The 54,983-nt window shown below is 71.2% G+C and carries 59 protein-coding genes (2 of these 59 cut by a window edge); 30 read left to right on the forward strand and 29 right to left on the reverse strand.

The window, feature by feature from the left end; all coding sequences use genetic code 11:
- From BMY74_RS24120 to BMY74_RS24130, 3 genes are all read left to right on the forward strand, one after another.
- Positions 1–248, forward strand: the 3' end of a protein-coding gene (locus tag BMY74_RS24120) for an AbfB domain-containing protein (RefSeq protein ID WP_089919795.1). It extends 2,467 nt beyond the left edge of the window; 248 of the gene's 2,715 nt are visible here — the last part of the coding sequence; its start codon lies beyond the left edge, outside the window; the stop codon is at positions 246–248.
- 189 nt (positions 249–437) lie between these two features.
- Entirely contained in the window at positions 438–1,067 is a 630-nt protein-coding gene (locus tag BMY74_RS24125; RefSeq protein WP_089919797.1) for a DedA family protein, read from the forward strand.
- 91 nt (positions 1,068–1,158) lie between these two features.
- Positions 1,159–1,587, forward strand: a complete 429-nt coding sequence (locus tag BMY74_RS24130; protein WP_089919800.1) for an LIC_13387 family protein — start codon at positions 1,159–1,161, stop codon at positions 1,585–1,587.
- Positions 1,588–1,635: 48 nt separating this feature from the next.
- Here BMY74_RS24130 and BMY74_RS24135 read toward each other — a convergent pair whose 3' ends face one another.
- Positions 1,636–2,667, reverse strand: a complete 1,032-nt coding sequence (locus tag BMY74_RS24135; protein WP_089919801.1) for an FAD-dependent oxidoreductase — start codon at positions 2,665–2,667, stop codon at positions 1,636–1,638.
- A 121-nt stretch (positions 2,668–2,788) separates the two neighbouring features.
- On the opposite strand from BMY74_RS24135, the gene BMY74_RS24140 reads away from it, so the two are divergent.
- Together BMY74_RS24140 and BMY74_RS24145 are read left to right on the forward strand one after the other, a co-directional pair.
- The gene (locus BMY74_RS24140) at positions 2,789–3,154 is read left to right on the forward strand and encodes a hypothetical protein (RefSeq protein ID WP_143091689.1); all 366 of its coding nucleotides are present in this window, start codon (positions 2,789–2,791) and stop codon (positions 3,152–3,154) included.
- Positions 3,151–3,585 (forward strand): hypothetical protein, encoded by a 435-nt coding sequence (locus BMY74_RS24145; protein ID WP_089919805.1) that lies wholly within the window; start codon positions 3,151–3,153, stop codon positions 3,583–3,585. Before BMY74_RS24140 ends, BMY74_RS24145 begins: the two co-directional genes overlap by 4 nt.
- Before the next feature lie 14 nt (positions 3,586–3,599).
- Here BMY74_RS24145 and BMY74_RS24150 read toward each other — a convergent pair whose 3' ends face one another.
- Positions 3,600–4,016 carry a hypothetical protein gene (locus tag BMY74_RS24150; protein ID WP_089919808.1) on the reverse strand — a complete coding sequence of 139 codons (417 nt, stop codon included), beginning with the start codon at positions 4,014–4,016 and terminating at the stop codon, positions 3,600–3,602.
- 110 nt (positions 4,017–4,126) lie between these two features.
- Between BMY74_RS24150 and BMY74_RS24155 the strand changes: the two genes are divergently transcribed.
- Entirely contained in the window at positions 4,127–5,065 is a 939-nt protein-coding gene (locus tag BMY74_RS24155; RefSeq protein WP_089919810.1) for an NmrA/HSCARG family protein, read from the forward strand.
- Here BMY74_RS24155 and BMY74_RS24160 read toward each other — a convergent pair.
- The 8 genes from BMY74_RS24160 to BMY74_RS24190 are packed head-to-tail and all read right to left on the reverse strand — an operon-like array spanning position 5,062 to position 12,065.
- Positions 5,062–5,475 carry a MarR family winged helix-turn-helix transcriptional regulator gene (locus BMY74_RS24160; RefSeq protein WP_089919811.1) on the reverse strand — a complete coding sequence of 138 codons (414 nt, stop codon included), beginning with the start codon at positions 5,473–5,475 and terminating at the stop codon, positions 5,062–5,064. The genes BMY74_RS24155 and BMY74_RS24160 overlap by 4 nt on opposite strands.
- Before the next feature lie 10 nt (positions 5,476–5,485).
- On the reverse strand, positions 5,486–6,166 hold the full coding sequence (locus BMY74_RS24165) for a DUF4328 domain-containing protein (protein ID WP_177229895.1): 681 nt from the start codon (positions 6,164–6,166) through the stop codon (positions 5,486–5,488).
- Positions 6,167–6,219: 53 nt separating this feature from the next.
- The gene (locus BMY74_RS24170) at positions 6,220–7,446 is read right to left on the reverse strand and encodes an ABC transporter permease (protein ID WP_245786326.1); all 1,227 of its coding nucleotides are present in this window, start codon (positions 7,444–7,446) and stop codon (positions 6,220–6,222) included.
- The gene (locus tag BMY74_RS24175; RefSeq protein WP_089919816.1) at positions 7,443–8,117 is read right to left on the reverse strand and encodes an ABC transporter ATP-binding protein; all 675 of its coding nucleotides are present in this window, start codon (positions 8,115–8,117) and stop codon (positions 7,443–7,445) included. The genes BMY74_RS24170 and BMY74_RS24175 overlap by 4 nt, the downstream gene beginning before the upstream one ends.
- Positions 8,114–9,139, reverse strand: coding sequence for a peptidoglycan-binding protein (locus BMY74_RS24180; RefSeq protein ID WP_177229896.1), 1,026 nt, complete (start codon positions 9,137–9,139; stop codon positions 8,114–8,116). Before BMY74_RS24180 ends, BMY74_RS24175 begins: the two co-directional genes overlap by 4 nt.
- Positions 9,136–9,669, reverse strand: coding sequence for a hypothetical protein (locus tag BMY74_RS45195; RefSeq protein WP_177229897.1), 534 nt, complete (start codon positions 9,667–9,669; stop codon positions 9,136–9,138). Before BMY74_RS45195 ends, BMY74_RS24180 begins: the two co-directional genes overlap by 4 nt.
- A 40-nt stretch (positions 9,670–9,709) precedes the next feature.
- Positions 9,710–11,392 carry a sensor histidine kinase gene (locus BMY74_RS24185; protein WP_089919819.1) on the reverse strand — a complete coding sequence of 561 codons (1,683 nt, stop codon included), beginning with the start codon at positions 11,390–11,392 and terminating at the stop codon, positions 9,710–9,712.
- The gene (locus tag BMY74_RS24190; RefSeq protein WP_089920253.1) at positions 11,385–12,065 is read right to left on the reverse strand and encodes a response regulator transcription factor; all 681 of its coding nucleotides are present in this window, start codon (positions 12,063–12,065) and stop codon (positions 11,385–11,387) included. Before BMY74_RS24190 ends, BMY74_RS24185 begins: the two co-directional genes overlap by 8 nt.
- A 97-nt stretch (positions 12,066–12,162) precedes the next feature.
- On the opposite strand from BMY74_RS24190, the gene BMY74_RS24195 reads away from it, so the two are divergent.
- Positions 12,163–13,074, forward strand: coding sequence for a trypsin-like serine peptidase (locus BMY74_RS24195; RefSeq protein ID WP_143091690.1), 912 nt, complete (start codon positions 12,163–12,165; stop codon positions 13,072–13,074).
- A 273-nt stretch (positions 13,075–13,347) separates the two neighbouring features.
- On the opposite strand, the gene BMY74_RS24200 is transcribed toward BMY74_RS24195, so the two are convergent.
- From BMY74_RS24200 to BMY74_RS24230, 7 genes are read right to left on the reverse strand one after another with little or no spacing between them, the layout of a single operon-like run.
- Positions 13,348–13,761, reverse strand: coding sequence for a hypothetical protein (locus BMY74_RS24200; RefSeq protein ID WP_089919825.1), 414 nt, complete (start codon positions 13,759–13,761; stop codon positions 13,348–13,350).
- 24 nt (positions 13,762–13,785) lie between these two features.
- Positions 13,786–14,529: an adenylyltransferase/cytidyltransferase family protein gene (locus tag BMY74_RS24205; protein ID WP_089919827.1), complete on the reverse strand. Its 744-nt coding sequence runs from the start codon at positions 14,527–14,529 to the stop codon at positions 13,786–13,788.
- A complete protein-coding gene (catC, locus tag BMY74_RS24210; RefSeq protein WP_089920255.1) occupies positions 14,526–14,813 on the reverse strand; it encodes a muconolactone Delta-isomerase in 288 nt (95 codons plus the stop codon). Before catC ends, BMY74_RS24205 begins: the two co-directional genes overlap by 4 nt.
- 2 nt (positions 14,814–14,815) lie before the next feature.
- The gene (locus BMY74_RS24215; RefSeq protein ID WP_089919829.1) at positions 14,816–15,934 is read right to left on the reverse strand and encodes a muconate/chloromuconate family cycloisomerase; all 1,119 of its coding nucleotides are present in this window, start codon (positions 15,932–15,934) and stop codon (positions 14,816–14,818) included.
- Positions 15,931–16,758: a catechol 1,2-dioxygenase gene (gene catA, locus BMY74_RS24220; RefSeq protein WP_089919831.1), complete on the reverse strand. Its 828-nt coding sequence runs from the start codon at positions 16,756–16,758 to the stop codon at positions 15,931–15,933. Before catA ends, BMY74_RS24215 begins: the two co-directional genes overlap by 4 nt.
- A gap of 7 nt (positions 16,759–16,765) precedes the next feature.
- A complete protein-coding gene (locus BMY74_RS24225) occupies positions 16,766–18,310 on the reverse strand; it encodes a 4-hydroxyphenylacetate 3-hydroxylase family protein (RefSeq protein WP_089919834.1) in 1,545 nt (514 codons plus the stop codon).
- Between the two features lie 2 nt (positions 18,311–18,312).
- The gene (locus tag BMY74_RS24230; RefSeq protein ID WP_089919836.1) at positions 18,313–18,879 is read right to left on the reverse strand and encodes a flavin reductase family protein; all 567 of its coding nucleotides are present in this window, start codon (positions 18,877–18,879) and stop codon (positions 18,313–18,315) included.
- A 109-nt stretch (positions 18,880–18,988) separates the two neighbouring features.
- On the opposite strand from BMY74_RS24230, the gene BMY74_RS24235 reads away from it, so the two are divergent.
- Both BMY74_RS24235 and BMY74_RS24240 read left to right on the forward strand, forming a co-directional pair.
- Positions 18,989–19,786, forward strand: coding sequence for an IclR family transcriptional regulator domain-containing protein (locus BMY74_RS24235; RefSeq protein ID WP_089919838.1), 798 nt, complete (start codon positions 18,989–18,991; stop codon positions 19,784–19,786).
- A gap of 20 nt (positions 19,787–19,806) precedes the next feature.
- The gene (locus tag BMY74_RS24240) at positions 19,807–21,120 is read left to right on the forward strand and encodes an NAD(P)/FAD-dependent oxidoreductase (RefSeq protein ID WP_089919840.1); all 1,314 of its coding nucleotides are present in this window, start codon (positions 19,807–19,809) and stop codon (positions 21,118–21,120) included.
- Here BMY74_RS24240 and BMY74_RS24245 read toward each other — a convergent pair.
- Positions 21,107–21,613: a DinB family protein gene (locus BMY74_RS24245; protein ID WP_089919843.1), complete on the reverse strand. Its 507-nt coding sequence runs from the start codon at positions 21,611–21,613 to the stop codon at positions 21,107–21,109. The genes BMY74_RS24240 and BMY74_RS24245 overlap by 14 nt on opposite strands.
- 125 nt (positions 21,614–21,738) lie before the next feature.
- On the opposite strand from BMY74_RS24245, the gene BMY74_RS24250 reads away from it, so the two are divergent.
- The 5 genes from BMY74_RS24250 (at position 21,739) to BMY74_RS24270 (ending at position 26,592) form a co-directional block, all read left to right on the forward strand.
- Positions 21,739–22,701, forward strand: a complete 963-nt coding sequence (locus tag BMY74_RS24250) for a hypothetical protein (RefSeq protein ID WP_143091691.1) — start codon at positions 21,739–21,741, stop codon at positions 22,699–22,701.
- Between the two features lie 61 nt (positions 22,702–22,762).
- Positions 22,763–23,629 carry an RNA polymerase sigma-70 factor gene (locus tag BMY74_RS24255; RefSeq protein WP_089919846.1) on the forward strand — a complete coding sequence of 289 codons (867 nt, stop codon included), beginning with the start codon at positions 22,763–22,765 and terminating at the stop codon, positions 23,627–23,629.
- Between the two features lie 68 nt (positions 23,630–23,697).
- Positions 23,698–24,444: an SDR family oxidoreductase gene (locus tag BMY74_RS24260; RefSeq protein ID WP_089919848.1), complete on the forward strand. Its 747-nt coding sequence runs from the start codon at positions 23,698–23,700 to the stop codon at positions 24,442–24,444.
- A gap of 146 nt (positions 24,445–24,590) precedes the next feature.
- Positions 24,591–25,550, forward strand: coding sequence for a hypothetical protein (locus tag BMY74_RS24265; protein WP_089919850.1), 960 nt, complete (start codon positions 24,591–24,593; stop codon positions 25,548–25,550).
- Between the two features lie 58 nt (positions 25,551–25,608).
- Positions 25,609–26,592, forward strand: coding sequence for an alpha/beta hydrolase (locus tag BMY74_RS24270; RefSeq protein WP_089919852.1), 984 nt, complete (start codon positions 25,609–25,611; stop codon positions 26,590–26,592).
- A gap of 7 nt (positions 26,593–26,599) precedes the next feature.
- Here BMY74_RS24270 and BMY74_RS24275 read toward each other — a convergent pair whose 3' ends face one another.
- Entirely contained in the window at positions 26,600–29,266 is a 2,667-nt protein-coding gene (locus BMY74_RS24275) for an ATP-binding protein (RefSeq protein WP_089919855.1), read from the reverse strand.
- A 104-nt stretch (positions 29,267–29,370) separates the two neighbouring features.
- Here BMY74_RS24275 and BMY74_RS24280 point away from each other — a divergent pair, with 104 nt between their 5' ends.
- The 6 genes from BMY74_RS24280 (at position 29,371) to BMY74_RS24305 (ending at position 34,186) form a co-directional block, all read left to right on the forward strand.
- A complete protein-coding gene (locus tag BMY74_RS24280) occupies positions 29,371–29,817 on the forward strand; it encodes a VOC family protein (RefSeq protein WP_089919857.1) in 447 nt (148 codons plus the stop codon).
- Between the two features lie 29 nt (positions 29,818–29,846).
- On the forward strand, positions 29,847–30,440 hold the full coding sequence (locus BMY74_RS24285; protein WP_245786327.1) for a VOC family protein: 594 nt from the start codon (positions 29,847–29,849) through the stop codon (positions 30,438–30,440).
- A gap of 271 nt (positions 30,441–30,711) precedes the next feature.
- A complete protein-coding gene (locus tag BMY74_RS24290) occupies positions 30,712–31,680 on the forward strand; it encodes an NAD(P)-dependent alcohol dehydrogenase (protein ID WP_089919861.1) in 969 nt (322 codons plus the stop codon).
- A gap of 52 nt (positions 31,681–31,732) precedes the next feature.
- Entirely contained in the window at positions 31,733–32,239 is a 507-nt protein-coding gene (locus BMY74_RS24295; RefSeq protein WP_089919863.1) for a DUF4231 domain-containing protein, read from the forward strand.
- Between the two features lie 40 nt (positions 32,240–32,279).
- Positions 32,280–33,752, forward strand: a complete 1,473-nt coding sequence (locus BMY74_RS24300) for a carboxylesterase/lipase family protein (RefSeq protein WP_089919864.1) — start codon at positions 32,280–32,282, stop codon at positions 33,750–33,752.
- A complete protein-coding gene (locus BMY74_RS24305; RefSeq protein WP_089919867.1) occupies positions 33,749–34,186 on the forward strand; it encodes a tetratricopeptide repeat protein in 438 nt (145 codons plus the stop codon). The genes BMY74_RS24300 and BMY74_RS24305 overlap by 4 nt, the downstream gene beginning before the upstream one ends.
- A 38-nt stretch (positions 34,187–34,224) precedes the next feature.
- On the opposite strand, the gene BMY74_RS24310 is transcribed toward BMY74_RS24305, so the two are convergent.
- Genes BMY74_RS24310 through BMY74_RS24320 form a run of 3 tightly spaced genes read right to left on the reverse strand, consistent with a single transcriptional unit; the run spans position 34,225 to position 37,594 of the window.
- Positions 34,225–35,838, reverse strand: coding sequence for an SDR family oxidoreductase (locus BMY74_RS24310; protein ID WP_245786328.1), 1,614 nt, complete (start codon positions 35,836–35,838; stop codon positions 34,225–34,227).
- 2 nt (positions 35,839–35,840) lie between these two features.
- Positions 35,841–36,737, reverse strand: a complete 897-nt coding sequence (locus BMY74_RS24315) for a PDR/VanB family oxidoreductase (RefSeq protein WP_089919872.1) — start codon at positions 36,735–36,737, stop codon at positions 35,841–35,843.
- Positions 36,737–37,594, reverse strand: coding sequence for a metal-dependent hydrolase (locus BMY74_RS24320; protein WP_089919875.1), 858 nt, complete (start codon positions 37,592–37,594; stop codon positions 36,737–36,739). Before BMY74_RS24320 ends, BMY74_RS24315 begins: the two co-directional genes overlap by 1 nt.
- A 71-nt stretch (positions 37,595–37,665) precedes the next feature.
- Here BMY74_RS24320 and BMY74_RS24325 point away from each other — a divergent pair, with 71 nt between their 5' ends.
- Positions 37,666–38,277: a TetR/AcrR family transcriptional regulator gene (locus BMY74_RS24325; RefSeq protein WP_089919877.1), complete on the forward strand. Its 612-nt coding sequence runs from the start codon at positions 37,666–37,668 to the stop codon at positions 38,275–38,277.
- Between the two features lie 51 nt (positions 38,278–38,328).
- Here the strand turns inward: BMY74_RS24325 and BMY74_RS24330 are convergent, their stop codons facing one another.
- The 5 genes from BMY74_RS24330 to BMY74_RS24350 form a co-directional block, all read right to left on the reverse strand.
- Positions 38,329–39,282 (reverse strand): class I SAM-dependent methyltransferase, encoded by a 954-nt coding sequence (locus BMY74_RS24330; RefSeq protein ID WP_089919880.1) that lies wholly within the window; start codon positions 39,280–39,282, stop codon positions 38,329–38,331.
- Positions 39,283–39,415: 133 nt separating this feature from the next.
- Positions 39,416–40,273, reverse strand: coding sequence for an SGNH/GDSL hydrolase family protein (locus BMY74_RS24335; RefSeq protein WP_089919883.1), 858 nt, complete (start codon positions 40,271–40,273; stop codon positions 39,416–39,418).
- A gap of 54 nt (positions 40,274–40,327) precedes the next feature.
- Positions 40,328–42,523: a heavy metal translocating P-type ATPase gene (locus BMY74_RS24340; protein ID WP_089919885.1), complete on the reverse strand. Its 2,196-nt coding sequence runs from the start codon at positions 42,521–42,523 to the stop codon at positions 40,328–40,330.
- Positions 42,513–43,343 carry a hypothetical protein gene (locus BMY74_RS24345; protein ID WP_089919888.1) on the reverse strand — a complete coding sequence of 277 codons (831 nt, stop codon included), beginning with the start codon at positions 43,341–43,343 and terminating at the stop codon, positions 42,513–42,515. Before BMY74_RS24345 ends, BMY74_RS24340 begins: the two co-directional genes overlap by 11 nt.
- 57 nt (positions 43,344–43,400) lie before the next feature.
- Positions 43,401–43,682: a metal-sensitive transcriptional regulator gene (locus BMY74_RS24350; RefSeq protein ID WP_089919890.1), complete on the reverse strand. Its 282-nt coding sequence runs from the start codon at positions 43,680–43,682 to the stop codon at positions 43,401–43,403.
- Positions 43,683–44,206: 524 nt separating this feature from the next.
- Here BMY74_RS24350 and BMY74_RS24355 point away from each other — a divergent pair.
- The 4 genes from BMY74_RS24355 to BMY74_RS24370 all read left to right on the forward strand — a co-directional run bounded on the left by BMY74_RS24355 (position 44,207) and on the right by BMY74_RS24370 (position 49,107).
- Complete coding sequence (locus tag BMY74_RS24355) at positions 44,207–45,238, forward strand: LacI family DNA-binding transcriptional regulator (RefSeq protein WP_089919892.1); 1,032 nt, start codon at positions 44,207–44,209, stop codon at positions 45,236–45,238.
- Positions 45,239–45,402: 164 nt separating this feature from the next.
- A complete protein-coding gene (locus tag BMY74_RS24360; RefSeq protein WP_089919894.1) occupies positions 45,403–46,425 on the forward strand; it encodes a glycosyl hydrolase in 1,023 nt (340 codons plus the stop codon).
- Between the two features lie 136 nt (positions 46,426–46,561).
- The gene (locus BMY74_RS24365) at positions 46,562–48,496 is read left to right on the forward strand and encodes a potassium transporter Kup (RefSeq protein ID WP_177229898.1); all 1,935 of its coding nucleotides are present in this window, start codon (positions 46,562–46,564) and stop codon (positions 48,494–48,496) included.
- A gap of 8 nt (positions 48,497–48,504) precedes the next feature.
- Positions 48,505–49,107 (forward strand): P-loop nucleotide/nucleoside kinase family protein, encoded by a 603-nt coding sequence (locus BMY74_RS24370; RefSeq protein WP_089919896.1) that lies wholly within the window; start codon positions 48,505–48,507, stop codon positions 49,105–49,107.
- Between the two features lie 13 nt (positions 49,108–49,120).
- Here BMY74_RS24370 and BMY74_RS24375 read toward each other — a convergent pair whose 3' ends face one another.
- Positions 49,121–50,902, reverse strand: coding sequence for an FAD-binding dehydrogenase (locus tag BMY74_RS24375; protein WP_089919899.1), 1,782 nt, complete (start codon positions 50,900–50,902; stop codon positions 49,121–49,123).
- Between the two features lie 163 nt (positions 50,903–51,065).
- Between BMY74_RS24375 and BMY74_RS24380 the strand changes: the two genes are divergently transcribed.
- The gene (locus BMY74_RS24380; protein WP_089919901.1) at positions 51,066–52,196 is read left to right on the forward strand and encodes an RsbRD N-terminal domain-containing protein; all 1,131 of its coding nucleotides are present in this window, start codon (positions 51,066–51,068) and stop codon (positions 52,194–52,196) included.
- A gap of 3 nt (positions 52,197–52,199) precedes the next feature.
- Here BMY74_RS24380 and BMY74_RS24385 read toward each other — a convergent pair whose 3' ends face one another.
- Entirely contained in the window at positions 52,200–52,613 is a 414-nt protein-coding gene (locus BMY74_RS24385) for a ribonuclease domain-containing protein (protein WP_089919904.1), read from the reverse strand.
- A gap of 222 nt (positions 52,614–52,835) precedes the next feature.
- Between BMY74_RS24385 and BMY74_RS24390 the strand changes: the two genes are divergently transcribed.
- From BMY74_RS24390 to BMY74_RS24405, 4 genes are all read left to right on the forward strand, one after another.
- A complete protein-coding gene (locus BMY74_RS24390) occupies positions 52,836–53,642 on the forward strand; it encodes a cellulose binding domain-containing protein (RefSeq protein ID WP_089919906.1) in 807 nt (268 codons plus the stop codon).
- A gap of 69 nt (positions 53,643–53,711) precedes the next feature.
- Complete coding sequence (gene pcaH, locus BMY74_RS24395) at positions 53,712–54,449, forward strand: protocatechuate 3,4-dioxygenase subunit beta (protein WP_089919909.1); 738 nt, start codon at positions 53,712–53,714, stop codon at positions 54,447–54,449.
- On the forward strand, positions 54,442–54,936 hold the full coding sequence (locus tag BMY74_RS24400; RefSeq protein WP_089919911.1) for a dioxygenase family protein: 495 nt from the start codon (positions 54,442–54,444) through the stop codon (positions 54,934–54,936). The genes pcaH and BMY74_RS24400 overlap by 8 nt, the downstream gene beginning before the upstream one ends.
- Positions 54,933–54,983, forward strand: partial view of a lyase family protein gene (locus BMY74_RS24405; protein WP_245786329.1) — the 5' end (the start) only. The gene runs 1,077 nt beyond the window's last position; the window shows 51 of its 1,128 coding nt (coding positions 1–51); it begins with the start codon at positions 54,933–54,935; the stop codon falls past the right edge of the window. The genes BMY74_RS24400 and BMY74_RS24405 overlap by 4 nt, the downstream gene beginning before the upstream one ends.

Raw genomic sequence — 54,983 nt, forward strand, 5'->3', positions numbered from 1 at the left:
ACGCGGACTTCCGCGTCCGGCTCGGCACCAACGACAACACCGAGCTGTTCCGCAGGGACGCGACCTTCTGCGCCCAGCAGGGCACCGGCGGCGTGCGGCTGGAGTCGATCAACGAGCTCGGGACCAGCGTGAGGCACTACTCCGAGGAGGTCTGGGTCGCTTCGAACGGCGGGGCCCACGCGTACGACAACCCCTCCTCGTACAACCAGGACGTGAGCTGGGCCGTGAGCTCGCCCTGGACCCCGTAGGAGAACGGCTGACGGCTGCCGGGGTGTCCCCGGCAGCCGTCAGGCGGACCGGCTGCCGCAGTGCTGGAGTCCTCCTCAGGGTGTTCCCTTAGTCCTGAGGTCTACCGACAGGTCAGACCACGGTTCGATGTGCGCGTACCGCCCGCTCTTGTGAACTGTCCCGGACGTTCATTCCTCCCGGGAGAGTTCATGTCCTTCTTGACCGATGCCCTCGAAGGCCTGGCCGGTCTGCCGCAGCCCGCCGTGCTCGCCGTCACGGGTGCGCTGACGCTGGCGGAGTGCACACTCGGCATCGGCTTCCTGGCTCCGGGCGAAAGCGCCCTGCTGCTGGCCTCGACGACCGTGACGAGCGTGCCCAGGTTCCTGGTCATGTGGCTGGTGGTCACGGTGTGCGCGATCGCCGGCGACAGCATCGGCTACCACCTGTGCCGCCGCTACGGTGATCGGCTGCGCGACAGCCGAATCATCCGCAGGGTGGGGCAGCAGCACTGGGACAAGGCAGGTGACCTGCTGCGCCGTCGTGGCGCGTGGGCGGTGTTCGCCGCCCGGTTCATGCCGGTCGTGCGAACCTTGGTCCCGGCGTCCGCGGGGGCCTCGAAGCTGGAGTACCGGAGGTTCCTGCCGGCTTCGATCGCGGGCGCGACGTGCTGGTCGGCGTTGCACATCGGCATCGGCGCGACCGCCGGTGCGTCGGCGAAGTACATCGAGTCGGTATTCAACGGTGCCATGTGGATCGTGCTGGGTCTCGCGGTGGTGGTCGGTGTGATCGTCGTGCTGCGCCGCCGCAGGAGGACGCCCGAGTTGCAGGAGGTCGGCTGAGGGGAAAGCGTTTTTCTGTCAGGCTTTCGTTGACACTCCGGGACTTCGCGCTGAACATGCGGTCACGTGTGTTCAGCGGAGGGGGAAGGCAGTGCCGCGTACGTTCTGGATCGGTTCGTGGGCGTGGATCGCGACCGGGGTCGGGCACCTGGCGATCATGGCCGTCATGGCGGTGGGGGAGGCCGACCCGGCCGGCGACCGCGCGGCCGCAGCGGCCGAGGAGGTCACGTTCACGCTGGGCGGAGTGCACCGCTCGTTGTACGACGTCGACCTCGGGATCAACTTCGTGATGTCCGTGGCGCTGGTCTTCGGCGGGATGGCCTGTCTGCTCGTGGCGAAGGTGGGGCCGGTGCCGCGGGCGCTCGCGGGGCTCGGGTCCGGCACGTCACTGGTGCTGCTCGTGGTGGCGCTGGTCTTGTTGCCCTCACCGCCGATCGTGCTGTTCGCCGTGGCTGCGCTCGCCTTCGGGCACTCGTTCGCCGTTGCCGGGCGACGAGGGGCTGTGGGAACCGCTGCTTGAGGTGCGGGACGCGCGGAACAGTCGAGAAGCGGGTTCGCGGCCGCCGCCTCAGGTGAACAGGATCCGCCTGGCCGCGGCCCTGCCGGGCGACGTGCGCAGCAACGCGAACGCCGCCTCGGCGAGGCCTGGCCCGCGGACGAGCGACAGCCCGCGCCGCAGCTGGGACCGCAACAGGTACCGGCGCCGCATCGCCGCCCCGTCGTAGTGCTCCAGCACGTACCTGTTGCCGCTGCGCAGGTAGTCGAACGTGACCGAGGCCGCGAGCTCGGACATCCGCATGCACGGGTCGAGCCCGCCCGCCGTGAGCGGCGAGACCGCCCCTGCCGCGTCCCCGACCAGCAGCCCTTCCGGCGACACGATCCGGCGCAGCAGCCCGCCCACGGGGATCGGGCCGCCCCGCCTCCTGACCGGTCCGGCGGGCTCCGGGGTGGGGAAGCTGTCGCGGAACCGTTGCAGCAGCTGGGGGAGCGGTGCGCTGAAGCGGTCGGGGCGGCCGGCAAGGCCGACGTGCGCGTGCTCGCCGTCGTCGACGACCCAGGCGATGTAGCCGGGGGCGAGGCGCGGGTCGACGACGCAGTGGAACGTGGGCGTCGAACCCGTTCTGACCGGGTAGACCTCCTCGATGCCGGTGATCAGCCTCCGGTTGACGTCGAGGCCGAGGTTCTTCGCGACCGTCGACCTGGCGCCGTCCGCGCCGATGGTGAACCGGGCCTGGGTGGACCTCGCCGGATAGCTGGAGTCGAGGTTGACCCGCGCCCCCGCCCGTTCGGCGTCCCTGACTGCTGCGGCGTAGATGTTCTCCATGTCGCCGACCCGGAACTCGTCGCGCTCGCTGACGAGTTCCACGGGCTCGCGCAGCGACGGCGGGTAGAGCAGCACGCGCCGGACCGCGGGGCCGAGGTGCGGCAGGTCGTAGTCGTCGAGCGTGCGGCGGACGAAGATGCCGGTCGTGCGGATGCCCGTGCCGACGCTCGTCCTGCGCTCGCACACGGCCACGTCGAGACCTGCCTGCGCGAGCAGGCGCGCGGTGGTGAGGCCGGCCAGCCCGGCGCCGACAACGAGCACGTCCACGGTGTCCATCCGCCGACGCTAGAACGGCCCACCGCGCTGTTTCCCCTTCTCGCGAACACCTTCACCGGATCTGCACGACATCTCCACAAGGGTGTTCCCAGACGGGCGCCCGGAGGCCAGAATTACCCGTGTGGGGGATGTACACGGACGAACTGTCGAGAGCAGGGCCGGTGTCACCGCCTTCCTGGCGGGCGTGTGGCTGATCGCCGCACCGCCGGTCCTGCACTTCGGCGCGTCACTGCACGCTTTCCGGCCCTACTGGGTGTCCATGGGACTGGCCGTCGTGATCATGCTGCTCGGCATGGTGCGGGCGATGGCGCCGCTCGACGTGCCGTTCATCCGGCACGTGACGATCGGGCTGGCGCTGTCGCTGATCGTGGTGGCGCTGCTGCGAACGGAGGGCGGCACCGCCGTCGTCTGGCTCAACCAGTTGGTCGTGGGCGCCCTGATCGCGTTGTCGGCCGGGCTGGCGCTCCTGATCAGCATGCGGCGATGAGGACCTGGTCCGACCTCTGCCTGGTCTGCGAGGGCCAGCAGGAGTTCGTGGTGAACGTGCACGAGGCCGGGCCGTACGAGCGCAGCCACGACTACACGCGCGTGCTGTACTGCGCCGCGTGCGCGGTCGGTGAGCTGCGCTCGTTCAGCTACGACGGCTTCGTGGTGTTCGGCGAGGAGGACGAGGTCGTGGTCTGGTCCTCGGTCCTGCCCGCCGCCGACGTCGACCGGCTGCGCGCGGCCTTCACCTGCCCGACCCCGCTCGCGGGCGGGTGCGGGTGCCCGCAGCACGTCCGGGCCTACGACACGAGTGTGCGCGTGGACAAGACGCGGCTGCCGGAGCACGGGCCCGACCGGCACAGCCCGGCCGGGCGCACCACCGTCAGCGTTGCTGTGGTGGAAGGCGTCGCGGAGTTCCGCTCGGTGGACTGAGGCGTGCTGTGGTCCTAGCAGCGCTCGCTGGTCTTGGCGAACAGGAAGTAGCTGCTGCCGTCCACCTCGCCGTGCGCACGCGTGCACTGGTCGAGGGTGTCCGCGCCGCCGGACCACAGCTCCCGCTGCCCGCGCGCACCCGTCTTGTACCCGTGCGTCAGGTTCGGCGGGGTCTGGACGTACGTGCGCAGCGTGAAGTCCCTGCCGTGGCTGGAGATCCACTGATCCCACACGTAAACGTAGGAGTAGTTCTTCCCGCATCCCTTGAACTGCTTCACCGACGCGACGGTCGTGCTGCCGTTCTTCACGTACGCTGTCGCCCCGATCTGCGTGACGCTGCCGCAGGACGGGTTGGACTCGGCCTGGGCGGTGCCGGCCGTCGTGCTCAGGGCGGCCGCCACGACGGCACCCGCGGCCAGGAACTTGCGCATGTGATGCTCCTCCTCGTTTGCCGCGAGCCTGCGCCACGCCGGTTGGCCGCCGGTAAATCGCATCGTCACTCAACTTGATAGTCACTAACAATGACTATAAGGTCGGGGGCATGAGCGAGAAGAAGATCATTGCCGTGGTGGGGGCGACCGGTGCGCAGGGCGGGTCGGTCGCCAGGGCGCTGCTGGCCGACGGTGAGTTCGCCGTGCGCGCGCTCGCCCGCGACCCCGAGTCGGGAGCCGCGAGGGAGCTCGCCGAACTGGGTGCCGAGGTCGTCGCGGCCGACCTGTACGACGTGGACAGCCTGCGGAAGGCGTTCTCCGGTGCCTATGGCGCCTACCTGGTCACGCCGTACTTCACCCACATGTCCCCGGCCAAGGAGGTCGAGGAGGTCCGCAACCTCGTCGCGGCGGCGGAAGGCCTGCGGCACGTCGTGTGGTCGACGCTGGAGGACACCCGCGAGGCGGTCCCGCTCGACTACGAGCCGATGCCGACGCTCGAGGGCAAGTACAAGGTGCCGCACTTCGACGTGAAGGGCGGCGAGGCGGACCCGTTGTTCGCGCAGGCGGGCCTGCCGACGACGTACGTGCGGAACTCGTTCTACTGGAACAACCTGCTGAACGGCTCCGCGCCGCACCGGCGTGCGGACGGCACGCTCGCCCTGTCGTTGCCCATGGGGGAGAGCAGGATCTCCGGGATCGCCGCCGAGGACATCGGCAAGGCGGTCGTGAGCATCCTCAAGCACCCGGCCGAGACCATCGGGCAGACGATCGGCCTCGGCACCGAGCACCTCACCGGCGAGGAGGTCGCGAAGGTGTTCAGCGACGTGCTCGGGGAGCCTGTCGCGTACGAACCCATGTCCCACAACGACTTCCGCGCGCTCGGCTTCCCGGCCGCGGAGGACCTGGGCAACATGTTCCAGTACTACACGGAGTTCGCGGGACACATCCTGCCGCGCCGCGACACCGTGCGGACCCGCGAGCTGGTGCCGGGGTGGCTGACGCTCGGTGAGTTCCTCACCGCCCACCGCGAGGAGATCGTGATCGGCTAGTAGGAGCGCGTGACCTCCGCGAAGACCGCCTTGAACTCCGCGAACCGCTCGGCGCCGACGAGCCCGGCGAGGCGGTTCTCGATATCGGCGACGATCCGCCGGGCCTGCGCCATCTGGTCGCGGCCCCGGTCGGTGGGCACGACCAGCTTCGCCCGCCGGTCCGCCGGATCGGGCTTGCGGACCACGTAGCCGAGGCTTTCGAGCTCGTCGACCAGCGTGCCGACGACCTGCTTGTGCTGGCCGGACCGTTCGGACAGCTCGCTCGCGCGCGTGCCCGTGGTGGCGATGTACGCCATGACGGCGCCGTGGCGCGGGCGCAGGTTCTCGTGGCCCGCCTCGGCCAGGCGGGTGAAGAGCTCCTTCTGGAACCCCGAGAGCAGGTGTGCGGAGAGGACGCCGACGTCGGGCATGGGAACGATGTTAACCCGGCCACGGGTCGGTCCGAAGAGGACGGACGACTCGACCTGGGCGCTGGAAGGCGGAGATCTGCCTCACGACCTGGACGGCGAAGACCGCGGCGACGATGCCGACGACCGCGCACAGCGTCGTGACGACGGCCGCGATCAGGTAGGAGCCGAGCGCGGGGTCCCCGTCCTGGTAGGAGGGCAGGTGGGCGAAGTCCAGCACCCACATGAGGACGAAGGCCGCCCACCACCTCGCGGTCGTCGCGGGGAGCGGCCGTTCCGCCATGGGCAGGCCCCGCAGCCGCGGGTCGCAGGCGCGCCAGACGTCGTCCACGACGACCTTGGGGAACCAGAGGTTCACGACCGGTACGAACCAGCTGAGCCACACCCAGTCGCGGCCGCGGCGGTGCACGGCGGCGGGATCTCCGCGCTCGGCGTTGATGCGGGCGTTGTGCAGCCACATGACGAACACGGTGATCGCCGCGAACGTGATCACCGCGGGCGGCCAGTTGGTGAGCACCCTGACCCGGTAGTGCAGGGCCAGTTCGGCTGTCGTGGCGTTCTGGGCGCGGTAGTCGCGGATCGTCGCGTAGGTGAGCCAGTCCGCCGCGGCCTCGGCCACGTTGCCGAGCGCCACGAGCCCGATGAGGACGGACGCCGCGAAACCCAGGCCGCGCACGGACTTGAAGTGCTCCACGTTCTTCCCCCGGTTCCTGGGCCGTACCAGGATAACCGGGCGGGTGGCGGCGCTCAGGGTGCGGCGAGCGCTTCCGTCGGGGTGAGCCGCGACGCCCGCACGGCCGGGTAGACCCCTGCCACCACACCGGTCACGACGGCCGCCCCGAGCCCGGCGAGGACCACCTCCACCGGGACGACCGCGGGCCAGTCGTGCGCGTACGCGTACCCGGCGGTGCCCGCCAGCCCCAGCACCACGCCGGCGACGCCACCCAGCACGCACAACACGACCGACTCGGTGAGGGACTGGGTCCTGATCTGGCCGCGGTGGGCGCCGAGCGCCCGGCGCAACCCGATCTCGCGCTTGCGTTCGAGCACGGAGATCACCATCGTGTTCGCCACCCCGATGCCGCCGACCAGCAACGCCACCCCGGCGAGCCCCAGCACCAACGCCGAGAAGGTGTTCTCGGTGAGCCGCTTGGCCGTGAGGGCGTCGGACGGGCGGCTGACCCGCACCTGCGCCGGCTGCTGGGGGTGGATCGTCTGCGGCAGCACCGCGCGCACGTCGTCGATCGCGGGCTCGTCGGCCCTGAGGTAGAGCACGGTGGGCCGTCCGTCGAAGCCGAGCACCTTCGCCGCCTCCCAGCCGACCAGCGCCGACCGTTCGACCTCCGGCGCGAGCGGCAGCGGGGCGAGGACCCCGACCACCGTGAACCACGTGTCGTTGATCCTGACCTGCGCGTCCGGGCCGGTGATGCCGAGCCGCGCCGCGGCCACGTCCCCCAGGACCACGGCCGGGAACCGGGCGGTGGCCTCGTTGAGGAACACCCCGGACCGCACGCGGCCGTTGAGCGTGTCGAGGAGGGTGAGCCCGGTGGCGAGCACGGTCAGCCCGGACGTCTCCGAGTCCGGGATCCGGTCGGACCGGCGGACCACGGCGTGGGTGTTGGCGACCGCGCTGACGTCACCGGCCGGCCCGATGCGCTCGACCATGGCGATTGACTCCGGCGGCAGCGACGCGGGTTCGTCGTTCATGCCCGTGGCCGCCTCCGCACGCAGCAGGTTCGTGCCCAAAGCGGCGAACTCCTCCATCAACGCGGCGCGGCTCGACGCCGGGATGCCCGTCACGACGACCAGCGTCGCGATGCCGATGGAGATGCCGAGGGCGGACAGGACGGCGCGCATCGGCCTGGTGCGCAACGGGGACAGCCCCAGCAGGAGGAGGTCCGCCGGTGTCAGGCGGGTGGGTCCGACGTCGCGGGGCGCGGAGGCCTTCGTGCGGGGCCGGGTGCTCACGCTCACGCCGTCACCTCCTCGCGGATGCGCCCGTCGCGGATCTCCACCTGCCGCGGCAGCCGGGCCGCCACCTCCCGGTCGTGCGTGATCACGGCCAACGTCGTGCCCTCGCGGTTCAGGTCCAGCAGCAGGTCCAGCACCGCGCGGCCGGTCGCCGTGTCCAGGGCGCCGGTCGGTTCGTCGGCCAGCACCAGCGCCGGGCGGTTCACGACGGCGCGTGCGATGGCGACGCGTTGGCGTTCGCCGCCGGACAGTTCGTGCGGCCGGTGCCGGAGCCGGTGGCCGAGGCCCACGCGCATGAGCGCCTCGGTGGCCATCGCGGCACGCCACTTGCGCGCGGTCCCCGCGTAGAGCAGGCCCGTCGCCACGTTGTCGAGGGCGGTGAGGCCGTCGGCGAGGTGGAACTGCTGGAACACGAAGCCGATCCGCCGTCCCCGCAACGCCGAGAGCCGCCGGTCGGACAGCGCGGCGATGTCGTGCCCGTCGAGGGTCACCGTGCCGCTCGACGGGCGGTCGAGCGTGCCGAGGAGGTTGAGCAGCGTCGACTTGCCGGAGCCGGAGGGTCCGACGATCGCCACCGCCTCGCCGGAGCGCAGCGTCAGGGAGACGCCGTCGAGCGCTCGCACGCCGCCCGGGTACTCCTTGACGGCGTCCACGACCTGCAGAACGGGGGTCATGACGTCGTCACCACCCGCAGGCCCTCGGTGACGCCGCCGCCGCTGATCTCGACGAGCCCGCCTGCGAACAGACCGGTCTTGACCGCGACGAGGCCGCCCTGCTCGGTCTGCACGGCGTAACCGCCCTCGCGCAACGCCAGCAGCGCGGTCACCGGCACGGCCAGGACGCCCCGGCGTTCGGTGCTCGTCAGGCGGATCCGCACCGGGCCCGAGTCGAACTCGCCCACGTCGGCGTCGAGGCCGACGTCCACGGCGACCACGGGGGTCTCCTCGCCGTTGCCGTTCTTCTCGGCCTGGGCCTCGGTGCTGACCGACCGCACGGTCCCGGTGGTCTCGGTGCCGTTGGGCAGCACCACGGTGACCTTCATGTCCTTCTGGAACACCGCGGCCTGCCGCGCGTCGATCGAGGCGTCGACGGCCTTGCCCGTCGCGGTGACGCTCATCAGCGGGCCCTCGCCGGACGCCGACAACGTCGCGGTGACCGCCTCGACGCGCACCTCACCGGGCAGCACGACGACGTCACCGGGGTCGACGACACCGTTCTCCTCGACCTTCTCGGTCTTCTGCCACCGCTTGACCGCGTCGACCGTCGCCTGCGTCAGCTCGTCGGGCGCGCCACCGAGCTCGTAGCCGAGCGCGCCGAGGTTGTCCTTCACGATCTTCACGTCCGGGCCCTTGAGCCCCGTCTTGTCGAGCCTGCGCCACAACGGGGTGTCGCCCAAGAACAACCACACCGGACGGTTGTCCACTTTGTACACCGCGGCGCCGCGGCCGATCGCCGTGCCGGGTGCGGGGAGCCAGGTGAGCGTGCCCGGCCGGCGTCCCGTGACCTCCTGCGCGGAGCCGAAACCGAGGGTGGCCTTGAACTCGCGGACGTCGGTCAGGTCGGTCTTCACCACCGCGATGGTCTTCGGAGCCGGTGGCCGCGGCGGCTCGGCGGGCGCGCGGCGCGTCCAGGTGAGCGCGGACACGCCGCCGACCAGCACGAGCGCGACGCCGGCGGCGACGACCCACCGCTTCACCTGCGTCCTCCGCCGAACACTTCCTGCTCGCAGTCCTTCTCGATCTGCAGGCGCTGGTCGTGCGGCAGGGTCTGCTCGCCGTCGTAGGTCCAGCTGCCGGGCTCGGTCTCGATGACCTTCATGCCGCGGCTGTTGAGGCACTGGACGTTCTTGTGCCAGTTGTCCTTGAACGTCGGGTTGCGCGAGTCCATCTCCCACGGCGGCAGCGGCCACTTCTTCGCGCACGCCTTCCACGCCTCGTCGCTGTACTGCGCGGGCCGCAGGGCGCCGCCGGGACCGGGGCCGGTGCCCGTGGCGTTCGGATCGTTCTCGGCGAGGCACGCGGTGTGGGCGTCGTGCAGCCGCTTCTTCTCCTCCTCGGTCATGTCCATGCGCAGCCGCGGTTGTTCACCGTCCGAAGGGGACACGGCGGTGGAGGGCGCGACGACGCCGGAGGACTGCAGGGACGCGACGTTAGAGGGCGCGGGCGCGGCCTGGCTGCACGCCGAAAGCAGCAGCACGGCGGCACCGATCACCAGCCTGGGGTTCATGGCGGCGATGCTGCCGGGCGGTTGTGTGGAAGATGTGCGCTCAGCGTGCCGGGAGCGTGATCGTGAACGTCGTCCCGCGCCCGACCTCGCTCTCCACCTCGACCGTGCCGTGGTGGGCGCTCACGATCGCGTGCACGATCGCGAGTCCGAGCCCGCTGCCTCCGGTGTCCCGCGTCCGCGAGCGGTCGGCGCGCCAGAACCTGTCGAACACGTGCGGCAGGTCGTCGGCGGCGATGCCGGAACCGGTGTCGGCCACCCTGATCCGGCCGCCCGACGAGACGAGGCGGACCGTCCCGCCGGCGGGGGTGTGGCGGAACGCGTTGGTGACGAGGTTCGTGAGGACCTGCCGCAGCCGCACCGGATCGGCGGTCACGACCCCGCCGCCCTCCACCACCAGGCCGGGGTGTGCCGCGGCGAGCTGGTCGAACAGGTCCCGCAGGTCGACGGGCTCGGGGTGCAGCCGCAGCTCGCCCGCGTCGGCCAGGGCGAGGTCCTGGAGGTCGTCGATCAGGTGCTGCAGCACCATCGCCTCGTCCAGCAACGACGTGAGCGTCGTGCGGTCCAGCTCGACCACGCCGTCGCGCGCACCCTCCAGCCAGCTGCGGATCGTGCCGAGCGGGTTGCGCAGCTCGTGGGAGATGTCGCTGGTCATGGCCTTGCGCTGGGCATCGGTGCGGGCCCGGTGCTCCGCCATGTCGTTGAACGCCCGCGCGAGCTGCCCGATCTCGCTGCGCGACCGGATGTCGACCCGCGCGTCGCCGCCGAGCCGCAGCCTCTCCGCGGCGGTGGTGAGCGTGCGCAACGGCCTGGTCATCCGCAGCGCCACGACCACGCTGACGCCGACGGTCAGGACCAGCACGACCGCGGCGACCAGCACGACCCGGCCGACGTCGAACCGGACGACGGTCGCCTGGGTGGTCCTGCCGGCGGCGTCGGTGACGAACAGGTACGCGGGCGGTGCCACGTACGGCTGCAACTGGGTGCGGCGGGCGTTCGCCAGACACTCGGCGTTGGACGCGACGGGCTGCCACAGCGCGTTCATCGTGATCTGCTCGGCGGGCAGGCCGCGCTGCCGCAGGCAGTCGTTCACGAGGAGGCCGAGCTCGTTGAAGGCGGCGGACTCGCCGAGGGTGAGCGTGCTCAGCGTCTCCTGGAGCTCGGTGCAGGACGGCGTCGCGGGGGCGGCGCTCGTCCTGTTCACGTTCACGATCGGGCGGCCCCAGGCCGTGGTGGTCCCCTCCGGCGGAGAGGCTTCGGTGGCGCCGCGGCACCGCGTCCGGTAGACGTCCGCGTCCTGGGCGAGGCTCGCCTTCTCCCGGTCGCTGAGCTGGAACGGGCCGGTGACCCTCGGGTCGATCCGGTCGGCGGGCGCGTCCCGGGCCTGCGCGGGGTCGAGCCGCAGCGGGTCGACCTCCGCGGACGGAACGGCCGGCAGCTGGGCCGGGTCGAGGTTCGTGCCGGTGTCGGCGATGACCTTGCGGTCGGTCGTGGTGAGGATCAGGCGGCTCCCGCCCCGCGGGAGCACGACGCCGGTCCAGTCGCGGTGCTCGACGGCGAACGTAACCAGGTCCCGATACGTGGCGGCGTCGCCGGCCAGCGCGTTGCCGAGCTCCTGCCTGATCGACGTCGAGGTGCTCTGCGCGGCGAGCCACGCCGTCGCGGTGATCGAGCACAGCGCGACGAGCGCGGACGCGGCCAGCAGCCGCGCCAGGACGCTATGCACCGGACCCGTCCACGAGCTTGTAGCCCACGCCGTGCACGGTCAGCAGGTAGGCGGGCGTGCGAGGCTGGACCTCGATCTTCTTGCGCAGGTTCATGACGTGCGCGTCGATGGTGCGGGCCGTGATGTACCCGTCCAGCCCGTGCACCGCGCTGAGCAGCTGCGCGCGGCTGAACACCCGGCCGGGGCTCGCGGCCATCGTGTGCAGGATCCGGAACTCCGACGCGGTGCACTCGGCCAGGTCCCCGCGCACCCGCACCTCGTGGCGGTCGGGGTCGACGGACAGGTCGCCGAGCACGATCTCGCTGGTGACCGGGCGCCGCACGCGCCTGAGCAACGTGCGCACGCGCGCCACGAGCTCGCGCGGGCTGTACGGCTTCGTGACGTAGTCGTCGGCGCCGAGGTCGAGGCCGTGCAGCAGATCGTCCTCTGTGGACCTCGCGGTGAGCATGAGCACCGGGATGTCCGACTCGTTGCGCAACGTGCGCACGACCTCCAGCCCGTCGACCTGCGGCATCATCACGTCGAGCACGAGCAGGTCGGGCGGGTCGCGGCGGATCTCGTCGAGCGCGGCGAGTCCGTCGTGGACGATCCGCACCCGGTAACCCTCCTGGCGCAGGTACCGGCCGAGCATGTCGGCCTGCATCACGTTGTCCTCGGCCACCAGCACGCACATGCCCATGCGTCGCAACATAGTCACCGGCGCCGCCACCGCACGGGATGAGGACCCCTTCCGCACAGGATCCTCACAACCGGCTGCCACGGTCGGCGGCATGCGAATGATCAGCGTGGTCGCGTTGCTGCTGCTCGGCGTGCCGGGCGCGGCCGTGGCCTCTCCCCAGGACGACGTGGTCGTCCACGACCTCGACACGAACGGCGTGGCGGCCTACTGGACCCCGGAACGCATCGCGGCGATGCCGACCGGCCCCACCGCCCCGCCCGGCACGCCACCGGTCGACGACGCGACCGGCGCCCCGGCACCGGCGAGCCGCACCATCGGCCGCCTGTTCTTCGTCGACCGCGACGGCGAGGACTCGAGCTGCACCGCGACCGTCGTGGCGAGCGCGAACAGGCGCACGGCGGTGACCGGCGGCCACTGCGTGCACACGGCGGACCTCATCGGCCAGGACCCCCGCTGGCACACCAAGATGCTCTTCGTGCCGGGCTTCCGCGACAGCACCAGGCCGTTCGGGGAGTTCGTCGTGCGCCAGGCCGTCGTGCACAGGACCTGGACCACCGACGACCAGCGGACCGAGTACGACCAGGCGTTCGTGGTGCTCGACAGGTCGTCCCCCGCGGCCGAGCACATCGCCTTCGACCGCCCGGCGGACCGCTTCGCCCGCGAGTACGGCTACCCCCGCGCGGCCGGGCAGCCCGGTCACCAGGGCAGGCCGGAGTTCACCGGCCAGCGGCTCGCGCAGTGCTGGGGCACGCCGGTGCTCAACCCCGGCCACCCCGAGGTGGGGCCGGAGAACGTCTGGGGCGTGCCGTGCGACATGGGTGGCGGGTCGAGCGGTGGGCCGCGGATCAGCGGTGGTGCCGTGGTGGGCGTGAACATCCAGAGTTTCAACGTGGACTCGGATGGTCGGTGGTGCCCGATCGGGGAGTGCGTGCGGCACCTGGGTGGGGCGCAGTTCTCGGGGAAGGTGACCGGGAAGCTGTACGCGCGGGCGCAGCGCGGGTAGGTGGGCGGGGCCTGGTGTCGGAGCTGGGGCCTGGTGGCTGAGTGAGGCGGCCGGGTCACGGGACTGACGGCCGAGGTTGCGCGATCCGGCAGCCGGGTCGCGAAGCCGGGTGGTCTGGGACGTGGCCGGGGCTCTCGTGGCCAAGGCGCGGACCTGAGGCTGGCCGCCAGCCGCCAGCCGCCAGCCGCCAGCCGCCGGCCGCCAGCCCCGACGCCCGGTCGCGGAGCCGGCGACCCCTCGTGCGCCGGCTCCGCGGGACCCCGCGCCCCGGCGTCAGCAGCGCTCGTCGGTCTGTCCCCAGTAGACGTTGCCGTCACCCCACACCTCGCCGTACGCGCGGGTGCACTGGGAGAGCGTGCTGGTGCCCTTGGACCACACGTCCTGCTTGTTGTACCCGTTGACGTTGCTGCTGTAGTCGCGGGAGCCGTTGACGACCATCGCGGCGCTGGAGCTGAACGAGCCCGGCTGCCCGGCGTGGGAGTCCCACACGTAGGTGTAGGCCCAGTTCTTGCCGCAGCCCTTGAACTGCTTGACCGACGCGATGATCGTGCCGTTCTTCTTCACGTACCCGGTGGACCCGATCTGCACGGTGCCGGCGCATCCCGGAGCCGACTCGGCCTGGGCCGTGCCGACGCCGGCGAGGGCCGCCAGTGCCACGGCGGGCAGGAGCAACATGACTTTGCGCATGCCGCCCACGTTGGCCGGGGCCGGTTAGGCGGCGGTAAATCGGTCCGCGAACTCCACCGCGGCGGGGCCGTCCGGCCCGGCCGCCAGCACCGTGCCGGCGGCGACGACCAACTCCGCCGCGTGACCGTCCACGGTGCCCGTGTAGCGGCCGTCGGGAGGTAGCGCGGTTCCCGGTGGCACCGCGACGACGCCGGCGGCGCGCATGCCCTCCACGCGGTGCGGTCTGCCCAGGAGGAGTGCGGCGGCGCGCACGTCTCCGCTTCGCAGCAGCTCTCGCACCCTCGTCGACGAACACCCGTGCACCAGCTCGACGCCGACGGCCGGGAGTCCCAGGTCCCGCAGCGTCTGCGCGGTCCCGGCGCCGCGGTGGCCGAACGTGAAGTTCGCCCCCACCACGACGGCCTCGGCGTGCAACGCGCCCACCAGCACGTCCGCCACGAACGACGCGGGCGTCAGCGCGGCCAGCGCCGGCGTGAACGGCAGCACCAGGACCGCGTCCACCCCGAGGAGGTGGCCGAGCTCGGCTCGCCGCGAGACGGTGCTCAGCGCGGACGTGTCCCGCGGCAGTCCGAGCACCCGGGCCGGGTGCGGGTCGAACGTCACCAGCACCACCGGCCGGTCCCCGGCGACCTCGCGCGCGGTCGCGATCAGGTGCGCGTGACCTCGGTGGACGCCGTCGAACACCCCGATCGTCACCACGCACCCCGGCCAGGAGGCGGGCACCTCGGTGAGAGAGCGCCACACGAGTCCTTCGCGGACTGCTGTCATGGTTGGGCCGCCAGATCGGAGGGATGGGTCGCGAGCGGTGTCACCTCGACCCGCATGAACTCCCACAACGGCAGCGACGACAGGAACGCGTGCAGCTCGTCGTGGGTGGGCACGTCGAAGACGCTGATGTTGCTGTACTGCCCGACCACCCGCCACAGGTGGGGCCACACGCCCATCTTCTGCAGCTCCAGCGCCCGGTCCTTCTCCGCACGCACCAGCTCGGCGCGGCGGTTGGGGTCCATGTCGTGGGGCAGCGAGACGTCCATCCGCACGTGGAAGAGCACGGTCACCTCCTGGTGAAGGCCGCGACGGCCGCGGGGTCCAGCTCGACGCCGAGCCCCGGACCGACCGGCAGGTGCAGGTCGCCGCCGTCGTAGCGCAGCGGCGTGGTCAGCAGCTCCTCGCGCATGAGCAACGGCCCGAACAGCTCGCTGCCCCACGTCACGGCCGGAGAGGCGCAGGCGAGGTGCAGCGACGCCGCCGTGCCGACCGGGCTCTCGATCGAGGTGCCGCCGTGACACGGAATACCCGCCGCGGCGGCGATCGATGCCATCGCCGCGGTCGCGCGCAGCCCGCCGGACTTCGTCGTCTTCAACGAGAACACGTCCGCGGCCCGCATCCCCGCCAGCCGCAACGCGTCCGACGGCGTGCGCAGCGACTCGTCCGCCATCACCGGGACCGGCAGCGCGCGGTTGATCTCCGCGAGCCACTCGACCTCGGGGCCCGGGACGGGTTGTTCGACCAGTTCCACCCCGGCGTCGGCGAGCTGGGGCAGGTAGCGCAACGACGTGAGCCGGTCCCAACGCGCGTTGATGTCCACCCGCACGCCCGCGACCCCGGCCAGCTTCTCCGCGATCGCGCACACGCGCCGCACGTCGTCGGCGGGGTCCTGCGCGCCCATCTTGAGCTTGAAGCTGCGGTGCCCGGCGTCGAGCTTGGCCATCGCCTCCTCGATGACCACCGCGGCCGGTTCGGTGCCGAGCGCCCACGTCACCGGGATCGACGTGCGCGCGAGCCCGCCGAGCAGCGTGTGCACCGGAACGCCCAGCGAACGGGCCCACGCGTCGTGCAACGCGACCTCGACCGCGGCTTTGGCGTACAGGTTGGCGTTCACGACGTCGTTCACGGCCTGGAAGACGCCCGCGATGTCGTCGACTCGGCGGCCCAGCAGCAGAGGGGCGACGTACCGGTCGATGACGACCTTCATCGTCTCGACCGACTCACCGCCCCACCACGGCCCGCCCGGCACGACGCCCTCGCCGAGGCCGACCACCCCGCCCGCGGTCCGGACGTGGACGAGCAGCACGGGCTGCGCGTCCATCCCGGTGCGGGCGAAGCGGTGCGGCCGGACGAGCGGGACGTCGAGCAGGACGGTGTCGACGCCGTCGACCACGAGGTCGTTCATGCCGGCTCGAGCACGAAGTCGTACGAGACGCGCCGGCCGGCGGGCGTCAGCACGAGCTCGGGCTTCACGGCCTCGGCGACGTCGCTGTCGACGTACTCGCCGCCCGCGAAGTAGAGCTGCGTCGTGATCGGCCGGTGCCCGGGAGCCCGCACGATCAGGTGCAGGTGCGCGGGCCGCCACGGGTGCCAGCCCGCCGCGTCGATCAGCCGGCCGGTCGGACCGTCGGTCGGGATCTGGTACGGCGCGGGCTGCACGGTCGTGATCTCGAACCGGCCGTCCTCATCGGTCACGACGACCCCGCGCAGGTTGCCGTCGGGGATGCCGGGCGCGAACCCCGAGTAGTAGCCCTCGGAGTCGGCGTGCCAGATGTCGAGCTCCGCACCGGCCAGCGGCTGTCCGGCCAGATCCGTCACGCGCCCGGAGAACGTGAGCGCCTCGCCCTGCTCGTCGGCGCGCATCGGCAACGCCGACACGGCCGGCAACGCCACCTGGCCGGGCAGGTAGTACGGCCCGAGGATGCTGCCCTTGGTGCCGTCCTGCGTGCGCGCCGCGACCTCCTCGACGACGTGCTCCACGAACACGTCCAGGAACAACGGCCACTCGCCGCCCTCACCGAGGTCCATCAGCCACTGCTTCGCGGCCTGGAACTCGGGGTAGGTGACGTCGTGCGAGCGGATCACCGAGTGCACGGCCTGGAGCACCGCGGTGACCACAGTGGACACGCGCTCGGGCGGGACGTCGACGGAGGTGCGTGCGGTGGAACGGAAGTTCGCGCTCGCGGACGCGCCGGAGTCCGCCGCGGTGGGGGAGTGGACGGCAGTCATCGGGAGGTCACCTTCCGCTCAGCGAGGTCGCGCCGGGGTTGAACAGGTCGGGAACGGTCCAGCCGTTCAGGTCGTACTCGGCCATGCACTGCTCGGCGAACCCCTTCATGGACTCAGCCGTGCCGGACTGCTGCGCGGCGAACAGCATCTCCGCGCGGACGCCCTCGTGGTTGCCGGAGTAGTTGCGCTCGTACAGCTCGTGCCGGCCGCCGAACTCGCTGCCGATCGAGTCCCAGATCAGCTTCATCAGCTTCACGCGCTCGACGGCGTCCATGCCGTTCGATCCCCGCACGTACTTGTCGAGGTACGGCCTCGTCTCGTCGGACATGAAGTCCTTGGCCGACGACGGCAGGTAGATCAGCGCGGATCCCATGTCCTGCATGATGATCTCGCGGATCCGCGGGTAGCCGACCGTCATGAACCACCGGTAGGCGAGCCCGAAGTCGAGGTGCGGCAACACCGCGCCGTCGATCCACTCGTCGGCCCGCGCGCACATCGCCTCGGACAGCGCGTGGAACAGGTTGCGCCACCCGATGACCTCGCCGACGCGGGTCTGGATGCCGCGGAAGTCCTTGACACCGGTCGCTTCCACGCCCTTGAGCAGCAGCCCGGCGATGAAGTCGAGCTTCACCGACAGGCGTGTGACGCCGTGGAACGTGAACCGGTGCAGGAAGCCGGAGCCGGGGAAGAACGTGCTGGCCTTCTCCGCGTCGCCGTAGATGAAGACGTTCTCCCACGGGATCTTCACGCGGTCGAGCACGAAGATCGTGTCGTTCTCGTCGAACCGCGACGACAGCGGGTAGTCGAACGGGCCGGTGGTGCGGTCCACGTTGTAGGCGTAGGAGTTGCGGCAGATCAGCTTCATGCCCGGCGCGCCCATCGGCACCGTGCACACCAGCGCGAACTCGCGCTTCTTGATCGGCAGGCCGTAGTGCGCGATGAAGTTGTAGTTGGTGATCGCCGACCCGGTCGCCACGACCTTCGCGCCCGAGACGACCAGGCCGTCGTCGCGCTCCTCCTCGACGTGCATGAACACGTCGCTGACCTCGTCGGGGTTGCGGTCGCGGTCCACCGGCGGGTTGATGATCGCGTGGTTCCAGTACAGGACCTTCTCCTGCGACTCCTGGTACCAGCGCCGGGCGTTGTCGGCGAACGGCTCGTAGAAGTTCGCGTTGGCGCCGAGCGTGCCGAGGAACGCGGCCTTGTAGTCGGGGCTGCGGCCCATCCAGCCGTAGGTCATCTTCGCCCACTCCGCGATGGCGGCGCGGTCGGCGTATAGGTCCGCGGTGCTGCGAGGCGTGCGGAAGAACGGGTGCGTGAAGCCGCTGCTGCCGGTGTCGGTCGGCGCGGTCAGCACGGCCTGCCTGTCCGGGTCGTGCAACGCGTCGTACAACCGCGCCGTCATCCGGACGGAGTTGCGGAACGCCGGGTGCGTCGTGACGTCGGTGATCTTCTCGCCACCGAGGAAGATCTCGCGTCCGTCCCGAATGGACTCGATGTACTCCTCACCGGTCATCGGGCGGGTGATGCGTTGCTGCTGCTGCGTGGTCATGCCTAACCCTTCAGCGTCGAAGTGGTTCGCAGTGGGGCGAAGCCGGAGCCGAACCACCCGAGGTCCGGGCAGTCGACCGAGCTCATCCAGTGGTCCGCGGTGCGCGCCGCGATCTCGCGGAACGCACCACCGAAGAACAGCAACGGATCGGCGTCGCTGGTGTGCAGGTGCGCGACCTCCCCGATGACGATCAGGTGGTCGCCGCCGTCGTACGTGCGCCAGGGCAGGCACGAGATCGTCGCGGCGGTGCCGAGCAGGACGGGAGCGGTCGGCCCGTCGGCCCAGCGGGGCGCGGGTCGTCCCTGCGGACGGCCCGCGAAGGTCCACGCCGCGTCGACCTGGTCGGCGGCGAGGACGTTGACGGCGAACGGCTTGCCGTCGAGGAACCGGCAGGCCTTGGACTCGCGGGTCAGCGTGACCTGGCACAGCGCCGGTTCCAGCGAGACGGCCGTGAAGGCGTTGACGGTCGCACCGTGCGGCTCGCCGTCGTCGTTGCGGCAGGTCACGACCGTGACACCGGTGGCGAACCTGCCGAACCCGTTGCGGATTGTGCGGTGATCCAAGGTCATCTCCCGCTCCTCCTGTACGCTGTGCGTACAACTTGTACGCTTTGCGGTTACATGAGGGTGCACCGACGTTGCGGGCATGTCAACGGGTGAGGTGCGGGAGGATGGGGCGATGACCAGCGGGCCGGACGAGCGCGACTTCATCCAGAGCATCGAGCGCGGGTTCGCGGTGCTGCTGGCGTTCGACGAGGAACGGGCCACCCCGACCCTGGCCGAGCTCGCCACGGCGACCGGGTTGTCGCGCCCGGCGGTCCGGCGAATCCTGCTGACGCTGCAACGGCTCGGGTACGTGCGCAGCGAGGGCACGCGCTGGACGTTGACACCCCGTGTGCTGAGCATCGGGCAGCACTACTCGGCGTCGCACGCGATGATCGAACTCGCCCAGCCGCACCTGCTGGAGCTGTCGGCGAAGACGGGGGAGTCGGCGTCGCTCGCCGCGCTGGACGGACGGGACGTCGTCTACGTCGCCCGCGTGCCGGTGCGGCGGATCATGAGCATCAACGTGTCCGTCGGCACCCGGATCCCGGCGTTCGCGACGTCGATGGGCCGGGTGCTGCTCGCGTGGGCGCCGGACGTCGTGGTCGAGGAGGTCGTCGCGGGAGGGCTGCCCGCGTTGACCCGGCACACGGTCACCGACGCGGGCGAGTTCCGGGCGGCGCTGCGCCAGGTTCGCTCGGACGGGTGGTCGATCGTGGCCGAGGAGCTGGAGATCGGCCTGCTCTCGGTGGCCGCGCCCGTGCGCGACCGCACCGGGGAGGTGGTCGCCGCGCTCGCGTCGTCGATGTCGGTGGGGCGATCATCTGTCGAGGAACTCCGCGGCGAGGTGGTGCCGTTGCTGCTCGACGCCGCGGAACGGATCAGCGCCGACCTGGGGCACAAGAGCTCCGCGCGGCGTGAGGGCTTCTACTGACGGTTGTACGAGGAGGACGCATGTCCGCTCGGCCGCGGGTCCTGGTGATCGGTACCGGGTTCGCCGGATTCCACTGCCTGCGCACGCTGGAGCGCGCGCTGCCCGAGGACGCGGCCGACCTGGTCGCGATCAACCCCGTCGACTACATGCTCTACATCCCGCTGCTGCCCGAGGTGGCGGGCGGCGTGCTCGACCCGCGCCGGGTCGCCGTCCCGTTGCGCAACAAGCTCAAGCGCACCCGGCTCGTGCTCGGCGCGGCCACCGGCATCTCACTGCCCGAGAAGTGCGTCCACGTCACGGACGTCGAGGGCCGCTCGTCCTCGCTGCCCTACGACAAGCTGCTGATCACGTCCGGCAGCGTCACCCGGCTGCTCTCCATCCCCGGGGTCGCCGAGCACGCCAAGGGCTTCCGGACCATCGCCGAGGCCATCCACCTGCGCGACCACGTGCTGCGGCAGCTGGAACTGGCCGACCAGTCCGACGACCCCGAGGAACGCCGTGCGCGGTGCACGTTCGTGGTGGTGGGCGCCGGCTACACGGGCACGGAGGTGCTCGCGCAGACGCAACTGCTGACCCAGGACGCGTGGCGCCACCTGCCGCGCCTGAAGGACGTGCCGCCCCGGTGGATCCTCGTCGACATCGCACCGCGCGTGCTGCCCGGCCTGGACCCACGACTGTCCGGGCCGACGAAGAAGGTGCTGCTGAAGCGTGGTGCCGAGGTGAAGCTGGAGACCAGCCTCAAGGAGATGACCGCCACGTGCGCGCGGCTCTCCGACGGCACCGAGATCCCGACACGGACCGTGGTGTGGTGTGTCGGCGTGCGGCCCGATCCGCTCGTCAGCACGTTGAACATGCCCGCGACCAACGGCCGCATCGACACGGACACGTACCTCAAGGTCTGCGAGGACGTGTGGGCCGCCGGGGACGCGGCCGCCGTGCCGGACCTGGTGCGGCCCGGCGAGATCACCGCCATGACCGCCCAGCACGCGGAACGCCAGGGCAAGACCGCGGCGCACAACATCGCGGCGTCGCTCGGGCACGGCACCGCCCGCGAGTACCGGCACAAGGATCTCGGGTTCGTGGTCGACCTCGGCGGCTGGCAGGCGGTGGCGAACCCGCTGGGCGTGCCGCTGACGAGTCTGCCCGCCAAGGCCGTGACGCGCGGCTACCACCTGATGGACCTGCCGTACGGGCGGTTCCGGACGGCGGCGAACTGGATCACCGAACTCGGCGCGGGCCGGCAGATCACGCACTTCGGCGTGGTGCCGGACCGCGGGATCACGCTCGCCCAGGCCGACCTGCCACCTGCGGCGGCCGGCCTCACGCCCCCGTGACGCCGTCGATGCCCTCGCGCAGGAAGTCCGCGTGGCCGTTGTGCCGCGCGTACTCGTGGCACAGGTGGTGCATGACCAGCCGCAGCGAGACCTCCTCGCCCCAGCGCGGCTGAAAGCCGGTCACGTCAAGGGAATCGGCCTCGCGCTCGATGCGGCGCGCGTGCTCGACCTCCGCCTGCCAGGCCGCGAACGCCTCGGACCGCGTGGAGTCCGAGGCGTCGTAGGCGACCTGGTAGTCGTTGTCCCGCGACCACACCAGCGGCAGGTCCTCGCCGTTGATGACCTTGCGGAACCAGGTGCGCTCCACCTCGGCCATGTGCCGGACGAGGCCGAGCAACGTCAACGCGGACGGCGGCATCGAGCGGCGCCGCAGGTCGTCGTCGCTCAGGCCGTCGCACTTCATCGCGAGGGTGGCGCGGTGGAAGTCGAGGAACGCGCGCAGGGTCTCGCGTTCGCCCGCCTGCAACGGCGGGCTGGGACGTTCGGTGATCACCGCGTCAGTTTGCTCACGAAACGCCTCTGCCGCACGCGGATTTGGTGTAGGTGTAGAGCGTCGTCTACTTGGTTCTGGGGGAATCAACGATGCGTGTATTCGCGATGGCCGCTGCCATCAGCTTGGTGTGCACCACTTTCACGGCGACGGGCGCGGTGGCCGAACCGGCCACCTGCGACTGGGTCGTGTCGAAGGTCCCGGCACCGTCCGGCTACGAGGACGCGCGCACGGAGGTCAAGGGCACGGACAGCCACGGCAACTACTCGGGCACCTCGTTGAGGCCGGGCACCAACACGAATGACGTCGTGCTCTGGACCGGCGGGAAGCCGGAGGTGGTCCAGGAGCTCGCGCACCTGCAGTGGGCGCAGGTGGCCGACGAGAACTCCGCGGGAACCGTGCTGGTGAACGGGTACCTCCCGGCCGCCGGTCGGTGGGCACCCCTGCGGTACTCGGGCGGGCACCGGGGTGCGGGCACGATCAGCGAGCTCACCGCTCCGGCCGGCTACCGCGCGAACAACGCGATCTCGATCAACGCACGCGGTGACGTGCTCGGCAACGGCACGCGGATCGCGACCGGTGAGAGCGTGACGCTCCTGTGGTCGACGATCGCGGCGGCGCCCCAGGTCATCGAGTGGTCCGTGGGATACCCGCAGGACCTGGACGACGACGGCACGGTGCTGTTCCGCCACCCGTCCGCGAACGGGGGACTCCTGTGGCGCAACGGGGTCGTGACGCCGCTCGAGCACCGCGGCAAGCCCCAGTACGTCCAGGCGATCCGCGGCGGCAGGGTGGTCGGTCACGAGGTGACCTCGTGGCCGAACTCCCAGGCCCTGCTGTGGGACGCCACCGGTGCGGTGACGCCGATCGAGGGCGGCGGATCCGCGTTCGCCATCAACGCGGGCGGGCTCGTCACCGGTCAGCGCACGTCGTTGACGGGCAAGGCGGGGGTCTGGCGGACCACCGCGTTCGAGGCGGAGCTCCCGCTGCCCGACGGCGTCTCCGGTGTCTCGGAGCTGTTCGTCGCCGGGGACGACGACAGCCTGTTCAGCAAGTCGGGCTCCGGGCCGCTGCGCTGGAGCTGCGAGTAGGAAGCGCCACAGCACACCTCTCTCCTCGCGGCGCTACGGTGGCCGTGAGGAGAGGTGGCTGATGACGCAACAGCTCGACGAGGCCGAGTCGGCGTTCAAGGCGGCCCGGCCCAGGCTGTTCGGCATCGCCTACCGCATGACCGGCAGCGTGGCGGACGCCGAGGACCTGGTGCAGGAGGTGTGGCTGCGCTGGCAGCTCGCGGACCGCGCGGCCGTGCGCAATCCCGAGGCCTACCTGGCCACCGCCGTCACCCGCCTCGCGATCAACGAGTCGCAGACCGCGCGGGCCCGCCGCGAGACCTACGTCGGGCCGTGGCTGCCCGAGCCCGTGGACACCTCCGCGGACCCGCAGGTCGGCGCGGAGCGGGGCGCCGTGCTGGAGCTCGCCGTGCTGATGCTGCTGGAGAAGCTCACCCCGACCGAACGGGCCGCGTACGTGCTGCGCGAGGCGTTCGACTACCCGTACCGCGAGATCGCCGAGATCGTGCGGACCAGCGAGGTGGCGACGCGGCAGCTGGTCAGCCGGGCGCGCAAGCACCTCGCGGACGAACGGCGCGTGCCCGTCGAACGCGCGGACCAGCGCAGGCTGCTGGAGGCGTTCGTGGCGGCGGCGCAGGCCGGTGACCTGGCGGCGCTGGAGGAGCTGTTCGCGCAGGACGTCGTGAGCTGGTCCGACAGCAACGGCGCGATCCGGGCGGCCGGTCGCCCGCTGTTCGGCGCGGCCTCCCTGGCGAAGATCATCTCGGGCTGGGCGCCGTCGTTCTGGGCCGGTGCCGAGGCGTCGTTCGTGGAGGCGAACGGGCTCAGCGCGGTGCGGCTGCGCAAGGACGACGGCACCTACGCGGTGATCACCATCTCCGCCTCCTCCGAGGGCATCGACCAGGTGTTGTGGCTGGTCAACCCGTCGAAGCTGGGAGCGTTCCAGTAGGCCTGTCACAACCTCGGGGCCTGTCCTGTCTTAGCTCGTGAACACCCGAACACGAGAGGGATGGACCCATGAGGATCGTTGTCATCGGCGGCACCGGGTTGATCGGCAGCCAGGTCGTGAAGCGGCTCGGCGAGCACGGCCACGACGCCGTGCCCGCGTCCCCGAACAGCGGCGTGAACACGCTGACCGGTGAAGGCGTCGAGGAGGTGCTGAAGGGCGCCGACGTGCTGGTGGACGTGTCGAACTCGCCGTCGTTCGCCGACGACGACGTGATGAACTTCTTCACCACGGCCACCACGAACCTGACCAAGGCCGCCGCCGCGGCGGGCGTCGGCCACTACGTCGCGCTGTCGATCGTCGGCACCGACGAGCTGCCCGAGTCCGGCTACCTGCGCGCGAAGGTGGCGCAGGAGAAGCTCATCAAGGAGTCGGGCCTCACGTACTCCATCATCCGAGCCACCCAGTTCTTCGAGTTCGCGGGTGCCATCGCGAACTCCGCCGAACAGGACGGCGTCGTGCGCCTCCCGCACGGTGGCGTCCAGCCGGTCGCGGCCTCCGACGTCGCCGCCGTGGTCGGCAGGACCGCCGCGACCGCGCCGATCGGTGGCGTGCTGGAGATCGGCGGGCCGGAGGAGTTCACAATGGACGGTTGGGTGCGCACCGTTCTGGCGCACCGCAAGGACGAGCGCGAGGTCGTCGGCGACCCGCAGGCCAAGTACTTCGGCACGTTCCTGACGGGCAAGCAGCTCGTGCCGAACGCCGGCGCGCAGCTGCAGCCGACCAGCCTGCGGGAGTGGCTCGACGCCGGGAACTGACCCGCGGACCGGGGATGCGGCCGAACGGCCGCATCCCCACAGCACCTTCGTGAAGGGGTGGCAGGTTCGCTCGGCCTCTGGGTAGCGTGGGCGCCGCTTGGCTCACGAACTCTGGGGGAAACATGAGTCGAAGACTGTCTTTTGCTGTGTCCACGGCACTTCTGGCCACGGTGGTCGCCGCGGCACCTGCCCACGCGACCACGACGATCACCGAGCTGGGCGGCCTGCCCGGCTCGGCCGTCAACTGGGTGGTCGCGATCAACGACTCGGGTGTCGCGGTGGGAGGGTCCAGCACCGACGGCGGGTACCGCACCAGCGCGGTGAAGTTCGACGCGGGCGGCGCCTCCGAGCTCGTCGGACCGGCAGGTGCGCTCACCCATCTCTACGCGGTCAACAACAACGGCGTCGGCGCCGGCCTCACGACCGCGGGCGGCACCAGGCCGATCCGGTTCGCCGCGGACGGCACCTACCAGGTGCTCGGCGTGCCGTTCGGCTACACGCGCGCCTACGCAAGCGCGATCGACGACTCCGGCACGGCCTACGGGATCGCCAGTGACCACATCACCAATGCGCAGATTCCCGTGCGCTGGAGGCCGAACGGTGTGTTCACCTCGATGAAGATGCCCTCGGGGGCCACCTGGGGGCACGTGACGACCGCCTCGCCGAACGGGTACGTGGTGGGCTTCGTCGGCGGCGACGGCATCGGGACCACTGCCGTCCGCTGGAACCCCGACGGCAGCGTGACCACGCTTGCCGGGCTCACGGAGAACGTCAGGAACACCGCTCAGGCCGTGAACCGCAACGGTGACGTGGTCGGCACCGCCGACGACGGGGAGCAGTCGTTCGGCGTGCGGTGGCGCGCCGACGGTGCGATCACCAAGCTCGCGGCGAGGGTGGAGCCGAAGAGCATCAACGACCTCGGCGTGACCGTCGGCTGGGCCTACCACGAGGGCAAGCAGTTGCCGTTCCGCTGGAACGACGACGGCGAGAAGCTCGAGCTCGGTCTGCCCGAAGGCACCGACAGCGTCTACCAGCTGGACATCAACAACGAGGGTGTCATCGTCGGTTCGGCGGGGATTGCCGCGTACAAGTGGACCGTCAGTTGACTCGGGGTGGACGTATATCGTGACCACCGCACGGCTCACGAACTCTTGGGGGATTGAAATGAGTCGAAGACTCTTCTTCGCGCTGTCCGCGGCACTTCTGGCCACCACGGCGGTCACCGCTCCGGCGCTCGCGGACGTGACGATCACCAACCTGGGTGGCCTGCCGGGCGCCACCCACAACAGGGCGTACTCGATCAACGACTCGGGCGTCGCGGTGGGCGCATCTTTCGGGAACAACGTGCTCCGCGCCGTGAAGTTCGACGGCAACGGCGCATCCGAGCTGGTCGGCCCAGAAAGCCACGTCACCAGGCTTTACAAGGTCAACAACCTCGGTGCCGCCGTGGGCTCCACCTTCGTGTCCCCGGGTACCGTGCCCATCCGGTTCAACCCGGACGGGACCTATGTGCTGCTGAGCGTCCCGTTCGGTTTCAGCACCGCTCGAGCAACCGCGATCGACGACTTCGGGACGGCCTACGGCACTGCCACCAGCGAGGACGGACGCCAGATCCCGGTGAGGTGGCGGTCGAACGGCATCCTCACGAGCATGAAGCTGCCGCAGGGAGCCACCTGGGGCTATGTGACGGACGCTTCGCCGAACGGATACGTGAGCGGACTCGTTTCCGGCAGTGGGCTGAGCACCCTGGCGGTGCGGTGGAACCCCGATGGCAGCGTGACCACGCTCCCCAGGATGGCTGACGGCGAACCGACCATGGCGTATGCGGTGAACCGGCACGGTGACGTGGTCGGCACCGGCAAGTTCTCGAATGACGAGGGAACGTTCGGCGTTCGTTGGAACGCTGACGGGTCGATGAACAAGTACGGCCCTGACGCCGAGCCGCAGAGCATCAACGACCAGGGTGTGGCGGTCGGGTGGAGCCCTGGGGAGAACGGACCGCGCCCGTACCGCTGGACCAAGGACGGCGACGAACTCGCCCTCGGTCTTCCCGAAGGCACTGTCCGCGTGGAATCGATCGACATCAACAACAGTGGTGTGATCGTGGGGACGGCGAGCGACCGCGCGTACAAGTGGACCGTCAGCTGACCTGAGCTCAGAACCTCGCGTCGCGCAACTGCCGGCGCGAGGTCACCCCCACCTTCCCGAACACCTTGCGCAGGTGCCATTCCACGGTGCGCGGGCTGAGGAACAGCCGCGTCCCGATCTCCGGGTTCGAGTACCCCTCCCGCGCCAGCCGCGCGATCTGGTACTCCTGCGCGGTCAGCTCGTCGGTGGGCTCGGCGGTGCGCTTGCGGGCCGTCTCGCCGGTGGCGTGCAGTTCCCGCACCGCGCGGTCTGCGAAGGCCGACATCCCTGACGCCACAAGCAGCTCGTGTGCGGTGCGGAGGTGTTCGCGGGCCTCGACGCGCTGGCCCTCGCGGCGCAACCACTCGCCGTAGAGCAGGTGCGAGCGGCCGAGTTCGCCGCGCAGGGCCGTCTGTTCGAAGTGCGCGATCGACTCGGCGAAGGCGCCGGGGTCGCCGTTCAGCGCGCGGAGCCGGGCCGTGATCCCCGACGACCAGTGGGTGTCGACCCAGTCCGAAGAGCGTTGCAGAGCCTGCGAAACCAGCGCCGTGTCGCCGGTGCGGGAGGCGGCCTCGGCCAGTTCGGACGTGATCAGGCAGCTGTAGACGAGGGTGTCGGGCACGCGCAGTGCGGCGTCGCGGGCCAGGTCGTGGCGGCCCAGTCCGTTGTGGAGGATCGCGGCGGTCCAGTCGGCGATCACGGCCAGCCGGCCCTGCCCGGCGCGCAGGGCCTCCTCCCGTGCCGCGGTGGCCAGGTCCTCGCCGCGGTAGGCGGCCTGCAGCAGCACCGCGTAGCCGACGGGCGGGGTGCCGGTGACCTCCGCGATGCGGCGGTCCTCCTCGATCAACGCCTGCGCGGCGGCGGGTTCGCCTGCCAGCAGTTCGTTGTCCGCCAAGAAGTTCAGCGCGAACTGCAGCTGCACGAGCGCGCCCGCGTCCCGCGACAGGCGGACCTGCTGCTGGGCGAACGCGCGGCGGGTGTCGAAGTCCCACAGCTCCGTCGCGACGATCCCGCCGGCACGGTTGCCGAACAGCCACGGCGCACGGCTGACGTCGTCGGCGCCCACCTTCACCGCGCGCAACTCGTCCAGGGCGCGCGTCATCAGCGGCACGGCGTCCGCGTAACCCGACGTGATGCGGGTCGTCAACGCGTCGAGCACCAGGTCCAGGGCGCAGGCGGGGGTGCGCGCCGGGGGAGCGGTGCGGGCGGCGTCGGCGAGTGGCGCACCGGCCCAGATCGAGGCGGAGAGCGCTTCCAGGTGGGTCTCGCGGGCCAGGTCCGCGTCGAACGGCGTCAGCCTGCGGGCCGCGCTGAACAGCAGGGGAGCGGCCTCGGCGACCTGGCGCCGGTCGAACGCGATGTGCCCGCGCAGGTGCTCGACCTGGGCGCTGCGCAGCTCGTCCGGCGGCCCCGCCTCGACAGCGGACAACAACCGCAGTGATGCCTCCAGCGCGCCCGCGTCGCGCTTGGCCCGTGCGGCGGCGAGCTCGCGGGCGGCCCGGCGGCCGGGTTCGGGGGTGAGCACGGCGGCCTGTTCGAGGAACGCGGCGGCGGCCAGCAGCCCGCCACGGGCCTGTGCGCGACCGGCGGTGTTCTCCAGCGCGGCCGCGACCTCCTCGTCCGGCGCGGCGGTGCCCTGCGCCCGGTGCCACGCGCGGCGGTCCGGGTCGATGGCCGGATCGGTCACGTCGGCCAGCGCCTGGTGCACGCGCAGCCGGTCCGCGGTGGACGCCGAGCGGTACACCGCGGAGCGCACGAGCGGGTGCCGGAACCGGACGCGCGCGCCGAACTCGATCAGCCCGGTCTCGAGCGCCGCGGCGGCGGGGTCGGCGCCCAGTCCGAGCAGGCCGGCCGCCTGCCACAGCAGGGTCGCGTCGCCCAGCGGTTCGGCCGCGGCGGTCAGCATCAGCAGCCGCGTGCCGGCGGGCAGCGGCGCGATCTGCCGGGCGAACCCGGCCTCGATGCGGCTGGTCAGCGGCTCGGCGTCCAGCCCGTCGGCGAGTTCGGCCGCGGTCCACGCGCGGGGCAGCTCGAGCAACGCGAGCGGGTTGCCCCGCGCCTCGGCGACGATCCGGTCTCGCACCCGGCCGTCCACCGGCCCCTTGACCACGGACTCGAGCAGCGCCCGCGCGTCCGCGTCGTCCAGTCCTCGCACGAACAGCTCGGGTAGCCCGTCCAGGTAGTCGTTGGTCTCGCGCAGCACGAAGACCAGCGCGATCCGTTCGGCGAGCAACCGGCGGGCGACGAACCCGAGCACCGCCGAGGACATCGAGTCGAGCCACTGCGCGTCGTCCACCAGGCAGACCAGCGGCTGCTCGTCGGCGACCTCGGCGAGCAGCGTCAGCACCGCCAGCCCGACCAGGAACCGCGTCGGACGCGGGCCGGAGGCCATCCCGAACGCGGTGCCGAGCGCCTCGCGCTGCGGCGCGGGCAGCCGGTCCAGCCGGTCGAGGAACGGCACGCACAGCTGGTGCAGCCCGGCGTACGGGAACGCGCTCTCGGACTCGACGCCCGCGGCCCGCGCGACGCGGAAACCCGAGGCCCGCGCCGACACCCGGTCGAGCAGCGCGGTCTTGCCGATCCCGGCCTCACCGCGCAGCACGAGCACCTGACCAGCGCCGGACCGCGCCTGCGTGAGCAGTCGATCCAGCGCCTCGCCCTCGGCGCTTCTGCCGAGCAGACCTTCGTCCGACACGGGCCCGAGCCTACGGGCCAGGGGGTGACCAGGGTGTTCCACGGGTTCGAAGCGGCCCCCTGCCGGAGCAGTCTCGTGTCATCAACCGAAGGAGATGAACCCCGATGGACTACAAGTTCGAGGTGACCGTCATCCCGGTCGGCGACGTCGACCGGGCCGTGCACTTCTACAGGGCGCTGGGCTGGCGCTTCGACGCCGAGTTCGCCGACGACGAGGGCTACCGCCTGGTCCAGTTCACCCCGCCCGGCTCGCCCGCCTCGATCATCTTCGGCACCGGCGTCTCGAACGCCGAACCGGGCAGCGCCGAGGGCCTGCACCTGGTCGTCGACGACATCGAGGCGGCCCGCGAGGACCTCGCCGAACGCGGCGTGCGGGTCAGCGAGGTCTTCCACGACAAGACCGGCGTCTTCCACCACGCCGGCACCACCGGCCGGGTCTCCGGCCCGGACCCCGCCCGCACCAGCTACGGCTCGTTCGCCTCGTTCAGCGACCCGGACGGCAACGGCTGGGTGCTCCAGGAGGTCACGACGCGCCTCCCGGGACGTGTGTGATGACCGACTACCGCGAAGGAAGCACTGCCGTGAAGCTCGACCAGATCGACATGAAGCTCGAAGTCACCGTCATCCCCGTCACGGACGTGGAGCGCGCCAAAGCCTTCTACACCAAACTCGGCTGGCGCCAGGACGTCACGCCGCCGTGGGTCGTCCAGTTCACCCCGCGCGGTTCCGGCGCCTCCATCCACTTCGGTGAGGGCATCACGACCGCCGAACCCGGTTCAGGCCGGCACTTCCTGGTCGTCCCGGACGTCGTGGCGGCGCACGAGGCCCTGGTGGCCGAGGGGATCGAGGTCGGCCCGCTCTACCACCCGACCCCGGACGGCCCCGTCGAAGGCGCGGACCCCGAGCGCCGCAGCTACGTCACCCGCGCCGAGTTCGCCGACCCGGACGGCAACACCTGGGTCCTGCAGGAGGTCACGACCCGCCTGCCCGGCCGCGTCGAGCCCGGTGAGACGTCCTACGCGTCGATCACCGACGTGGCCGCGGCGCTGCGCAGGGCCGCGGCGGCCCACGGCGAGCACGAGAAGCGCAACGGCGGCGAGTACGACCAGAACTGGCCCGAGTGGTACGCCGAGTACCTCGTCAAGGAGCAGACGGGCGAGCAGCTGCCGCTATAAGCCCGGATGATGTCGGGTGGGCGCCAGGTCGCGCCCCGGAAGTTCGTCGGGTGGCAGTAGCGGCCGAGGGCCCCGGAGGCGGCGCCGCCGCGACGCCCGAACACGCCCGGTACGAGGGCATCGCGGCGGCACCGCCTCCGGGTCTCTCGCCCGCGCCTGCCACCGGACGAACTTCCGGAACAACGTCCCTGGACATCACACCTAGGGAACGTCCCGGATGTGTGAGGGCGTTCCCGCGCTTTACCTTCTCCCGCAAGCGAGGGAGGACGCGATGAAGGCCATCGTGCAGGACAGGTACGGCTCCGCGGACGTGCTGGAGCTGAGAGAGGTCGACAGGCCGGTGCCCGCGGCCGGCGAGGTGCTGGTGCGGGTGCGGGCGTCGTCGGTGAACGCCGCCGACTGGCACGTCATGCGCGGCGACCCGTACTTCGCCCGCCTGTTCCTGGGGCTCAGGGGACCCAGGGCGCGGATCCGGGGGATGGACTTCGCGGGTGTGGTCGAGGAGGTCGGGCCCGGGGTCAGCGGCATGGTCCAGGTGGGGGACGAGGTGTTCGGCGAGGTCGAGGGGGCGTTCGCCGAGTACGTCCGGGTGCCCGCGCACCTGGTGGCGCACAAGCCTTCCAACCTGACGTTCGAGCAGACGGCGACGCTGCCGCTGGCGGGCAACACCGCGTGGATGGGCCTGCGGGAGCTCCAGGCGGGGCAGAAGGTGCTGATCAACGGCGCGTCCGGCGGGGTCGGGCTGATGGCGGTGCAGATCGCCAAGGCGCGCAAGGCCGTCGTGACCGGGGTGTGCAGCACGCGCAACGTCGAGCAGGTCCGTTCGGTCGGAGCGGACCACGTCGTCGACTACCGGACGACGGACTTCACCCGCACCGGGCAGGTCTACGACGTCGTGTTCGACCTGGTGGGGAACAGGTCGATGAGCGCGCTGCGGTCGTTGCTCACCCCGGACGGCACGCTGGTGCTGTCCGGAGGCGGCAGCTTCACCGGCGGCGTGCTGTTCGGCCCGTACCGCTTGATCATCCAGGGCAAGGTGCTGTCGTGGTTCACCCGGCAGCGGCTCGTCGTGCTGGAAGCCAAGCCCAGCAGGGAGAACCTGGCCGCGCTGCGGGAGCTGGCCGAGTCGGGGCGGCTGGTGCCGGTGATCGAGCGGACCTACCCGCTGACCGGCGCGCCGGACGCGATCCGCCACGTGGAATCGGAGCACGCGCGGGCGAAAGTCGTCGTCACCGCCTGAGCCGTCCCCTACTCTGCGCATCGGGGAGCCGTTTTCGGGTGAGGGGAACCAGATGAGGACCATCCCGATCTTTCCGAGGCGCATCGCGGAGATGAGCGACGGCGTGGTCGCGACGGCGGACGCGTACGCCATGTGGTTGCGGACGTTCTACGACGTCCGGGCCCGCTGGCACCGGCGCTTCTACCGGATCAGCGGGATGCTGGTGATCCTCGTCGGCGCCTCGCTGCCGGTGCTGACGAGCCTCGACTACGCGAACAAGGAGGTGGTGATCTCGCTCGCGGGCGTGGTCGTCGCCGGCCTCACCGGGCTGCGCGCGTTCTACCGGTGGGACCAGTCGTGGATCCTGCTGCGCAACAGCGAGATGGCCGTCACCGCCGCGTACCTGGAGTGGAAGACGGCGCCGGGCAACTTCCCCGTGAGCGAGGACGCCGAGCAACGGGCGGTGCAGGAGAAGGCCGCGTGCGCGTTCATCGACAAGCTCGGTGAGCTGCGGCGGCAGGAGGCGACGACGTACTTCAAGGACGTCGCGTTCCCGGATCTGAACGGTGCCAAGACGTAATTCCCTCGCTTTCCGCGGGCGATCGGGCCACCATCCGCGCATGGTCGAGGTTCGGGTCACCGGGGGAACGGTTCGTGGCGCCACCGGGTCGGGGACGGTGGTGGTCCGCGGCATCCCGTTCGCCGCGCCGCCGGTCGGCCCCCGGCGGTTCGCCGCGCCGCAGCCGGTCGAGCCGTGGGACGGCGTGCGGGACGCGCTGGAGTTCGGGCCGCCGCCACCGCAGGCCGGGGTGTTCGGCATGGACACGATCGGTTCCGCGGGGCACGACTGGCTGACGCTGAACGTCTGGTCGCCCGGCCTCACCGGTGACCTGCCGGTGATGGTGTGGATCCAGGGCGGCGCCTACACGGTCGGCACGTCCGGACTGCCCGAGTACGACGGCACGCGGCTGGCGTCCGGCGGCGTGGTGGTCGTGACGTTCAACTACCGCGTCGGCATCGAGGGTTTCGGGCAGATCGAGGGCGCACCGGCGAACCGCGGGCTGCTGGACCAGGTCGCGGCACTGGAGTGGGTGCGCGACAACATCCGCGCCTTCGGCGGCGATCCGGGCCGCGTGACGGTCTTCGGGCAGTCGGCGGGAGGCGGTTCGGTGGCGGCACTGCTCGCCATGCCGCGCGCAAAGGGCCTGTTCCACCGGGCGATCGCGAGCAGCGTGCCGGGCGTGTTCTTCAGCAGGGAGCTGGCCGCCGACATCGCCGCCTCCTGCGCCGCCGAACTAGGGCTGCGCCCCACCGCCGCCGATCTGTCCACTGTGGAACCGGAACTCCTGCCCGCGGCGGGAGACGAGGTCATGGCGCGCATGCACGAGGTCTCGAGGTGGGGCCAGGCCGCGCACAAGCGGATCCCGTTCGCGCCCGTGGTCGACGGCGACGTCCTCCCGGTGACGCCGTGGGAAGCGCTGAGAGCGGGCGCGGCACGGGACGTCGAGCTGGTCTGCGGGCACACGCTGCACGAGCAACGCCTGCTTTCCGTGCTGGAGGGGGTGGTAGGCAACGTGACGCCGGAGCAGGCGGCGGAGGCGGCAGCGGTGTTCGCGCCCGGCCTCGCCTACCCGGACCTGGAGCCGGAGGAACTGTTCGAACTGGTCTGCTCGGACTGGCTTTTCCGCATGCCGTCGCTGCACCTCGCGGAGGCCCAGGTGGCAGGAGGCGGCCGGGCGCACGTCTACGTGGTCGCCTGGTCGCCGACCGAGACGTTCCGCGCGTGCCACGGCATCGACGTGCCGCTGGTGTTCGGCACCATCGACCGCGGGCAGTCGTCCGCGGTGCTCGGCGAGGTCACGCCCGAGGCGGAACAGGTTTCCGCCCGCATGCGGCGGGCGTGGACGGGCTTCGCCGTGCACGGCGACCCGGGGTGGCCCGCCTACGCCGCGGACCGCCTGACGCGGGTGTTCGACGTCGAGGACTCGGTGACCGCCTACCCGCAGGAGCGGTCGCGGCGGATCTGGCAGGACCACACGTGGGAATACCTTGCCCTGCAAGACGTTGTACGGGCCGGAAGGGAGGATCGATGAACAACGAGTTCTCGGTGCACGACAGCACGGGTTTCAGCAGCTACCGGCCTGGTGGGGTGGCGGCGGACCGCTGGGTGACCGTGAGGCACCTGTTCGACGAGGGCCACGTCGAGACTCCCGCCGAGAAGTGGGAGCGCGGGCAGCTGGTGTTCGAGTCCGGTGACTACATCCGGGCCGCCGAACTGCTGGCCGACGTCGCCGGCGAGGTGCCGTTCCAGACGGACCTCCGCCTGCTGCTGGCCCGCGCGTACTACCACTCGGCGCAGCTCGGCAAGGCCGAGACGCAGCTGCGCGAGATCGTGGACCGCGACCCGGTCGAGCACTACGCGCACCTGCTGCTGGGGCGGACGCTGCAACGGCAGGGCCGGCCGGAGGAGGCCGCGCCGTGGCTGCGGCTGGCGGCTGCCTTCGGCGGGGAGCTGGCGGACGTTTAGGCGGTGTGTGGCTCAGCACGGCGTGCTGAGCCACACCGTCACGTGACGTCCAGCTTGGCGAAAGTGCGCAGCAACCCCGGCGCGACCAGCCCGGCGACCCGGGCCGCCCTGGCCTCCACCGTCACCGGCACCACCGCCCGGTTGCTCCGCACAGCACGCACGATCTCCCGAGCCACCCCCTCAGGACCGAAACCCCGGCGCGCGTACATCCGCGAGGCGCGCTCCTGCTTGCGGCTCTCCTCCGCGGAACTGACCCCGGAGAACGTCGTGGTGGCCGTGATGTTCGTGTTCACGATCCCCGGACAGATCGCGCTGACGCCGATGGCGTGTTCCGCGAGTTCGGCCCGCAGGCAGTCCGAGAGCATGAACACCGCCGCCTTGCTGGTGGCGTACGCGGAGAGGATCTTCGACGGCAGGTACGCCGCCGCCGAGGCCAGGTTCACGATGTGACCGCCCTCGCCGCGCTCGACCATCAGCTCGCCGAACGCCCGGCAACCGTGCACGACGCCCGACAGGTTGACGTCCAGCACCCGTTGCCACTGTTCCGCGGAGGTCGAGAGGAACGAGCCGGAGTGGCCGATGCCGGCGTTGTTCACGACCACGTCCGGCACGCCGTGTTCGGAGGCGACCTGCTTCGCCCAGGCGCGCACCGCGTCCTCGGAGCGCACGTCGACCTCGTAGGCGTGACCGCCGACCAGCGCGGCGGTCTCCTCGGCCGCTGCGAGGTCCACATCGGACACCACGACCCGTGAGCCCGCCTCGGCGAACGCCACCGCGGTCGCCCGGCCGATGCCGCTGCCGCCACCGGTGATCACGACGAGCTCGCGCCGGGGAGTGGAGTCCGTGACGAACTCGCTGATCATCCGGGCGAGCGCCGCGGGGTGGCTGAGCGGCGCCCAGTGGCCGGCGGCGATCCTGCGGCGCGTCAGGGACGGCACCCAGCGTTCGAGGTCGAGCGGTTCGGTGCGGATGTAGCGGTCGCGGGTCGGCTGGACCACCTGCACGGGCATGGGGGCGAAGCGCTGCCTCGGGGACCGCATGACCTGCCGGATGTTGGCGCGGTACAACGAGATCCCGCGCACCGCGTCGGACGTCAGCGTGCGCGCCGGCTTGACCTTCACGCCTTCGAGTCGTTGCAACACCCCTGCCCAGCGCGGGCCGAGGTAGAGCCGCCAGAACAGGGGTGCGAGCACCGGCAGGTGGAACGCCGCGATGTACCAGGAGCGGAAGAACTGCTTGAGGTGCGCGATCGACAGGCCCTTCCGCGACCAGTGGCCCATGTGGTCGAGGCACGGGCCGGAGATCGAGGTGAACGTGGCGATCCGCGCGCCGGGCGTGGTCACGGCCTCCCATGACTGGATCGAGCCCCAGTCGTGGCCGACCAGGTGCACCGGCTCGTCCGGGCTGACCGCGTCGATCACCGCGAACAGGTCGGCCGCCAGCCGTTCGAGCCGGTAGTCGTCCTCAGTGGACGGAACACCGGACTCGCCCGCGCCCCGCACGTCGTAGGTGACGACCCGGAAGTCCTTCTCCAGCACCGTGGCCACGCGATCCCAGACCTCGTGCGTGTCCGGGTACCCGTGCACCAGCACCACCGTCGGACCGGACGTGCCGCGCACCTGCACGGCCAGGTCGACATCGCCGGAACGCACCTTCACAGCTCCTCCAAGACCAGTCGATCACCGGTGGGCCTGTCCACGCAGATCCGCACGCCCCCGACGTCGCACGTGCCGCAGAACCCCTGCCGGCACGAGTAGGCGACCGACGGCCGGAAGTCCCTGATCACGTCCAGCGCCGACCGGTCGGCGGGCACGTCGAGGGTTACCCCGCTGCGGCGCAGTTCCACCGCGAACGGGCGCCCGTCCACGATCGGCGGCGGGCTGAAGCGCTCGAAGTGCAGCCAGCGCGAGGAGAACTCGGCCCGCACCTGGTCGAGCATCGACGCCGGCCCGCAGCAGTACACCGCGCCACCGGGCGACGCGTCCGCCAGCAACGCCCCGCCCCGCCCGATGCGCACGTCGACCCGCCCGGCCGGGAGCTCGTCCAGGAACGGCATGGTGGCCGTCGAGCGCCCGCGGTACACGAGCCGCCAGTCGAGGCCGCGCCGCGCGGCCGCGTGCACCATCGGCAGGATCGCGGTGATCCCGATGCCGCCCGCCACGAACAGGACCGGCCCGATCCCCGCGAACGGGAACGCGTTGCGCGGCCCGCGCACCTGGATCCGGTCGCCCACCCGCAACGCCTGCACCTCGCGCGAGCCGGCGCCGACCTCGCGGACCGCGATCCGGTAGGTGTCCTCGGCCGGGTCACCGCACAGCGAGTACTGGCGGCGCAGCCCGGACGGCAGGTGCAGGTCGACGTGACAGCCCGGCTGCCAGGCGGGCAGCGCCGGGCCGCCGAGGCGGAGGCTCACCACGCCGTCCGCGACCTGGGAACGTTCGACCAGGGTCAGCCACAACGCGTCCCGCGCGGCACCGGGTCGCGCCCGGCCGCCGAAACGGGTCACCGCGGCGTCGTAGAGCGCGCCGAACCGGGTCAGGCCACCCAGCATCAGTGCGCCTCCCGCGCCGCGGGGGACGAAGCCAGGTACGCGATCGCCTGCGACGTCGACCCCTCCTGCTTCGGGTGGTACGCCGGGTGGAAGTACCGCAGAAACGCCCGGAAGATCTCCGACAGCTTCGGCAGCAGCCCGCGCCGACCGGCCCGCATGGCCTCGCGCCACGTCAGCCGCACGTTCGTCGTCTTGTCCGCGTGCACCATGAACCGCGCGCCACGCACCCACAGCCAGAAGAGCACCGGCGCGACCAGCAGCATCGTGCGCGCACGCCGCACGTATCGGCGGTCGAGATGGCACATCAGGTCGTACGCGACGCTGCGGTGCTCGACCTCCTCGGCCGCGTGCCAGCGCAACAGGTCCAGCATCACGGGGTGGATGCCTGCGCGGTCGAGGGCGTCGGCGTTGAGCATCCAGTCGCCCAGGTAGGCGGTGAAGTGCTCGACGGCGGCGACGATCGCGACCCGTTCGATCAGCTGCTCGCGCGCCTGCTCCGGGCCCAGCCCCGTCCCGGGCCCGAGGATCCGCTGGAACACGTGCTCTATCTGCCGCGTGAACGGCCGCGGGTCCAGGCCGTGAGCGAGCAGGTGGTCGAGCACCTCGCTGTGGGCCTCGGCGTGCATCGCCTCCTGCCCGATGAACCCGAGCACGTCCTCGCGCAACGTGTCGTCCGAGATCAGCGGCACGGCCTGCTGGAACGTCCGCACGAACCACCGCTCGCCCTCGGGCAGCAGCAGGTGCAGGACGTTCATGACGTGCGTGGCCACCGGCTCGTCCGGGACCCAGTGCATCGGCAGGGTCGACCAGTCGAACCGCACGTCACGCGGCTGCAGTACGAGGTTGTCCGGCTCCATCGCAACACCTCCGCCAATTGCTACGCGCCCGTAGCTTTGTGAAAGCTACGCCACCGTAGCAATATGGTCCGGTGAGCACAACGCGTCGGAAGTACGCCCGCCGCCTGCCGCCGGAGCAGCGCCGCGAGCAGTTGCTGGACGCCGCCCTGGGCCTGATCGCGGCGGGCTTCGACACCGTCACGATGGAGTCGGTGGCCAAGGAAGCGCAGGTCACCAAGCCCGTGCTCTACGACCTGTTCGCGAACCGGGCCGAGCTCATCGGCGCCCTGCTCGAACGCGAGGCGGGCCGCGCCACCGAACAGGTCGTCGCCGCCCTGCCCACCGACTTCGCGACCCGCTCCCCGGACGACGCCTTCGCCGACGCCGTCCGCGTCTTCGTCAACGCCGTGGTGGAGGCCCCCGACCGCTGGCGGCTCGTGCTGCTGCCGCCCGAGGGCACGCCGGCCGAGTTCCGCACGCAGGTCGAACTCGTCCGGGCCGGCGTCCTGGCCCAGATCGAGGAACTGGCCGCGCTCGGCCTGAAGGAGCTGGGCCGCCTCGACGACCTCGACTCCGCCCTGCTCGGCCACGCGATGCTCGCCCTGGCGGAGATGTCCGGCCGGCTCGTGCTCACCGACCCGGAGAGGTTCACGCCCGACCGGCTGGTGGCCTTCGTGACCCGGATCGCCCACGGCCTGCGCTGAGCAGGCCCGGACACCACGGCGAAGGCCGTCCAGCTGATCAAGCGCGAGGAGTCATCGCCTCGTGCGGACGTGGGCGAGCAGCGCCAGTCCGGTCTGGTCGAAGCCCACCGACACGTCGCAGCCCGGCAGCAACGCGCGGACGGCGGCCTCGTCGCGCTCGACGACCTGCCACTCCATCAGGTACTCGAGCGCCCAGCGGAACGGGTTGCCGCCGGTGAGGCTCGAGAAGTGGAACAGGCCGCCGGGGCGGCAGAGCCGGGTCAGCACCGCCTCGGTCAGGCGCGCGGCGGCCCGGTCGTTGAGGTACTCGTAGAGGCCGTTGACCAGCACCAGGTCGTACGGGCCGAGCTCGGCGAGCTTCGGGATCGCGCGGAACACGTTGCCGCTGACCGCGGTCGTGAAGTCGTTGAGCGGCCCGAGCCGCTGCTGCGCGAGTTCCAGCGCGTCCGGGTCGACGTCGGTGAGCACGAACCTGTCGCCGGGCCGCACGATGCCGGGCGGGATCTTGCGCAGGTCGGGGGCGGAACCGGCGGCGATGACGAGCACCGAACGGGGCTCGTTGCGAGGCGCGGTCAGCGTGTCGCCGATCAGCCGCGTCTGGTGCATCACCCGGTTGCGCAGCTGGTGGGTGATCGCCACGCCCTGCAGGTGCGTCTCGACGTGCCAGCCGAGCGTGCCCGGCGTCGCCTTGTTCGCCTGCGCGAGGACGTGCTCGATCAACCGGAAGTCGCTGGGGTAGCCGCGGGCCCACTCGTTCTCGTCGCGCATGAACGGCGACCGCGCGCACGCCGACCGCGCGGGCTGCACGATCGCGGCGATGTCCTCCTCCGGGATCCCCGCGAGCACACCGCCGTGGATCTGCACCCCGAGCGCGTGCACCCGGCCGCCGACCTGCATGTGCGCCGACGGGTCAGCGAGGTTGAGCTCCCGCTCGGCGCGTAAGAAGCCGTCGACGGCGTCGCTGATCCGGTGCAGGGCGTCGGTCGTGTGCGGGAGCACGGTCATCAAGCACTCTTCCTCGTTGCGGCAACGGATCCAGAGCCTGTCAGAGGCGCGAGCTGATCAACAGGGTCTTTCGGGTAATACGGGGAAAAGCCTGCTCCAGTTCGCGGGCGGGGCCCCTCGCGGGTGGCCGGCTTCAGCGGCTCGCGGCCGTGACCGCCTCGGCGATCGCCTGGTGTCCCGCAGGCGTCGGGTGCACGTCGGTGCGGTCGCAGAAGTGCGTGAGAGCGCACACCTTGGCCACGGACGCCGGGACCTGGCCGTACTTCGGGTCCTGGGCCAGCTCGGTCAGCGCGCCGTAACCGCCGGTCGCGTCCGTGACGTCGGCGAACTTCGCGCCGAACCTGGCGTACTGGGCCGCGATCCTGGTGTTGAAGTCCTTGAACATCGTGACCGACACCTGGGCGAGGTTCTTGCCGTTGGGGAACGACGGGTTCACCCACGCGCCGAGGAACACGTCGGGGTAGGTGAGGCCGACGATCTTCACGTCCGGCGCGGCCTCGCGGAGCTCGGTGAGGGCGCCCGCGACGTTGGTCTGGATGCCGGCGACGGTCCTGGACGCGCAGTCCAGCGGGTCCTGCACCAGTGCGCACGGCGTCAGGTCGTTGCCGCCGATCACCATCGTGACCAGGGCCGCCTTCTTGCCGCGCAACGCCTCCACGGCGGCGTCGAGCTGCGTCTTGCCGCCCGCGTCGGGGCCGCAGGCGGGCTTGGTGGCCAGGTCGGCGGACGTGGCGCCGTTGCACGCGAGGTTGATCAGCTTGAAGCCGGACTCCTTCGCGACGATCTGCGCGAAGCTCTCCGTCGTGCCGTCCGGGCCGAAGCCCGTCGCGTAGGAGTCGCCGATCGACACGTGGACCTGCTCGGCCGGTGGGGGAGCGCTGCTGCTCTGCGCCGGTGCGGGGACCTGCGCGGGCGGTGTTGAGGTGCACGCGGTCAGCAGCGTGACCACCGCGGCCATGACCAGGGCCAGCCTCGGCACATCCACTCCCATCGGTTGCTGATGTGCCGAGGCTACGAAACCGGCCGTGAGGGTCGTGTTGCCTTCTCAGCGGAAGGCGCGCAACCGCAGGCTGTTGCTCACCACGAACACCGAGGAGAACGCCATCGCGGCTCCCGCGATCATCGGGTTGAGCAGGCCCAACGCCGCCAGCGGCAGCGCGGCGACGTTGTACGCGAACGCCCAGAACAGGTTGCCCTTGATCGTGGAGAGCGTGCGCCGCGCGAGCCTGATCGCGTCCACGGCGGCCCTCAGGTCGCCTCGCACCAGCGTGAGGTCGCTGGCCTCGATCGCCACGTCCGTGCCGGTGCCCATGGCGAGGCCCAGGTCGGCCTGGGCGAGCGCGGCGGCGTCGTTCACGCCGTCGCCGACCATGGCCACGACGCGGCCCTCGTCCTGGAGCTTCTTCACGACGTCGACCTTGTCGGCCGGCAGCACCTCGGCGACCACCTCGCTGATGCCGACCTCGGCCGCGACCGCTTCCGCCGCCGCGGAGTTGTCGCCGGTCAGCAGCACGGGACGCAGCCCGAGCCCGCGGAGGCCCTCGATCGCCTCCTTCGAGGTGGGCTTCACGGTGTCCGCGACGACGAGCACGCCACGGGCCTTGCCGTCCCACGCGACCAGCACCGCCGTGCGGCCCTGCCGTTCCGCCTCCTCCTTGGCCTCGCGCAGCTCCGTGCCGAGCGGGACGCTCCACTCGCTGAGCAGGCGTTCCCGGCCGACGAGCACGGCGTGGGCGTCCACGACGCCCTGCACGCCGAGCCCTTCGACGTTCTGGAAGTCGTCGACGGCGGGCACGTCCCCCGCCGCCTGGGCGACGGCCCTGGCGATCGGGTGCTCGGAGGCGTTCTCCAGGGCCCCGGCGAGCCTGAGGACCTCGGCCTCGGTCTCGCCCTCGGCGGTGTGGACGCCCACCAGGCTCATCTGCCCGGTCGTCACGGTGCCGGTCTTGTCGAGCACGACGGTGTCGACGCGGCGGGTGGACTCCAGCACCTCCGGCCCCTTGATCAGGATCCCGAGCTGGGCACCCCGGCCCGTGCCGACGAGCAACGCCGTCGGCGTCGCGAGCCCCAGCGCGCACGGGCAGGCGATGATCAGCACGGCCACCGCGGCCGTGAACGCCGCACCCGCACCGCCGCCGGTGCCGAGCCAGAAGCCCAGCGTGCCCACGGCGAGGGCGATCACGACCGGCACGAACACGGCGGAGATCCGGTCCGCGAGGCGCTGCACCTCGGCCTTGCCGTTCTGCGCCTCCTCGACCAGCCTCGCCATCTGCGCGAGCTGCGTGTCCGACCCGATCCGGGTCGCCCTGACGACGAGCCGCCCGCCCGCGTTGACCGTCGCGCCCGCCACCGCGTCACCGGGGCGCACCTCGACCGGCACGGACTCTCCGGTGAGCATGCTCGCGTCGACCGCTGAGGTGCCCTCCTCGACGACGCCGTCCGTCGCGATCTTCTCGCCGGGCCGCACGACGAACCGGTCGCCGACCGCCAGCTCCTCCGTCGGGACGCGCACCTCGCGGCCGTCCCGGACGACCGCGACGTCCTTGGCGCCCAGCTCGAGCAACGCCTTGAGCGCCGCCCCCGCACGCCGCTTGGACCGCGCCTCGAAGTACCGCCCGGCCAGGATGAACGTCGTGACGCCCGCCGCGACCTCGAGGTAGATGTTGCCGGTGCCGGCCATCCGCTCGACGGTGAACGTGAACCCGTGCGTCATGCCGGGAGTGCCCGCCGTGCCCAGGAACAGCGCGTAGAGCGACCACAGGAACGCTGACCCGACGCCGAGCGAGATCAGCGTGTCCATCGTGGCGGCGCCGTGCCGGAGGTTCGTCCACGCCGCCTTGTGGAACGGCCACGCGGCGTACGTGACGACCGGTCCGGCGAGCGCGAGCGACAGCCACTGCCAGTACGTGAACTGCAGCGCCGGCACCATCGCGAGCGCGATCACCGGCACGGAGAGGACGGCCGACGTGACCAGCCGCTCCCGCAGCGTCCTCGTCGGGTCGTCCTCCTCCGCGGTTTCGGTGGGCTCGGCCGGGAGTTCGGCCGTGTACCCGGTGGCCTCGACCACCTTCACCAGGTCGGCGGGGGTGAGGTCGCCCGCGTAGCTGACCCGCGCCTTCTCGGTCGCGTAGTTGACCGATGCCTGCACGCCCTCCAGCTTGTTGAGCTTGCGCTCGATCCGCGCCGCGCACGAGGCGCAGGTCATGCCGCCGATCGAGAGTTCGACCGTGTCAGTGGCCATGACCGCCCTCCTCGTGGGTCGTGAGCGTGAACTCCGCGGTGCGGACCACGCCGTCGTGCTGGAAGTCCAGGAACAGCCGGTACTTCCCGGCCGTCGGCACCTCCACCGCGAACTTCACCTGCCCGCCCTGCTCGGGGTGCACGTGCAGGTACGCCAGGTCGTCCGACCGCAGGGCCACCAGGTGCCCCTTGGCACCCAGGTAGTCCTGCAGGTCCGCCACCGGCCTGCCGTCCTTCGAGATCTCGATCGCGACGGTCGACGCCGCGTTCGCCTTCAGGTCTCCGAACAGGGATACCTCGTAGCCGTCGACCGTGAACGTGCGGCTGTCGACGTGGTTCTGCGGCCGGTAGTCACCCGGCACCTGGACGTCGGCGCCCAGCGTGAGCGCGGGACCACCCTCCGGCCTGAAGTCGGCGAAGACGCGGTAACTGCCCGCGTCCGGCAGCTCGAGAGGCGTCGACCAGGTGCCGTCCGGGGCCATCTGCGGGTGGACGTGCCGGAAGTGCGAGCCGTCCCGGCGGACCGCGACCAGGTGCAGGCGCTTCTCGTGCTCCACCGCGAACTTCGTGACGGGCTGGCCGTCCGGGCCCTCGACGGTGAAGGTGAGCGGCGCGGTCTCCTTCAGGCGCAACGTGTAGCCGTTGTCCGAAACGGACAGTCCCGGTGGGAGTTTCGAGTCGTGGCCGCCATCGTGTGTCTCGGCGTGTGGGGCCGGGGATTCGGCCGGCGTGGGCCCCGTGGCGGCGCCCGCGGCCCAGGTGCCGCCGAAGATCACGGCGAGGGCGGCGGCGTAGAGCGCGACCTTGTAGCCGGTCCTCATCGGAGGGCGTCCGGGTTCGTGCCGGTGTGGACGGTCATGAAGCCTTCTCCTCGCGGGTTAGGAGCGGACCAGGCGGGCGATGGCGTCACTGGCCTCCGCGATCTTCGCGTCGGCCGTGTCGCCGCCCTCGGTGATGGCCTGGCTCACGCAGTGCTTGAGGTGCTCGTCGAGCAGCCCCAGTGAGACCGCCTGCAACGCCTTGGTGGCAGCGGAGATCTGGGTGAGCACGTCGATGCAGTACTCGTCCTCGGTGATCATCCGCTGCAGACCGCGGACCTGGCCCTCGATCCGGCGGAGGCGGCGCAGGTGGGCGTCCTTCGTGGGGGCGTAGCCGTGCATGTCTCGCTCCTTCTCCGGCCACCGCTCGGCCGGGTGGTCATCCCGGGGGCGCGGTGGGCTCGCCACCCATTTATACCCTAGGGGGGTATGGGTATGTCAAAGGTGGGTGCCGGGTGGGGTGGGGGATGGGCGGCGGTGGGGTAGGCGGCGGTGGCGGGGCGCATCGACTGGGTGCCGCGCGCGATCTGGCCTGCGGTCCGCGGTCCTGTGGCCTGAGGTGGGGTCTGCGGCTCGCGGTTCTCCTGCCTGTGGCCTGGCTCGGGCCTGCGGCCCGCACTCCGCCCGTGAGCGGGCGTGCGGCCTGCGGTCCGCCGGCGAGTAGGCCGCGGCCGCCGCTAGCGAGCCCCGCAGCCGGCAAGCCCCGTAGCCCGCGAGCCCGCCATCGGCGTGCGGCCCGTGCGCCCGCCACACGCGATCCCACCCAGCGCCGGCCATCTCCCGACCGGCCCCCTGCCCTTCTCCCACAACGACTGAAGCGTTTAACCACCCGGCCGCGCAGCGCCGCTCCCGAGTAGGCTCGCCCCGTGACCGACTCCGTCTCCGGTGAGCGCAGGGTGACCATCAAGGACGTCGCCGCGCGGGCCGGGGTGTCCACCGCCGCCGTGTCGATCGCCCTGCACGACCGGCCGGGGGTGTCCGCCTCGACGAAGGAGCGGATCCTGGCCGTCGCGCGCGAGCTGGGCTGGCGGCCGAACCTCGCCGCCTCCTCGCTGTCCGGGCGCGGGCTGCACACCGTCGGGCTCGTAATTGCGCGGCCGGCCCGGTTGCTGGGGCTGGAGCCGTTCTACATGGAGTTCATCTCGGGCATCGAGAGCGTGCTGGTGCGGCGCTCGTGCTCGTTGCTGCTGCGCCTGGTGGAGGGCGGCGAGGAGATCGAGGTCCACCGCGAGTGGTGGCAGGGCGGGCGGGTCAACGGCAGCATCCTGGTCGACCTGCACGTGGACGACCCGCGCATCCCCGCGCTGGCGGAGCTGGGGCTTCCCGCCGTCGTGGTCGGGCACCCGAGCCTCGCGGGTCCGTTCACCTCGGTGTGGACCGAGGACGCGGAGGCGATCACCGAGGCGGTGCGCTACCTCGCCGCCCTGGGGCACCGGCGCGTCGCGCGGGTCAGCGGTCCGCCGGAACTGGGGCACAGCGCGATCCGGACGGCCGCGTTCACCGAGGTCGCGCGCGAGCTCGGGCTGGAGGCCCGGACGGTCGTCGCGGACTTCTCGGCGGACCAGGGCAGCCGCGCCTGCCGCACCCTGCTGCTCACGCCGGACCGGCCGACCGCCATCGTGTTCGACAACGACGTCATGGCGGTCGCGGCGCTGGGGGTGGCCGCGGAGTTCGGCCTGTCGGTGCCGGCCGACCTGTCGCTGCTGGCCTGGGACGACTCGCAGCTGTGCCAGCTCACCCGGCCGACCCTCTCGGCCATGCGGCACGACGTGTTCTCGTTCGGCGCGCAGGCCGCGGAGGCCCTGTTCGGGGTCATGACCAACCGGCCTCCGGCGGAACGCCTGGTGCACGCCCCGGCGCTGGTCCCGCGCGCGTCGACCGCCCCGCCCCGCAGCTGAACCGGTCCGGTCGGCCGGTGCTGAAGCGTTCTATGGACATCCCCGTCGAAGCGCCTCTATGGTGAGGCGGCCAAGCAGGTTAAGCGTTTTAGTAAACCGGCTCGCCGCCGCAGCCGTCACGTAGTCCCACCTCAGCGCAGAGTGGGTTCCACGAGGAGGAGCGAGTGCGACACACCACGCTTCATCGGTACGGCACGGCGTTCACCGCGGTCCTGACCTTCCTAGGCGTCCTGGTCGCGGTGGCACCGCAGGCCCAGGCGTTCCCGAGGTCGTCGCGGCAGAACGTGATCAACTACCTGACCTCGATCACCGGCCGGTACGTCGTGTCCGGCCAGCACAACAAGGAGCCGGCGAGCAACCCCGGCCAGTACACCCAGCAGGTCAAGGACATCACGGGCCAGTACCCCGGTCTGTGGGGCGGTGACCTGATGTTCCGGCCCGAGGACGTGGCCAACCGGCAGCGGGTGGTCGACCAGGCCAAGATCGAGTGGGCCAACGGCTCGCTGGTGGCCCTGACCTGGCACGTGTGCACACCGACCGGCGGCAGCACCTGCCAGTTCGACGGCGGGGTGAAGACCCAGATCAGCCAGAGCCAGTTCACCGAGGTCGTCACCAACGGCACCGCGCTCAACACCGCGTGGAAGCGCCGCCTCGACGAGGTGGTGCCGTACCTGCGGCAGCTCAAGGACGCGGGTGTGCCGGTGCTGTTCCGCCCGTTGCACGAGATGAACGAGTCCTGGAACTGGTGGGGCAACCGGCCGGGGCCGGAGGGCGGCGCGAAGCTCTACCGCATCACCCGCGACCACCTGGTGTCCCAGGGCCTCGACAACCTGATCTGGGTGTGGAACGTCCAGGACAACCCGGCGGGGAACTGGGCGTCGTACTACCCCGGCGCGCAGTACGTGGACGTGGTGTCGCTCGACGTCTGGTACAAGGGTCTGCCCACGTCGGGCGACTACCAGCAGATCCAGAACATCGCGGCCGGCAAGCCCGTGGCGCTCGCCGAGACCGGCAAGGTGCCGACCGCGGCGTTCCTGGACGCCCAGACCCGCTGGAGCTACTTCATGGTGTGGTCGGAACACCTGCGCGGCAACAACACCGCGGCGGAGGTCCAGGCCGGCTACTTCCACCCGCGCACCCTGAACCAGGGTGAGTTCACCGTCCCCGGCGTCGCGGTGCGGGGCTGACACGGCGTCCTCCCGGACAGCTCTCCCGACCGTCGCGGCGCACGCCGTCAGGAACGCGTAAAGATCACCCGGAAGTGCTCTGCGGGTGGTGGGGTGCGCGGTTATCTTGCGGGCACCGGCGGTCGAGGGAGTGTTCGTGGCTGATCAGCAGGTTGCCGAGGCGCCGTCGCGGCAGAAGCTCGCACACGACACCGTGCGGCTCGGTGTGGTCGTCGGGGCGCTCGGCGTGGTCTTCGGGGACATCGGGACCAGTCCCATTTACACGATCCAGACGGTCTTCAACCCCGCCGACCCGCACCCGGTACCGGTCAGCGTCGACAACGTCTACGGGGTCGTGTCGCTGATCTTCTGGTCGGTGACGATCGTCGTGACGGTGACGTACGTGCTGCTGGCGATGCGCGTGCACAACGACGGTGAGGGCGGGATCATGGCCCTCATCACGCTGCTGCGGCGGTGGAAGGCCAGGCAGGGGCGCAAGGCCGCGGCCACGCTCGCCGCGCTGGGGATCTTCGGCGCCGCGTTGTTCTTCGGCGACAGCATGATCACGCCGGCCATCTCGGTGCTGTCGGCCGTGGAGGGGCTGAAGGTCGTCGAGCCGGAGCTGGAGCGGTTCGTCGTGCCGATCACCGCCGTGATCATCATCGGGCTGTTCCTGGTGCAGCGGCGGGGAAGCGGCGTCGTCGGGCGGTTCTTCGGGCCCGTGATGATCCTGTGGTTCGCGGTGATCGGGATCGCCGGGATCCGGGGCGTCGCCGCTCATCCGGAGATCCTGAAGGCGTTGTCGCCCACGTACGCGGTCGGGTTCCTGTTCGGGAACTTCGGCATCGCGTTCTTCGCACTGGCGGCCGTGGTCCTCGCGGTGACCGGCGCCGAGGCGCTGTACGCGGACATGGGCCACTTCGGGCGGCCCGCGATCGCGCGCGGCTGGTTGTTCCTGGTGTTCCCGGCCTGCGTGCTCAGCTACATGGGGCAGGGCGCGCTGGTCCTGGACGACCCGGCGAACATCAGCGGGCCGTTCTTCCTGCTGGTGCCCGAGTGGGGGCGGTGGCCGATGGTGGTGCTGGCGACCGCCGCCACGGTGATCGCCTCCCAGGCCGTGATCACCGGCGCGTACTCGGTGGCGTCGCAGGCCGCGCAGCTCGGGTACCTGCCCCGGTTGCGGATCGCGCACACGTCCGAGTCGACCATCGGGCAGATCTACGTGCCGTGGATCAACTGGGTGCTGCTGGTGTCGGTGCTGACGCTGGTGTTCGCGTTCCGCACGTCCGCCGCGCTGGCGTTCGCCTTCGGCATGGCGGTCACCGGGACGATCACGATCACCACGACGCTGTTCCTGTTCATCGCGCGGTGGAAGTTCGGGGCTCCGGCGTGGGCGATCGGGCTCGGCTGCGTGTTGCTGCTGGGCGTGGACCTGTTGTTCCTCGCCGCCAACCTGACGAAGCTGTTGCACGGGGCCTGGTTGCCGTTGCTGATCGGGCTGACGGCGTTCACGGTGATGACGACGTGGCAGCGCGGGCGGGCGATCGTCACGAAGGCCCGGCGCGAGGCAGAGGGGTCGTTGCGGGCGTTCATCGAGGAACTGCACGAACAGCGGCTGACGCGCGTGCCGGGATGCGCGGTGTTCCTCAACCGCGGCAAGGAGACCGCGCCGCTCGCCATGCGCGCCAACGTCGAGCACAACCACGTCCTGCACGAGCGGGTGGTGATCGTGTCGATCGAGACCGAGCCGGTGCCGAGGGTGCCGGACGAGCGGCGGGTCGAGGTCGACGAGCTCGGTTACGCCGACGACGGCATCATCCACGTCAGCGCTCGCTTCGGGTACGTGGAGACGCCGGACGTGCCCGCCGCGCTTGCGTTGCTGGACCCCACCAGGACAGAGGGCGGGCTGGACCTCGCGCAGGCGCGCTACTTCCTGTCGAAGATCGAGCTGCAGCGCGGACCGAAGCGGACGATGGCGGGCTGGCGCAAGCGGTTGTTCGTGGCCACCTCCTACATCACGGCGGACGCGGCCGAGCACTTCGGATTGCCCCGAGAGCGAACAGTGATCATGGGCGCGCACATCGATGTTTAGGTGTAACCATGACGGACGCCTACCTGAAGCTCGAACCGACCACCGAAGGCCCTGTGGTCGTGCTGGTGGCGGGGATCCCCGGCGCGGGCAAGAGCACGCTCGCCGAGTCGCTGGCCCGTGCGTGGCGCGGTCCGATCGTCTCGATGGACTGGGTGCAGGGCACGGTCACGCAGTTCCCCGAGCTCTCGGACGACGCGGCGAGGGGGCTGGTGGACCTGAACCTCACGGCCTCCCTGGCGCGGCACGTGACGCTCGGGATCGACGTGGTCGTCGACGTGGCAGCACACACCCTCGAGGCTCGTGCGCAGTGGCGTGAGCTCGTTGAACGGCTGGGTGGGGTGTTCGTCGGCGTCGAGTGCGTGTGCTCCGACGAACGTCTGCACCGCGAGCGCGTCGAGGGTCGCGACAGGGGCATTCCCGGGTGGTACCCCACGGTTCCCTGGGAGCACGTGCAACGGATGCGGGGCCTGTGGGAGCCGTGGGAGGACGACCACCTCGTACTCGACTCGGCCGTGGAAACGCCGGAGGGCTCGCTCGCGAAGGTGCTGGAGGTGGTGCGGGGCCTGCGGTCAACAGGGGAGACCGCAGACCCCGGGATCCTGGGCCGTTAGGCGTTCTCAGCCGTCAGGCGCTCTCCGCCGCCGCACCCCGGCCCGCCGCGCGCCCGGAGAACAGGCAGCCGCCGAGGAACGTCCCCTCCAGCGCGCGGTAGCCGTGCACGCCGCCACCGCCGAACCCGGCCACCTCGCCCGCCGCGTACAGGCCGCGGATCGGCTGGCCGTTCGACCCGAGGACGCGGCCGGTGAGGTCGGTCTGCAGGCCGCCCAGCGTCTTGCGGGTCAGGATGTTCATCCGGATCGCGATCAACGGGCCGGAGCCGGAGTCGAGGATCTTGTGCAACGACGCCGTGCGCGCGAGGCTGTCCCCGCTGTACGCCAGGGAGTTGCGGATCCCCATCACCTGCAGGTCCTTGGTGAACGGGTTGTCGACCTGCTGGTCGCGCGCGACGATCTGGCGGCGCAGCTCGTCGAGGTTGATCAGGTTCTGGCCGGTCAGCGCGTTCATCCCGGCGACGAGGTCCGGCAGGTTGTTCTTGATGACGAAGTCCACGCCCTTGTCCATGAACGCCTTCACCGGCGGCGGCGTGCTGTTCAGCAGTCGCATGGCGAGGTAGGCGACGAGGTTCTTGGCGGTGATCTCCGGGTTCTGCTCGGAGCCGGAGAGCACGAACTCCTTGTCGATGATCTTCTTGTTGAGGATGAACCACGAGTAGTCGTGGCCCGACCTGCCGATCAGCTCGAGCGTGCCGAGCGTGTCGAGCGACGGGATGCCGGGGTTCGCGAACCGGCGCCCGCGGGCGTCGAACCACAGCGACGACGGCGCGGCCAGCACGCGGATGCCGTGGTCCGGCCAGATCGGCGTGTGGTTGATCATGCCCTCGGTGTAGTGCCACATGCGGTCGCGGTTGACCAGGCGCGCGCCGGCCAGTTCCGAGATCGCGAGCATGCGGCCGTCGACGTGCGCGGGCACACCGGTGACCAGCCGCTGCGGCGCGGGACCCAGGCGAGCGGGCCAGTTGCGGCGCACCAGGTCCTTGTTGGCGCCGATGCCCCCCGAGGTGACGACGACCATCGGCGCGTACAGCTCGAAGTCGCCGACCTTCTTGCGGGAGCTGGGCGTGCCGCGGGCGGCGCTGCTGGCCTCGAGGACGCTGCCGCGCACGCCGGTGACGGCGCCGTTCGACGTGATCAGGGCGTCGACCTGGTGCCGGAACTTGAACGTGACCTTGTTGTCGCGGACGGCGTCGCGGACCTTCTTCTCGAACGGCTCCATCACGCCCGGTCCGGTGCCGAGCGTCATGTGGAAGCGCGGCACCGAGTTGCCGGGGCCGTCGGCGAGCTGCCCGCCGCGCTCGGCCCAGCCGACGATCGGCACCCAGCGGACGCCGAGCCCGTAGAGCCAGTCGCGCTTCTCACCGGCGGCGAAGTTCAGGTACGCCTCGGCCCACTTGGCGGCCCAGAAGTCCTCGCCCAGCGGGTCGTTCACGCCGCGGTCGAACCCGGCGGTGTTGAACCAGTCGGCGCGCGCCAGTTCGAGGGAGTCCTTGATGCCCGCGGTGCGCTGCTCCGGGGAGTTGACGAAGAAGAGACCACCGAGCGACCAGAAGGCCTGACCGCCCAGGCTGGCCTCGGGTTCCTGGTCGAGCAGCAGGACCTTGCGGCCCGCCGCGGCCAGTTCGGAGGTCGCCACGAGGCCCGCGAGGCCGTGCCCGATGACGATGACGTCCGCGTCGACGCGCGGTGCCGCTCCGGCGACGGCCTGCCCCAGGGTCCCGCTCGCGGCGATCGCACCGATCGCGCCGCTCGCGGCCAGCAGGTTGCGACGGCTGATGTTCCGGTCTGACATCCCAGGGCCTTCCTCGTTGAAGGGTGGTGCCAACGCGAATTACTCTCGCGTAAAGCAACTAACCAGCAACGGGAGAGCGGGGCATAGGGTCCCGTCCCCAAACGGCGACGGCTGTGTTGTGGCCGTCACACAACGTGGTGTTTGCGGAGGCGCTGTGCCGGGGATGTCCGCGATGGTCCGCCAGGTGCTCGAAGCCGTCGCCGCGGACGACAAGGTGGTCGAGAGGGTCGTCGACGCCGCCCGCGGCCACTCGCCCGAGGTCGCCCGGCTGCCCGCCGAGGAGAACCGCCGGCACATCGCGTTCCTGCTGTCCGAGGGGATCGCGCACCTCGAACGCGGCGGTGCGCCCGACGACGGGGACTTCTCCGCGGCGCTGGCGCTGGGGGCCGACCGCGCCGCGCAGGGCGTGTCGATGGCGGGACTGCTGCGCGGGGTGCACGCCGGGCGCACCGAGCTGATCAGGGCGGCCGTCGAGCTCGCGCGGTCACTGGGCGTCGACGACGGCACGATCCTCGACTTCATGATCGACCTCGACCACTACGTCGGCGCGGTCGAACGGCACATCGTCAGCGGCTACCACACCGCCGAGCTGCAGCTGTCCCGCACGGCCCGCGACCTGAACGCCCAGGTGCTGCGGCGGTTGCTGGTCTCGGGCGACTTCCCGGACGTCTCCGAGCTCGCGCGGGCCGGGCTGCGCCCCGACGGCCGGTACCACTGCGTGGTGTCCGGGGTGACCGACCCGAGCCACGCGCGGACGCTGGAACAGCGGCTGCACACGTCCGGCGGTGTCTTCGGACTGGTCGAGGGACGGCTCGCGGGACTCACGCACGTGCCGCCCACTTGGTCGGACGACCTGCTCGTGGTGTCGCCCGCGACCGCGCTGAAGTCGTTGCGGGGCACGTACTCGATGTGCGCGCAGGCCCTGGCGGCGGCGGGCGCCTCCTGCGGCGTGCGGCTGCTGACCGACCTCGCCGGTGAGACCGCTCTCGCTGCGTTCCCGGCGCTGGCCGAGACGCTGGCGGACTCGCTGCTCGGCCAGCTCGACCCGAAGAGCTCGTTCCACCACGAGATGGTGGTGACGGCGTTGTGCTACTTGGACAACGGCGGCCGGCTCAGCGCGACGGCCACGGCGTTGCACATCCACGCGAACACCGTGCGGTACCGGCTGGACCGGCTCGTGGAGCTGAGCGGTGCCGACCTCGGCGACGACCCGGACGCGGGGCGTTCCCACGTGCTGACGACGCTGCACACCTGGTGGGCGCTGCGGTCGTGGCTCGACCGCAGCGCCCGGTAGGACTCAGAGCCGGTAGAAGTTCGCGTAGTGGTCGGGGGAGAAGTAGACGACGTTCGCGGTGCGGTCGACGATGATCCGGTACGCGTCCCGGGAAGCGCCGCACGCGCGCGGGTAGACGTCGAACTCGAGGTAGCTGTGGCCGGCCGGGAGCTGGCCCTCGCGGTTCTGGTGCACACCGCCCGCGTAGTTGCACTGCCCGTTCGGCCAGCCGCTGACCCAGCCGCGCGTGCTCGGGTAGCTCCTGGACTTCCAGGAGGTGTTGGCGCTCCTGGCCGCGTCACACCGCGACTGCGTGCAGGACTGGTAGACGGCCGCGTCGGCGGCGGGCGCCACGACGGTGGTGATGCCCAGCACCGAGGCGACGACCGCGAGGGCGGCGAACAGGCGACGTGTCCGGTGTTGCTGCAGGGAATGCACTTCAGACCTCCATCGGCAGGGAACGAGGAACGTCCTGATCTTTTCCGTTGATCACCACGAGCCGATGAACGGCAGGGAACCATCCGCACAACTGTGGCCTCCCCACGCTCGCACACCCGGTGACGTGGCGCACGGCTTGATCGTCCGACGACTCCGAAAGCCCGAGTTGATCAACTCCGAACAGCCGATTGCGGACGCTGCCTCCGGCGATAGATTTGTCGAATGGCAGCACGGAAGCACTTCATGGTGCTGTTGACCTTGCTCGTGGCCGGGTGCACGGCCTCGCAGGACGGCAGGCCCCTCCCCGCGGCACAAACTCCTTCGTCGTCCACAGCGGAGAGCGAGCCGTCCACAAAGGTGCGAGCCGTTCTGGACGCTCGCAACGTCGAACTCGCCGACGGCACGCGCGTGCGCGTCGCGCTGCTGGCCGAACCGACGTCGTGCGCCGCCCCCGCCGCTCTCGAGTTCGCGACGAAGACGTTGCTGGACAAGGAAGTCCGCGTGCGCAGCATCACGCCCGGCGAGGTCTCGCTGGAGCTGCCGGACGGCACCGACTACGCGCTGCTCGCCGTGAGCAGCGGTGCCCTGCGTGTCAGCGGCGCCGACGGCGGTCCGCTGGTCGAGGCGGAAAGCAAGGCGTCCCAGGCGAAACTCGGCCTGTGGGGACAGGGCGACTGCGCCGCCCCGACGTCCACGCCGCCGCCCCCGCCGTCCTGCGTGGTCGTCTACCGGATCACCGGCCAGTGGTCCGGCGCGTTCCAGGCCGAGGTGACCGTGCGCAACGTCAGCGGCGCGTTGGTCGAGGGCTGGACGGTGCGGTGGCGGTTCGCGGAAGGGGAGAGCATCGCGCAGCTGTGGAACGGCACGGCGTCCCAGTCCGGGGTGAACGTGAGCGTGACCAACGCCGACTACAACGCGTTGATCGTCGCGGACGGCTCGGTGTCGTTCGGTTTCAACGGCTCCACCACGGTGCCCAGCACGCCGCCGGTCTCGTTCAGCCTGAACGGCAACGCCTGCACCACCGGGTAGCGGCCGGGCTTCCACTGGGTGGAAAGACGCTGTCGACGCGGGCGCGGCGGTTGCCTAACCTCTGATCACGTGACGACCAGCCAGCACGAGATCAGCGACGAGATCGCGAAGATCCAGGCCGACTCACCGGGAGGTGCGCCGCTGCTGGACTTCGCGCCGTACCGCAGCACGACGTTGCGCCACCCGACCAAGGAACCGCTGCACGTCGACCCCGAGGGCGCGGAGCTGTTCGCGCCCGTCTTCGGCCACTCGGACGTCGCGGCCGTCGAGTCCGACCTGACGCTGCAGCGCGGGGGCGAGCCGATCGGCGAACGCATCCGCGTGCAGGGCCGCGTGCTCGACGGCGACGGCCGCCCGGTGCGCCGGCAGCTCGTCGAGATCTGGCAGGCCAACGCGGCGGGCCGCTACTCGCACCAGGGCGACCAGCACCCGGCGCCGCTCGACCCGAACTTCACCGGCGTCGGGCGCTGCCTGACCGACGACGACGGCTGGTACTCGTTCACGTCGATCAAGCCGGGCCCCTACCCGTGGCGCAACCACCACAACGCCTGGCGGCCCGCGCACATCCACTTCTCGTTGTTCGGCACGGACTTCACCCAGCGGCTGATCACGCAGATGTACTTCCCCGGCGACCAGCTGCTGGCCCTGGACCCGATCGCGCAGTCGATCACCGATCCCGCGGCGCTGGACCGGCTCATCGCCTCCTACGACCACTCGCGGTCCGAGCACGAGTGGCTGCTGGGCTACCGGTGGGACATCGTGTTGACCGGCAGCCACGCGACCTACCTGGAGCCGTCCGATGACTGACGCGACGCCCGGCCAGACCGTCGGGCCGTTCTTCCACCACGCGCTGGCGTTCCCCGGCGACTCCGAGCTCGTGCCGTTCGGCTCGGCCGGATCCGTGGTGCTGCACGGGTACGTGCACGACGGCGCGGGGGAGCCGGTGCCCGACGCGATGATCGAGATCCGCCAGGCCGACGCCTCCGGGGTCGTGCCGCGGGTGGGCGGGTCGCTGCGGCGGCGCGGAGCCGGGTTCACCGGCTGGGGCCGTTCCTGCACCGACGGCGCCGGGCACTACTGGTTCAGCACCGTCGAGCCCGGGCTGCCGTTCTTCGCGGTCACGGTGTTCGCCCGCGGGTTGCTCGACCGGCTGTTCACGCGCATCTACCTGCCCGGTGCCGCGGACGCGGTGGACGGGCTGGTCGCCTCGCGCGAGGACGACGGCCGGTTGCGGTTCGACATCCACCTGCAGGGTCCGTCCGAGACGGCGTTCTTCAGGTTCCCGCGGACGTGATCGTGCTCCCCGGATCCCACCGCGCCGCCGGCCTCCTCGACGACACC

Origin of the sequence: Lentzea albida (assembly GCF_900111005.1) — a bacterium.
GTDB classification, from domain to species: Bacteria; Actinomycetota; Actinomycetes; order Mycobacteriales; family Pseudonocardiaceae; genus Lentzea; species Lentzea albida.

What these genes read in the sequence shown, in the direction of transcription:
- BMY74_RS24125 (WP_089919797.1), top strand. Translation starts at nt 438, where the DNA reads ATGTCCTTCTTGACCGATGCCCTCGAAGGCCTGGCCGGTCTGCCGCAG.
- BMY74_RS24135 (WP_089919801.1), bottom strand. Translation starts at nt 2,667, where the DNA reads ATGGACACCGTGGACGTGCTCGTTGTCGGCGCCGGGCTGGCCGGCCTC.
- BMY74_RS24145 (WP_089919805.1), top strand. Translation starts at nt 3,151, where the DNA reads ATGAGGACCTGGTCCGACCTCTGCCTGGTCTGCGAGGGCCAGCAGGAG.
- BMY74_RS24150 (WP_089919808.1), bottom strand. Translation starts at nt 4,016, where the DNA reads ATGCGCAAGTTCCTGGCCGCGGGTGCCGTCGTGGCGGCCGCCCTGAGC.
- BMY74_RS24155 (WP_089919810.1), top strand. Translation starts at nt 4,127, where the DNA reads ATGAGCGAGAAGAAGATCATTGCCGTGGTGGGGGCGACCGGTGCGCAG.
- BMY74_RS24160 (WP_089919811.1), bottom strand. Translation starts at nt 5,475, where the DNA reads ATGCCCGACGTCGGCGTCCTCTCCGCACACCTGCTCTCGGGGTTCCAG.
- BMY74_RS24175 (WP_089919816.1), bottom strand. Translation starts at nt 8,117, where the DNA reads ATGACCCCCGTTCTGCAGGTCGTGGACGCCGTCAAGGAGTACCCGGGC.
- BMY74_RS45195 (WP_177229897.1), bottom strand. Translation starts at nt 9,669, where the DNA reads ATGAACCCCAGGCTGGTGATCGGTGCCGCCGTGCTGCTGCTTTCGGCG.
- BMY74_RS24190 (WP_089920253.1), bottom strand. Translation starts at nt 12,065, where the DNA reads ATGTGCGTGCTGGTGGCCGAGGACAACGTGATGCAGGCCGACATGCTC.
- BMY74_RS24195 (WP_143091690.1), top strand. Translation starts at nt 12,163, where the DNA reads ATGCGAATGATCAGCGTGGTCGCGTTGCTGCTGCTCGGCGTGCCGGGC.
- BMY74_RS24200 (WP_089919825.1), bottom strand. Translation starts at nt 13,761, where the DNA reads ATGCGCAAAGTCATGTTGCTCCTGCCCGCCGTGGCACTGGCGGCCCTC.
- BMY74_RS24205 (WP_089919827.1), bottom strand. Translation starts at nt 14,529, where the DNA reads ATGACAGCAGTCCGCGAAGGACTCGTGTGGCGCTCTCTCACCGAGGTG.
- BMY74_RS24215 (WP_089919829.1), bottom strand. Translation starts at nt 15,934, where the DNA reads ATGAACGACCTCGTGGTCGACGGCGTCGACACCGTCCTGCTCGACGTC.
- catA (WP_089919831.1), bottom strand. Translation starts at nt 16,758, where the DNA reads ATGACTGCCGTCCACTCCCCCACCGCGGCGGACTCCGGCGCGTCCGCG.
- BMY74_RS24225 (WP_089919834.1), bottom strand. Translation starts at nt 18,310, where the DNA reads ATGACCACGCAGCAGCAGCAACGCATCACCCGCCCGATGACCGGTGAG.
- BMY74_RS24230 (WP_089919836.1), bottom strand. Translation starts at nt 18,879, where the DNA reads ATGACCTTGGATCACCGCACAATCCGCAACGGGTTCGGCAGGTTCGCC.
- BMY74_RS24235 (WP_089919838.1), top strand. Translation starts at nt 18,989, where the DNA reads ATGACCAGCGGGCCGGACGAGCGCGACTTCATCCAGAGCATCGAGCGC.
- BMY74_RS24240 (WP_089919840.1), top strand. Translation starts at nt 19,807, where the DNA reads ATGTCCGCTCGGCCGCGGGTCCTGGTGATCGGTACCGGGTTCGCCGGA.
- BMY74_RS24255 (WP_089919846.1), top strand. Translation starts at nt 22,763, where the DNA reads ATGACGCAACAGCTCGACGAGGCCGAGTCGGCGTTCAAGGCGGCCCGG.
- BMY74_RS24260 (WP_089919848.1), top strand. Translation starts at nt 23,698, where the DNA reads ATGAGGATCGTTGTCATCGGCGGCACCGGGTTGATCGGCAGCCAGGTC.
- BMY74_RS24270 (WP_089919852.1), top strand. Translation starts at nt 25,609, where the DNA reads ATGAGTCGAAGACTCTTCTTCGCGCTGTCCGCGGCACTTCTGGCCACC.
- BMY74_RS24280 (WP_089919857.1), top strand. Translation starts at nt 29,371, where the DNA reads ATGGACTACAAGTTCGAGGTGACCGTCATCCCGGTCGGCGACGTCGAC.
- BMY74_RS24290 (WP_089919861.1), top strand. Translation starts at nt 30,712, where the DNA reads ATGAAGGCCATCGTGCAGGACAGGTACGGCTCCGCGGACGTGCTGGAG.
- BMY74_RS24295 (WP_089919863.1), top strand. Translation starts at nt 31,733, where the DNA reads ATGAGGACCATCCCGATCTTTCCGAGGCGCATCGCGGAGATGAGCGAC.
- BMY74_RS24300 (WP_089919864.1), top strand. Translation starts at nt 32,280, where the DNA reads ATGGTCGAGGTTCGGGTCACCGGGGGAACGGTTCGTGGCGCCACCGGG.
- BMY74_RS24305 (WP_089919867.1), top strand. Translation starts at nt 33,749, where the DNA reads ATGAACAACGAGTTCTCGGTGCACGACAGCACGGGTTTCAGCAGCTAC.
- BMY74_RS24315 (WP_089919872.1), bottom strand. Translation starts at nt 36,737, where the DNA reads ATGCTGGGTGGCCTGACCCGGTTCGGCGCGCTCTACGACGCCGCGGTG.
- BMY74_RS24320 (WP_089919875.1), bottom strand. Translation starts at nt 37,594, where the DNA reads ATGGAGCCGGACAACCTCGTACTGCAGCCGCGTGACGTGCGGTTCGAC.
- BMY74_RS24330 (WP_089919880.1), bottom strand. Translation starts at nt 39,282, where the DNA reads ATGACCGTGCTCCCGCACACGACCGACGCCCTGCACCGGATCAGCGAC.
- BMY74_RS24335 (WP_089919883.1), bottom strand. Translation starts at nt 40,273, where the DNA reads ATGGGAGTGGATGTGCCGAGGCTGGCCCTGGTCATGGCCGCGGTGGTC.
- BMY74_RS24340 (WP_089919885.1), bottom strand. Translation starts at nt 42,523, where the DNA reads ATGGCCACTGACACGGTCGAACTCTCGATCGGCGGCATGACCTGCGCC.
- BMY74_RS24345 (WP_089919888.1), bottom strand. Translation starts at nt 43,343, where the DNA reads ATGAGGACCGGCTACAAGGTCGCGCTCTACGCCGCCGCCCTCGCCGTG.
- BMY74_RS24350 (WP_089919890.1), bottom strand. Translation starts at nt 43,682, where the DNA reads ATGCACGGCTACGCCCCCACGAAGGACGCCCACCTGCGCCGCCTCCGC.
- BMY74_RS24370 (WP_089919896.1), top strand. Translation starts at nt 48,505, where the DNA reads ATGACGGACGCCTACCTGAAGCTCGAACCGACCACCGAAGGCCCTGTG.
- BMY74_RS24375 (WP_089919899.1), bottom strand. Translation starts at nt 50,902, where the DNA reads ATGTCAGACCGGAACATCAGCCGTCGCAACCTGCTGGCCGCGAGCGGC.
- BMY74_RS24380 (WP_089919901.1), top strand. Translation starts at nt 51,066, where the DNA reads ATGTCCGCGATGGTCCGCCAGGTGCTCGAAGCCGTCGCCGCGGACGAC.
- BMY74_RS24390 (WP_089919906.1), top strand. Translation starts at nt 52,836, where the DNA reads ATGGCAGCACGGAAGCACTTCATGGTGCTGTTGACCTTGCTCGTGGCC.
- BMY74_RS24400 (WP_089919911.1), top strand. Translation starts at nt 54,442, where the DNA reads ATGACTGACGCGACGCCCGGCCAGACCGTCGGGCCGTTCTTCCACCAC.